This is a genomic window from Treponema sp. OMZ 805, assembly GCF_050937395.1.
GTDB lineage: Bacteria > Spirochaetota > Spirochaetia > Treponematales > Treponemataceae > Treponema.
This window is the reverse complement of sequence record NZ_JACCLP010000002.1, coordinates 287550-334714: the sequence shown is the minus strand read 5'-3', so window position 1 is coordinate 334714 and position 47165 is coordinate 287550. Positions and strand designations below refer to the sequence as shown.

Annotated in this window: 46 protein-coding genes, 1 tRNA gene and 1 rRNA gene (1 of these 48 only partly in view); 17 read left to right on the top strand and 31 right to left on the bottom strand. The window is 45.7% G+C overall.

The features are described 5' to 3' along the window. The 4 genes from HGH47_RS03400 to HGH47_RS03385 all read right to left on the bottom strand — a co-directional run. Nucleotides 1-201, bottom strand: a 16S ribosomal RNA gene (locus HGH47_RS03400); the annotation flags it as partial. A gap of 610 nt (nucleotides 202-811) precedes the next feature. Beyond that, entirely contained in the window at nucleotides 812-1405 is a 594-nt protein-coding gene (locus HGH47_RS03395; RefSeq protein WP_212565298.1) for an MBL fold metallo-hydrolase, read from the bottom strand. Next, the gene (locus HGH47_RS03390; RefSeq protein ID WP_212565299.1) at nucleotides 1402-1929 is read right to left on the bottom strand and encodes a pentapeptide repeat-containing protein; all 528 of its coding nucleotides are present in this window, start codon (nucleotides 1927-1929) and stop codon (nucleotides 1402-1404) included. Before HGH47_RS03390 ends, HGH47_RS03395 begins: the two co-directional genes overlap by 4 nt. A 326-nt stretch (nucleotides 1930-2255) precedes the next feature. Beyond that, the gene (locus tag HGH47_RS03385; RefSeq protein WP_212565300.1) at nucleotides 2256-2825 is read right to left on the bottom strand and encodes a histidine phosphatase family protein; all 570 of its coding nucleotides are present in this window, start codon (nucleotides 2823-2825) and stop codon (nucleotides 2256-2258) included. A 162-nt stretch (nucleotides 2826-2987) separates the two neighbouring features. Here HGH47_RS03385 and HGH47_RS03380 point away from each other — a divergent pair, with 162 nt between their 5' ends. After that, on the top strand, nucleotides 2988-3152 hold the full coding sequence (locus HGH47_RS03380; protein ID WP_432910353.1) for a hypothetical protein: 165 nt from the start codon (nucleotides 2988-2990) through the stop codon (nucleotides 3150-3152). Beyond that, nucleotides 3145-3459, top strand: a complete 315-nt coding sequence (locus tag HGH47_RS03375) for a helix-turn-helix domain-containing protein (protein ID WP_016523404.1) — start codon at nucleotides 3145-3147, stop codon at nucleotides 3457-3459. Before HGH47_RS03380 ends, HGH47_RS03375 begins: the two co-directional genes overlap by 8 nt. Before the next feature lie 5 nt (nucleotides 3460-3464). On the opposite strand, the gene HGH47_RS03370 is transcribed toward HGH47_RS03375, so the two are convergent. From HGH47_RS03370 to HGH47_RS03345, 6 genes are all read right to left on the bottom strand, one after another. Further along, the gene (locus tag HGH47_RS03370; protein WP_212565301.1) at nucleotides 3465-4499 is read right to left on the bottom strand and encodes a S66 family peptidase; all 1035 of its coding nucleotides are present in this window, start codon (nucleotides 4497-4499) and stop codon (nucleotides 3465-3467) included. A gap of 77 nt (nucleotides 4500-4576) precedes the next feature. Beyond that, the gene (locus tag HGH47_RS03365) at nucleotides 4577-4858 is read right to left on the bottom strand and encodes a type II toxin-antitoxin system YafQ family toxin (RefSeq protein WP_212565302.1); all 282 of its coding nucleotides are present in this window, start codon (nucleotides 4856-4858) and stop codon (nucleotides 4577-4579) included. Then, a complete protein-coding gene (locus tag HGH47_RS03360; protein ID WP_006188742.1) occupies nucleotides 4855-5127 on the bottom strand; it encodes a type II toxin-antitoxin system RelB/DinJ family antitoxin in 273 nt (90 codons plus the stop codon). Before HGH47_RS03360 ends, HGH47_RS03365 begins: the two co-directional genes overlap by 4 nt. A gap of 147 nt (nucleotides 5128-5274) precedes the next feature. Next, nucleotides 5275-5739, bottom strand: a complete 465-nt coding sequence (locus HGH47_RS03355) for a hypothetical protein (protein WP_212565303.1) — start codon at nucleotides 5737-5739, stop codon at nucleotides 5275-5277. After that, nucleotides 5723-6028 (bottom strand): hypothetical protein, encoded by a 306-nt coding sequence (locus HGH47_RS03350; RefSeq protein ID WP_212565304.1) that lies wholly within the window; start codon nucleotides 6026-6028, stop codon nucleotides 5723-5725. The genes HGH47_RS03355 and HGH47_RS03350 overlap by 17 nt, the downstream gene beginning before the upstream one ends. A gap of 703 nt (nucleotides 6029-6731) precedes the next feature. Beyond that, nucleotides 6732-7775 carry a threonine aldolase family protein gene (locus HGH47_RS03345; protein WP_212565305.1) on the bottom strand — a complete coding sequence of 348 codons (1044 nt, stop codon included), beginning with the start codon at nucleotides 7773-7775 and terminating at the stop codon, nucleotides 6732-6734. 148 nt (nucleotides 7776-7923) lie between these two features. On the opposite strand from HGH47_RS03345, the gene thrS reads away from it, so the two are divergent. After that, nucleotides 7924-9684 (top strand): threonine--tRNA ligase, encoded by a 1761-nt coding sequence (gene thrS, locus HGH47_RS03340; RefSeq protein WP_212565306.1) that lies wholly within the window; start codon nucleotides 7924-7926, stop codon nucleotides 9682-9684. A gap of 232 nt (nucleotides 9685-9916) precedes the next feature. Here thrS and HGH47_RS03335 read toward each other — a convergent pair whose 3' ends face one another. The 5 genes from HGH47_RS03335 to HGH47_RS03315 all read right to left on the bottom strand — a co-directional run bounded on the left by HGH47_RS03335 (nucleotide 9917) and on the right by HGH47_RS03315 (nucleotide 15326). Next, the gene (locus HGH47_RS03335) at nucleotides 9917-10279 is read right to left on the bottom strand and encodes a DUF1667 domain-containing protein (protein WP_162663989.1); all 363 of its coding nucleotides are present in this window, start codon (nucleotides 10277-10279) and stop codon (nucleotides 9917-9919) included. An 11-nt stretch (nucleotides 10280-10290) separates the two neighbouring features. Then, nucleotides 10291-11547: a phosphoglycerate kinase gene (locus tag HGH47_RS03330; protein ID WP_162663988.1), complete on the bottom strand. Its 1257-nt coding sequence runs from the start codon at nucleotides 11545-11547 to the stop codon at nucleotides 10291-10293. Nucleotides 11548-11878: 331 nt separating this feature from the next. Continuing rightward, nucleotides 11879-13636: a RecQ family ATP-dependent DNA helicase gene (locus tag HGH47_RS03325; RefSeq protein WP_212565307.1), complete on the bottom strand. Its 1758-nt coding sequence runs from the start codon at nucleotides 13634-13636 to the stop codon at nucleotides 11879-11881. Nucleotides 13637-13753: 117 nt separating this feature from the next. Further along, nucleotides 13754-14458, bottom strand: a complete 705-nt coding sequence (gene deoD, locus HGH47_RS03320) for a purine-nucleoside phosphorylase (protein WP_212565308.1) — start codon at nucleotides 14456-14458, stop codon at nucleotides 13754-13756. A gap of 82 nt (nucleotides 14459-14540) precedes the next feature. Then, the gene (locus HGH47_RS03315) at nucleotides 14541-15326 is read right to left on the bottom strand and encodes a hypothetical protein (RefSeq protein ID WP_212565309.1); all 786 of its coding nucleotides are present in this window, start codon (nucleotides 15324-15326) and stop codon (nucleotides 14541-14543) included. A gap of 162 nt (nucleotides 15327-15488) precedes the next feature. On the opposite strand from HGH47_RS03315, the gene HGH47_RS03310 reads away from it, so the two are divergent. The 7 genes from HGH47_RS03310 to HGH47_RS03280 all read left to right on the top strand — a co-directional run bounded on the left by HGH47_RS03310 (nucleotide 15489) and on the right by HGH47_RS03280 (nucleotide 22097). Then, nucleotides 15489-16544 (top strand): phosphate/phosphite/phosphonate ABC transporter substrate-binding protein, encoded by a 1056-nt coding sequence (locus HGH47_RS03310; RefSeq protein WP_230974415.1) that lies wholly within the window; start codon nucleotides 15489-15491, stop codon nucleotides 16542-16544. 83 nt (nucleotides 16545-16627) lie between these two features. Beyond that, complete coding sequence (gene phnC, locus HGH47_RS03305; protein WP_212565310.1) at nucleotides 16628-17401, top strand: phosphonate ABC transporter ATP-binding protein; 774 nt, start codon at nucleotides 16628-16630, stop codon at nucleotides 17399-17401. Further along, the gene (locus HGH47_RS03300) at nucleotides 17391-18245 is read left to right on the top strand and encodes an ABC transporter permease subunit (RefSeq protein ID WP_212565311.1); all 855 of its coding nucleotides are present in this window, start codon (nucleotides 17391-17393) and stop codon (nucleotides 18243-18245) included. Before phnC ends, HGH47_RS03300 begins: the two co-directional genes overlap by 11 nt. Then, nucleotides 18242-19060, top strand: coding sequence for a PhnE/PtxC family ABC transporter permease (locus tag HGH47_RS03295; protein WP_212565312.1), 819 nt, complete (start codon nucleotides 18242-18244; stop codon nucleotides 19058-19060). The genes HGH47_RS03300 and HGH47_RS03295 overlap by 4 nt, the downstream gene beginning before the upstream one ends. A gap of 174 nt (nucleotides 19061-19234) precedes the next feature. Then, on the top strand, nucleotides 19235-20416 hold the full coding sequence (locus HGH47_RS03290; protein ID WP_212565313.1) for a hypothetical protein: 1182 nt from the start codon (nucleotides 19235-19237) through the stop codon (nucleotides 20414-20416). Between the two features lie 34 nt (nucleotides 20417-20450). Then, nucleotides 20451-21311 carry an alpha-hydroxy-acid oxidizing protein gene (locus HGH47_RS03285; RefSeq protein WP_212565314.1) on the top strand — a complete coding sequence of 287 codons (861 nt, stop codon included), beginning with the start codon at nucleotides 20451-20453 and terminating at the stop codon, nucleotides 21309-21311. 48 nt (nucleotides 21312-21359) lie between these two features. After that, on the top strand, nucleotides 21360-22097 hold the full coding sequence (locus tag HGH47_RS03280; protein ID WP_212565315.1) for a 16S rRNA pseudouridine(516) synthase: 738 nt from the start codon (nucleotides 21360-21362) through the stop codon (nucleotides 22095-22097). A 12-nt stretch (nucleotides 22098-22109) separates the two neighbouring features. On the opposite strand, the gene HGH47_RS03275 is transcribed toward HGH47_RS03280, so the two are convergent. The 6 genes from HGH47_RS03275 to HGH47_RS03250 form a co-directional block, all read right to left on the bottom strand. Next, a complete protein-coding gene (locus HGH47_RS03275) occupies nucleotides 22110-23957 on the bottom strand; it encodes a methyl-accepting chemotaxis protein (protein ID WP_253675542.1) in 1848 nt (615 codons plus the stop codon). A gap of 92 nt (nucleotides 23958-24049) precedes the next feature. Continuing rightward, nucleotides 24050-24451, bottom strand: coding sequence for a DUF6672 family protein (locus HGH47_RS03270; protein ID WP_253675543.1), 402 nt, complete (start codon nucleotides 24449-24451; stop codon nucleotides 24050-24052). Then, the gene (locus tag HGH47_RS03265; RefSeq protein WP_432910334.1) at nucleotides 24451-25578 is read right to left on the bottom strand and encodes an ABC transporter permease subunit; all 1128 of its coding nucleotides are present in this window, start codon (nucleotides 25576-25578) and stop codon (nucleotides 24451-24453) included. Before HGH47_RS03265 ends, HGH47_RS03270 begins: the two co-directional genes overlap by 1 nt. Before the next feature lie 3 nt (nucleotides 25579-25581). Further along, nucleotides 25582-26622 carry an ABC transporter permease subunit gene (locus HGH47_RS03260; RefSeq protein ID WP_253675545.1) on the bottom strand — a complete coding sequence of 347 codons (1041 nt, stop codon included), beginning with the start codon at nucleotides 26620-26622 and terminating at the stop codon, nucleotides 25582-25584. Then, the gene (locus HGH47_RS03255) at nucleotides 26623-28203 is read right to left on the bottom strand and encodes a sugar ABC transporter ATP-binding protein (RefSeq protein ID WP_432910330.1); all 1581 of its coding nucleotides are present in this window, start codon (nucleotides 28201-28203) and stop codon (nucleotides 26623-26625) included. 404 nt (nucleotides 28204-28607) lie between these two features. After that, on the bottom strand, nucleotides 28608-29864 hold the full coding sequence (locus HGH47_RS03250) for a DUF3798 domain-containing protein (RefSeq protein WP_253675547.1): 1257 nt from the start codon (nucleotides 29862-29864) through the stop codon (nucleotides 28608-28610). Between the two features lie 290 nt (nucleotides 29865-30154). Between HGH47_RS03250 and HGH47_RS03245 the strand changes: the two genes are divergently transcribed. Further along, nucleotides 30155-31018, top strand: a complete 864-nt coding sequence (locus tag HGH47_RS03245; protein WP_432910326.1) for a DMT family transporter — start codon at nucleotides 30155-30157, stop codon at nucleotides 31016-31018. 25 nt (nucleotides 31019-31043) lie between these two features. On the opposite strand, the gene HGH47_RS03240 is transcribed toward HGH47_RS03245, so the two are convergent. Beyond that, nucleotides 31044-31700, bottom strand: coding sequence for an HAD family hydrolase (locus HGH47_RS03240; protein ID WP_432910324.1), 657 nt, complete (start codon nucleotides 31698-31700; stop codon nucleotides 31044-31046). Nucleotides 31701-31817: 117 nt separating this feature from the next. Here HGH47_RS03240 and HGH47_RS03235 point away from each other — a divergent pair, with 117 nt between their 5' ends. From HGH47_RS03235 to HGH47_RS03210, 6 genes are all read left to right on the top strand, one after another. Beyond that, nucleotides 31818-34625, top strand: a complete 2808-nt coding sequence (locus HGH47_RS03235; protein WP_432910321.1) for an InlB B-repeat-containing protein — start codon at nucleotides 31818-31820, stop codon at nucleotides 34623-34625. Between the two features lie 149 nt (nucleotides 34626-34774). Further along, nucleotides 34775-34846 (top strand) — tRNA-Gly (locus HGH47_RS03230). Nucleotides 34847-35030: 184 nt separating this feature from the next. Then, complete coding sequence (gene fliS, locus HGH47_RS03225; RefSeq protein ID WP_253675552.1) at nucleotides 35031-35477, top strand: flagellar export chaperone FliS; 447 nt, start codon at nucleotides 35031-35033, stop codon at nucleotides 35475-35477. A gap of 4 nt (nucleotides 35478-35481) precedes the next feature. Then, a complete protein-coding gene (locus tag HGH47_RS03220) occupies nucleotides 35482-35958 on the top strand; it encodes a flagellar biosynthesis protein FlgN (protein ID WP_253675553.1) in 477 nt (158 codons plus the stop codon). A 51-nt stretch (nucleotides 35959-36009) separates the two neighbouring features. After that, on the top strand, nucleotides 36010-36735 hold the full coding sequence (locus HGH47_RS03215; protein ID WP_432910317.1) for a transporter associated domain-containing protein: 726 nt from the start codon (nucleotides 36010-36012) through the stop codon (nucleotides 36733-36735). A gap of 277 nt (nucleotides 36736-37012) precedes the next feature. After that, entirely contained in the window at nucleotides 37013-39055 is a 2043-nt protein-coding gene (locus HGH47_RS03210; protein WP_432910315.1) for a methyl-accepting chemotaxis protein, read from the top strand. A gap of 300 nt (nucleotides 39056-39355) precedes the next feature. Here the strand turns inward: HGH47_RS03210 and HGH47_RS03205 are convergent, their stop codons facing one another. The 9 genes from HGH47_RS03205 to infB all read right to left on the bottom strand — a co-directional run. Then, on the bottom strand, nucleotides 39356-40426 hold the full coding sequence (locus HGH47_RS03205; protein ID WP_432910312.1) for an LptF/LptG family permease: 1071 nt from the start codon (nucleotides 40424-40426) through the stop codon (nucleotides 39356-39358). Further along, the gene (locus HGH47_RS03200; RefSeq protein WP_432910310.1) at nucleotides 40423-41541 is read right to left on the bottom strand and encodes an LptF/LptG family permease; all 1119 of its coding nucleotides are present in this window, start codon (nucleotides 41539-41541) and stop codon (nucleotides 40423-40425) included. Before HGH47_RS03200 ends, HGH47_RS03205 begins: the two co-directional genes overlap by 4 nt. Nucleotides 41542-41634: 93 nt before the next feature. After that, a complete protein-coding gene (dut, locus tag HGH47_RS03195) occupies nucleotides 41635-42090 on the bottom strand; it encodes a dUTP diphosphatase (protein WP_253675557.1) in 456 nt (151 codons plus the stop codon). A 35-nt stretch (nucleotides 42091-42125) separates the two neighbouring features. Beyond that, nucleotides 42126-44228: a polyribonucleotide nucleotidyltransferase gene (gene pnp / locus HGH47_RS03190; protein ID WP_253675558.1), complete on the bottom strand. Its 2103-nt coding sequence runs from the start codon at nucleotides 44226-44228 to the stop codon at nucleotides 42126-42128. A gap of 164 nt (nucleotides 44229-44392) precedes the next feature. Continuing rightward, nucleotides 44393-44662 carry a 30S ribosomal protein S15 gene (gene rpsO, locus HGH47_RS03185; RefSeq protein ID WP_212565330.1) on the bottom strand — a complete coding sequence of 90 codons (270 nt, stop codon included), beginning with the start codon at nucleotides 44660-44662 and terminating at the stop codon, nucleotides 44393-44395. A gap of 3 nt (nucleotides 44663-44665) precedes the next feature. Continuing rightward, nucleotides 44666-45493: an FAD synthetase family protein gene (locus HGH47_RS03180; RefSeq protein WP_432910305.1), complete on the bottom strand. Its 828-nt coding sequence runs from the start codon at nucleotides 45491-45493 to the stop codon at nucleotides 44666-44668. 61 nt (nucleotides 45494-45554) lie between these two features. Further along, nucleotides 45555-46751: a tRNA pseudouridine(55) synthase TruB gene (truB, locus tag HGH47_RS03175; protein ID WP_432910302.1), complete on the bottom strand. Its 1197-nt coding sequence runs from the start codon at nucleotides 46749-46751 to the stop codon at nucleotides 45555-45557. Further along, nucleotides 46738-47115 carry a 30S ribosome-binding factor RbfA gene (rbfA, locus tag HGH47_RS03170; RefSeq protein WP_212565338.1) on the bottom strand — a complete coding sequence of 126 codons (378 nt, stop codon included), beginning with the start codon at nucleotides 47113-47115 and terminating at the stop codon, nucleotides 46738-46740. Before rbfA ends, truB begins: the two co-directional genes overlap by 14 nt. Beyond that, on the bottom strand, nucleotides 47112-47165 hold the end of the coding sequence (gene infB / locus HGH47_RS03165; protein ID WP_253675562.1) for a translation initiation factor IF-2. It continues 2658 nt past the right edge of the window; the window shows 54 of its 2712 coding nt (coding positions 2659-2712); its start codon lies off the right edge, out of view; its stop codon occupies nucleotides 47112-47114. The genes rbfA and infB overlap by 4 nt, the downstream gene beginning before the upstream one ends.

The following is a 47165-nucleotide window of genomic DNA, read 5'->3' as shown; positions in this document are numbered from 1 at the left end:
TACCTCTTATGAAGCACTAAGTATATTCGGTATTACCTGCTATTTCTAACAGCTATCCCCATCTTAAGGGTAGATTACCCACGTGTTCCTCACCAGTCCGCCACTCTAGGAGAGAAGCAAGCTTCTCTCTTGCCGTTCGACTTGCATGCTTAAGACGCGCCGCCAGCGTTCGTTCTGAGCCAGGATCAAACTCTCCATTATTTTATTTCAAACACCCCGAAGGGCGTCTGATCTCAATAATTTTAAGCCGGTCCCGTTTCTTATTTTTAGGAACGTTGACCTTCGAGAGAAAAAAAATAACACCATAAAACAACTATTACGCTGTTTTATGTTCCTTCTTTTCTCCCTATTCTTTGTTCTACGCTTATTTTTCCTTACCAAAGATTTTGCTCTTTGGCTTTTTCTTCTTTCCCTTCCCTTTTATTTCAAAGACCAGTTGCTACGGCGCACTGCTCCAGTGCATCGCAAGCGAAAAAGAATGTATCATAAAACCATTCATTTTGTCAAGCGCATTTTGCTTTTTTCTTTTGTTTTTTTTAATTTTCTTTCATTATCAAAAACACACAGAAAAAAAACAAAAGACATCAGCAATACTTACCACCTTCGCACCGCGGCATAATATAAACACATTATATTTTATAGAAGAAATTGATAAGCTTAACAGCTTTTTTTTCATTCTGCTGCACTATTTTCAGCTACTCGGCAGTGATAAGATGCAGCGTCGGCAATATTACTACATATCACCTCACTCTGTCAACCTTCTTTCATCGCTTTTCATCGCTTATCACGGAAACAAATAGAAACCTCAGCTCTAGGGGTGAGGTGAACTCACCGGTTTTCCCCTTAGATTTGCATGCGTAAAGTCACGTTCCACTCCGATCGTAGTCGGCGGACCATGCCCGGGCAAAAGGATGAGCGCATCATCATAAATAAACAGTTTTTTCTCAAGCTGCTCAGCAAGCGTTTTTGCGGCAAAACTATGCAGCGTACTGCCGACGATCCCTGCGGTAAGACTGTCGCCGGTAAAAATACAGTTATTTATTTTAAATAGATAGGAATCGGGTGAATGTCCGGGCACCGAAAAACATTCGACGGAAAAACCGGCAATTGAAAGCGCGCAATCACCCCGCAGCATCTTTCCATGTTTACCGACGAGCACTTGATCCGCTGCATATATGCGTGGATTATAAATTTTTAACAACGTCGGAAGCCCGTACCCATAGTGACGGATGTGATTATGTGTAATACAGACAGCGCTAAGCCTATAACCGTTCTTTTCAATATGACCGATTACTTCTCCGGTTATCTTTCCCGGATCGATAATCAGCGCTTCTTTGCGTATCTCATTGCCGACAAGGTAGCTATTGACAAAACCTTCATTCGAATAGTGAGGATATATTTTCATTTTATAAATTCCTCAGTATCAAAATGAGCGACACGTGTATTGGAGTATTTAAATGATACATCGGCATAGGTGTTTTTTAGAAAAGACACTTTTTTTATATTGCAATTTTCGAACGGTGTCTTATGCAGCGAGCAGTGAATAAAACGGGAACCGTATAAATCCGAATCCTTAAAGCTACATTCACGTGTCGTAACCCCAGTAAAATTATTGATGAGTAATTCCGAATCGGTAAAAACGGTATTTTCAAAAGTGCTTCCCGCAAAGCATGAAAACTGAATATCAGCTTTATCAAAAGTGCAATGTACAAAACAGGCAAAGTCAAAAAAAGAGAGCCGTATCCGTATACCCGTAAAGGAACAGTCCGTAAAACAGCTATGCGCAAACGAGCAACCGGTAAATCTTTTCCCTGAAAAATTAATGCCGGTAAGCGTAAGACCGGCAAAATTCATACTGCTAAGGTCGGAACCCGAGTCAAGTGCCGTGGAGAGATCCGCATAGGACAATTGTTTCGTTATGTCGAACATTACCGGTAAGCTCCAGTTTATTTTAAAGGAGAAAGCCGCGTCGGACAAATTTACGCCGCGGATACGATAAAGTTTTAAGCAGTTCTCCTTTATGATATTCGTAAAGAAGCGGTAACACCTCATAGGTAACCTTTTGTTCCAATTCTGCTTTATTTTTTAATACTATATCTGTACCAATATGCCGATTATCACAAAATTTTTCAATAGCTGACTTCTTGGATTTTAATGTAATAAACGCAAAACGGCGGCGGACTGCGTAATCAATAGTTCCTACGCTGCGGTCAGTTGTATTAAACCTGTTCGGGAACTTCCGTTTCCGAACAGGTTTATTCTTTTTTGATAATAAGTTCCTCAGTCATTCCGGCGTACTGCGCTCCGTCAAACCCAAGTTTTACAATATACGGCATATAGTCAATTATTCTCATAAAACTATCGCAGCAAAATGCCGGATTATAATAATTGAGAATGGTACTTAAAGCGGTACCGTGGGTTCCTATTACGATATTTTTATCCCGATAGATTTCCATTATTTCCTTAAGCGCTTCGATATTTCTTTTTTGCACGGAATAAAGCGATTCCCCATCCTCTTCCGCGTAATTTTTATCCGCCCATCGCTTTTTGAACAGTTCAAAAGTATTCCCGTTTTTGCCTGATTTTCGTTCCCTCAATCTTTCATCGGTTTTTATTTGTAGATGATAATATTCGGCAGCTTTTGCGATCGTGTCATAGCTTCGTTTATATGGACTTGAGATAAACACATCAATTTTTTTATCTTTAAGATAATGCAACACTGCGTGGGAGTCCTCAAGACCTTCTTTCGTCAAAGGCCGAAGCCGCTCATCGCCGCTTTTCGTATGATCCGATTGACAATGCCTTACAAAATGAATACATGTCATTTTTTAGCTCCTCTTTTACGCAAACCGTATAACCTGTTCATCCGCATCAACTGTCGCCTCAACGCCGAGCGGAATAATATCATATCGATAGATAGATTGGGAAGTATTCAGGGCATACCGTTGACAAGACCCTATTTTATAGGGTATCGTGTAAAAGATAAGATGAGAAGAGAATTTATAGAAACGCCATCGTTCACAAAAAGGTGGTTTGCACTTGGATTTAATGATGATGATTTGGCTGAATTGCAACAATTCTTTATCAAAAATCCGGAGGCAGGCGATGTGATGATTGGAACTGCAAGGAATTGGAGGAAAGAACATGAGTGATTTTTTTGATAGTCTAATGACCGGCTTAAATGAAGCGGTTGCTATTGAACGAGGTGAATTAAAAGGCCGTAAAACCGTGTATGAAATTCAACCTATAAAAAAATATAATAACATTGAAATAAAACACATAAGAAATTCCGTTGGGATGACGCAGGTTTTGTTTGCAAATTACATGGGTGTTTCACTTAAGACAGTAGAAGCATGGGAAAAAGGAACAAATCGTCCAACCGGTACGGCTTGCCGTTTAATCAGTATGCTGGAAAATCACACATTTGAAGCATTGCCTTTTGTAAAATGTTTATCTTAGGACTTTCATGCAAACCGTATAACCTGTTTATCCGCATCAACTGTCGCCTCAATGCCGAGCGGAATAATACACCGCGGTGTTGCGTGTCCGATATTAACGTTGTACACAATCGGCAAATCCGGTTTATTGATTTCGCTGATTAAAAGACGTTTGTAGTCTTCGTAATATACTTCGTCCATAGGCTTGCCGACAAGGATACCGTTTATAACTTCAAAAATGCCGGTAGTGTTTAAGGCTTGCAGCATCTTTTGATAGAGCTCCGGTTTTGTATGTTCTTCGCTCGATTCCAAAAGCAGTATTTTACCATGCCAATCATCAATGCTCGGAAAAAGATTATAGCGGCGGCACAAAGCAGGGCTATCCTTATGGCGGGTGTTGTCAAACATATCATACATCGTTTCAATGCAGCCTCCGAGAATAGCGCCGGAGAATACGGAATTCCCTTGCAACAATTCAAATCCATTGTTCCGGTGCCGCACTCTTTTTACACCGATCTGTGATTCATCAAATGCCGTACGCTCACTATACCACATATCGCTCGGGCGGATTTCTTTTATTGTGCCGGTTGTAATCAATTCTTCAAAATATTTTTTTGAATACGGCAGCATTTCATCTTCAAGTTCACAGATATCCGCCACAAACGACTGACCGTAAAAAGTGTTTACGCCTACATTATGCAGCATAAAATGATTCATAGTTGTATCGGAGAATCCGAGAAAAATCTTTTTGCTATGCTGTACCGCCTTCCGTAATTCATCATGTTCAAATAAATACGGCAGCAGCTTGTATGTGTCGTCCCCGCCGATTGCACACAGAATCATATCGATAGACGGATCGGAGAAAGCATCCAATAAATCCTGCGCACGGGCTTCGGGATGACTTTGAAGAAAATCAATTCCTTTACAGGCATTCGCAGTAGTAACAACTTCTATCCCATACGCACGTAAACGCTTAAAGCCCAATTCTTCCTCGTGTTTAATAAACGACTCACCGAGCAAGCCCCGCGAAAGACTGATAATCGCTATCTTTTTTACCGTCATAGTTTTTACTCCTGATATCATTTTTTTTCGGTATGCAAAGCTTTCTTCTCTTTTATTCGTATGATGGGAAATTTTCCCTATTTCTTAAAAAGCTCTGAATGTGAGCCAAGTCTATAAAGCATAAGTACGAGTACATCATTTCTAATTTCATACACCAACAGCCAATCCGGTTCTATGTGACACTCTCTGGTTCCTTTATAGCTGCCTGATAAATCGTGATCTCTATACTTAGCTTCAAGTTTTTCGCCATTTGAAAGTAAATTAATAACTTCTAACAGCTTATCTAAGTTTTTGTTCTGTTTTTTTGCAAGTTTAAGGTCTTTTTTAAATTGAGTTGTAAATTTTACTTCGTATTTCATATTTCCAATGCTTTTCTTAAATCGTCTATATTCGAATATCCTTTTACACTATCATCATAAGCAATTTTTCTACCTTCTTCTATTGCTGACACTGTAGTTGCATTGGGAATATCTAATTTTAAAGCAAACGGGATTCCATTTTCTCTAATGGTTGTTCTTAAAAACATATTGATAGCAGTTGTCATCGTAAGCCCCAATTCAAAAAAAATAGCTTCTGCTTGCTCCTTCATTTCTTTATCGGTTCTGATATTTAAATTTGTTGTTGCCATACTATCAATCTCCGTTTGAAGTATATTATATCTATTTTTCGTGCAATATCAATATATTGTCATTACATGGTTCTCAGTTCATTTTTATAAGTCTGATTTGTACTTTTTACCTGTGTAAGTTTTCTATTTTGTCACCATATACAGAGATCAGAAGACTTCTATTTCTCCGGTATATTCATTTGCTTTTTGTATTAAGGAACCTTTTGCACCCATAGTAAAAGCAATATCACTGCTTCGAATTGCCAACAGTTTATCTCCCGTCTTTATATCCAACATCTGCATTAAAGATTCTGAAAGACGAACTCCGTTATCTTTCAAGGTAAGCCAGCCGTATTTTCTTCCCTTATATGAAATCAACTCACCCTCTTTGAGTGTCCTATCCGCCAAACGAGGGTTTTCTTTTAAGATGTGATTGAGTGTTGAGCGGGAAAGTAGGGGCTCGCTCATCACACAAAATCCGCCCGTCTGCTTACTGCCGGAAACGATGTAAATATATTGCTCTTGGTGTAATTTATATTCTTCCACTGCCGGTAGCGGAAAGATGAGTGCTCCATCTTCCCGTATCTCAGACCAACCGAATATATATTTTCCGCCTTTACTTATCTGCGGCATGTTTACTTTCCTCCAATACTTTTTTCGTTATGCGAATTGCGCCGCTGCTGTGAATACGAACAACAGGATGCGGATCATGTTGTGCAAACCATGCCAGTTTTTCCAAGTACGGTTCTACAGAATGCGGCAGCCGCTTTCCCATTTCACCGAGAAGCCACAACGCTTTTGCTTGTACATCCGCTGAATACTGTTCGCCGAGTTTTGCTGCGACATCATCAATCGCTGTCACCCAATTTGCTTTATTTTTTGTTATTGTTCGTAATTCTTTCAGTATCTCTTTGTCTGTCATTATACCTATTCACATAAAATTTTCTATTGTGCTTTCTCAGCCTTATCCTTCCGATGCAGGGCAACCGCATTAAAAATATTTTCAGCGGTTGCCTTCCTTCTGTGCGAAATTTCATAGGTATAAGGTGAGCGTCTACAATGACGCCGCTCACCTTAACCGTCAAGTTTTCTTTCGAAAACTTGCGTATTGATGTGTGCGCTTTTCGCGCACGAATGCAACAGTTTCCAAAATTCATATTTTGTTCAACTGTTGCATTTTAAGGAAATAAAATTTCGCACATTTTCCCAGTAAATGGGTAAACGTATCAGGTAAAGTAGATAAAAATCGCGGAAAAATTGAGACTGTGAGACCATTTGAACCGCGAAGAGGTTCAACTCTGGTCGAATAGTATCAATTTTTCCGCGGGGTTGTTAAAAAGACGGCCTGATGCGTTTACCCTGCCTTCCGACGCCGCAGTATGATGATAATTGCGGCTATTCCCAAGGCGATAAATACCCAGCCGTACAACAGTGCGATACAGACCGCGGCAAAGGCCTGTACTCCGCCTTTTATTCGTGCGGCGGGTTTAATACCCGCTGTTCCTCAACCGCCATGGATGGCGGTTGTTCCACGCAGTAGCAATGTTGTGGCAGAGCCACAACTTGCAGTCAAAACTATATGCAATGGCCTTTCCCATAGTATTTTCCTTTGAACGTCCTGTCGTTTATGCAAGTGCTTGTAAGAGCTTTTCTACGTTCTCAGGTGTGGTTGCCCAGTCGGTTGCGATGCGGACAACGGTGTGCGAATCATCTTTCTTTTCCCAAAACCCGAATGCGATTTTTTTTGAAAGTTCTGCATAGCGTGTATTTTCAAGGACGATAAAAATCTGATTTGTCGGCGCCGTAAAATATTGTTCATACCCGTGAGAGTCAAGAAAGGTGCGAATGGCATCGGCGGTACGGATCGCATTTTCCCCGATACGGAGATACAGGTCATCGGTAAAAAGCGTTTCAAACTGAATGCCGAGCAGTCTTCCTTTTGCGAGTAACGCACCGTGCTGTTTCATAATGGTAAAAAAATGCGGGCTACGTTTCGGATCGGGAATAACAACCGCTTCTCCGAAGAGTGTGCCGCATTTCGTGCCGCCGATGTAAAAGACATCGCAGAGCGCTGCAAGGTCGGCAAGCGTTACATCGTTTTCTTTGCAAGCAAGCGCATACGCAAGCCGCGCTCCGTCAACATACAGCGGAATATGATACTCGCGGCACACTGCACTGATCGCGCTCATCTCCTGCTTGGTGTAGAGCGTTCCGTATTCCGTCGGCTGCGAGATGTACACCATTCCCGGATGCACCATGTGCTCGTAGTTTCCGTCCGCATAAAAATCCTGTAGATACCGCTTAACCGAAGCGGCGGTGATTTTACCTTTGTCGCAGGCAAGGGGGAGTACCTTATGCCCGCCGAACTCTATCGCGCCCGCTTCGTGTACGGCAACATGCCCTGTCTGTGCCGCGATTACGCCTTCATACCGCTTGAGGAGCGCATCGATAACCGTTGCATTTGTCTGAGTACCGCCGACAAGAAAATGCACAGCGGCCTCAGGGCATTCGCACGCTTTTTTGATAAGGGAGCGAGCCCGTTCGCAGTATTCATCGGTTCCGTAGCCTGCCGTTTGTTCCATATTTGTCTGTACGAGGCGCTGAATAATCGCAGGGTGTGCTCCTTCCATATAATCCGAAGCGAAAGAAAGTTTATACTGAGTTTCCATACTGTCAGATTATCGGATAACAGACTTTTGCGCAAGATTTTTTGACTAGCATTTATGCAGACAGTTTTATGGTATCTTGACAGCCTAAAAATTCGGCGGTATGCTTTTATTTATATTTATATAATGGAAGATATAAAAGGGAGGTCGTATGAACTATTCATTACCGAAATCGGAAAAATTACCGTTACTACGGCACAGTATTGCGCACATAATGGCAGAAGCTGTTATGAATTTATTCCCCGGCACAAAGGTCGCTATTGGGCCTGCCGTTGAACATGGATTTTATTATGATTTTGACCTTCCGACATCGATCACGCAGGATGATCTTGCTCGTATCGAAAAAGAAATGCGCCGTCTTTTATCAACTCCGCAGAACTTTGTAAAAGAAATCGTCAGTAGGCAACAAGCGCTTGAGCTTTTTAAGGATCAACCGTATAAGTGCGAACTTATCAATGATTTACCTCAAGATGCGGAAATCTCGATTTACCGGTCGGGTAATTTTGTCGATTTATGCAGAGGGCCGCATGTTGCCAATTCAAAAGAAATTAACGCTCAAAGTTTTAAGCTGCAAAAAATTGCGGGAGCCTATTGGCGTGGCGATGAAAAACGTCCGATGCTGACCCGTATCTATGGTACGGCATGGGAAACGCCCAATGACCTTAAAACCTATCTGACGATGCAGGCGGAAGCGGAGAAAAACGATCACCGCAAAATAGGACGGGAACTCGATTTATTCCATATCGAAGAAGACAATCCCGGCGAAGTATTCTGGCACCCGAACGGCTGGACGCTCTATTTAACCGTACAGCAGCATGTACGCCAAAAGATTAAAGAGGACGGCTATGTTGAGGTAAATACCCCCTTTGTTATGCCGCAGAGTCTCTGGCTTCGTTCGGGGCACTGGGAAAAATACAAGGAAAATATGTTTATCACCGAAAGCGAGAAACGGGTGTTTGCGCTTAAACCGATGAACTGTCCCGGGCACGTTGAAATCTTTAAACAGGGAATAAAGAGCTACCGCGATTTGCCGCTGCGTATTGCGGAGTTCGGCTCCTGTACGCGGAATGAACCGTCCGGTTCGCTGCATGGGATTATGCGGGTGCGCGGCTTTGTGCAGGATGACGCGCATATTTTCTGTACGGAAGAACAAATTTCCTCCGAAGTGTGCAAGTTCTGTAACCTGCTTAAATCGCTCTATCGAGATTTCGGCTTTGACGATAAAGCTATACTCGTCAAGTTTTCTACGCGGCCTGAAAAACGTGTCGGTGATGATGCAACGTGGGATAGGGCAGAGAATGCGCTTGCGGAAGCGTGTAAAGCCGCCGGTCTTGAGTACGAGATCGCCCCCGGAGAAGGAGCTTTTTACGGGCCGAAGCTGGAGTTTACGCTTGTCGATGCGCTTGGACGTGAATGGCAATGCGGCACCATACAGGCGGACTATCAACTGCCTTCTAAAGACCGATTGAATGCCGAGTATATCGGAGAGGATAACCAAAAGCATCAGCCCGTCATGCTGCACCGCGCGGCGCTCGGTTCACTGGAGCGGTTTATCGGTATTTTGATTGAACAATTCGGCGGTGCGCTGCCGCCGTGGCTCTCTCCGGTGCAGGCAATGGTTATTCCCGTCGCTCCCGTATTTAACGAATATGCCGAAGGTATCGCAGCGTCTCTTTCAAAAGCCGGCTTCCGCGTAAAGGCTGATATTGATACCGACCGTATGAACGCGAAGATACGGAAGTATCAGGAACAAAAAATTCCGTATCAGCTTATTGTCGGCGAAAAGGAAAAGCAGAACAACAGTGTTACCGTCCGGCTTTTGAAAGGAGCGCAAAAAACGATGTCCGTCGATGAATTTACCGCTTTCTTAAAACTCAAGACCGACACCGTTGCAACAAGCGCAGAATTTTAACGGAAAGATATCGTGATGAAGCATCTCTAAATGCTATACCTGAGTTTTTTCAGATACTTTAGAGATGTTCGACCGAAAATAAACCTGTTCGGAAACTTCCGTTTCTGAACAGGTTACCTTGAAATGCAATGTGTAAACGGCAACGACCGGTAGTTCAGCAAGAATTACCGGCCGTTTTGTTATAGGCTCGTGATTGTATGGCGTGTCAAAATCGGCGCCATTGCATCATACACTACTCAGCGCGGCACGGCATATCGCGGGTTGCGACAATGTCGATGCCCGTATGCAGCACGTCGGGAATAATGACTGCTCCTGTCTTTACCGGTGCCGTTACCCTGATTTTGTTGATCTCCGCCATCACCTGAAAAATCATGCCTTTCGGAATAGGCGCAGCGGTTTTAACGGGAAGCGCCGATAAAAAGCCGTTTTCAATGCGCACCGTCGAGCTGATATTTCTTCGAGGATCTTTCATTTCCTGCAAGCCGTACTCAAGCCCTCGCTTACAGCTATATCCTTCTATTGTGTAGGCGCCGTCTTTTTCAATTGCTCGGAGTCTACAGCCCATAGGGCAGGAAACACAGGTAAATTCTTTCATGATACCTTCGTTTATGCATCGAGGCAGGCGATGCCCGGCAATGTTTTCCCTTCCAAGAATTCGAGTGAGGCGCCGCCGCCGGTAGATACGTGGCTCATTTTATCGGCAAGATGGAACTTGTTGACGGCTGCAACGGAGTCGCCGCCGCCGACTACCGTTACTGCGCCTTTTCCGGTTGCTTCGGCCACAAGGCGGGCAACCGCTTCCGTTCCGTGGGAGAAAGCTTCAAATTCAAACACGCCGACCGGGCCGTTCCATACGATGGACTTTGCGTTCAAAATCTCTGCCTTGTACAATTCGATGGTTTTATGCCCGACATCCATTCCCATAAGCGAATCGGGGATGTCGCAGCCGTCCACGCTTTCCGGTTTTGCATCGGCGGCAAAAGAGGCGGCGCAAATATGGTCTACCGGCAGGATTATTTTAACGCCCTTTGCCTCGGCATCGGTTAAAAGTTTCTTTGCCGTGTCGATAAAATCATCTTCCACCAAGGATTTCCCGATTGAATGGCCTTGCGCTTTAAGGAAGGTATACGCCATACCGCCGCCGATAATCAGCGCAGCGGCATTTTTCAAAAGACTATCCAGTACGGCAATTTTTGAAGAAACTTTTGCGCCGCCGATGATGGCGACCATCGGTTTGGGCGGATTTTTTACCATCGGTTCAATATATTTAACTTCTTTCTCCATTAAAAAACCGGCAACTTTTACCTTCATAAATTTCGCGATGGTTGCCGTAGAAGCATGAGCACGGTGTGCAGTTCCGAATGCGTCGTTGACGTATACATCGCCGTAGGAGGCAAGCTCTTTGGCAAGTGTTTCCTGTTCTGCAGTGTCCTTCGAGGTTTCTTCGGGATGGAAGCGCGTATTCTCAAGCATCAAGATACCGCCTTCGGGAAGTGCATCGACTACCGCCTTTTGTCCTTTGCAGGAATCGGCAAGCCGAACGGGCATACCTAACAGTTTTTCCAAATATGCCGCTACCGGCTTCATCTTATGCTTACCGGCGATGTAGGCCTCTTTGTCAAACGGCTTGCCGTCCTTAGCCGCTTTTTCCTCAGCTTTCTTTGAATCTTTGGCAGGATCGCCGAGGTGGCTCATCAACACCAACGAACGCGGCTTTTGCTCTAAAATATATTTGATAGTCGGTAATGCTGCAACGATTCGCGTATCGTCCTGCACAACCCCGTCCTTCATCGGAACATTAAAATCAACCCGCATGATAACACGCTTGCCGTGAAGATCTACATCTCTTACTGTTTTAACCATTGTATTCCTCCGTTATGTGAATGGCAGAGTTCATACACCTGCCAATAGTTTTATATCCGATAAAAATATACTCTGTTATATGAAAAAATGCAAGAATGGACATTGCAGACGGGTAAACGCATTAGGTCGAGTAGATAAACAGCGCAGAATTATTGAGGCTGTGAGACCATTTGAACAGCCTCTCCGTAGCCTTTTGAAAATAGACGATGCAGATACAAGGAGCTAGCTGAAAATAAAGCGGCGGCGTATCTTTGATACGTTGAGCATTTATTTTCAGCGTGCGACGCAGTAGATGCGTCGTATATTTTCAAAAGAACCTGCTGCGTTTACCCTAACATATAAGCGCTCCTTTCCAGAAAAACGCATTGGCAGGGCGGATTTTCCGCTCTTGGATAAGCTGCGAAACAAGGCTGCCAATATCGCCGGCGCGCCAGAGCGGAAGGTTTTCGTGTAATACGCGGATAAGCTGCGGGGCGGTAAACTTTCGCTTATTGACCGCTATAAATGCAATCAATTCCCGCTCATCTTGCGGATACAGAAGCGCAGTTCCGTTACAGATATCGCAACCGGAACAGGCGATGCTTTCATCTCCTGCACGAAGCGGAACAGCCCGCACTTCTCCGAGCGCTTCGAGCAGAACCTCGCGCCGGCAGCGACCGCTTTCAGCAAAATTAACGAGTATCTCCGCCCGTTTCCGCTGTTTTTCAGGCAATAGCGCGATCCGTGCCTTGTCCTCGGGACTCCACAGCAAGACTGCCTGTGCAGGATTACCGTCCCGCCCTCCCCTGCCCGCTTCTTGTATGTATGCTTCGGCAGTGGGCGACGCATTGAGGTGGATCACGGTGCGTACATTCTTTTTATCGACGCCCATCCCCCACGCACAGGTGGTTACCAGTATCGCACTGTCGTGCTGATGGAACCATTGCTCCACCTCATCTTTTTCATCCCGCTGTAAGCCTGCATGATAAAATCGAATCGCCCGATCCCGCAGCGTATAGCGTAAAAATGCGGCAGTTTGTTCCGTGCCGTTCCGCGTCGCACAGAAAATAACCATCGGGCGCTGCCGCTGCATAACCTCTTGCAACAGGGCAGGCGCCTTTACGCGGCATTGCCGTACATAATAGGCAATATTGGTACGATCCGATTCCCCACGTACCAGATGAACCCGTCCGTCAAAAAGCACCTCACCGATACGCTTCAACACCTCGTTGCCTGCCGTTGCGGTAAAAGCGGTAACGGCAGGCGGCTTCAGCGTTTCGATAACCTGTTTTAAGGTTTGGTAGGCCGGCCGAAAGCTGTCTCCCCATTCGCTGACGCAGTGAGCCTCATCTATAGCGAGGTGGGCAATGCCGCGCTTTGCAATACGGTTTAACACTTCTTCCTGCATCAGAATTTCGGGATTGGCAATGATGAGCTTTGCAGGAGGTTTCCCGTCCGTTCCTTCAAGGCGGGCATACTGCGCGGCTCGTTCCTGTCCGCTTTGACCGCCGCGGAACAACACCGGTTCAAGATTGCCTTCGCACATCCGGCGCATCTGATCACTCATCAAGGCTAAAAGCGGATAGATAATAAGCGTCGGCTTATCCAGCAACAGCGCCGGTACCTGAAAGCACAGCGATTTCCCCGCGCCGGTCGGCAACAAAACAATCTGCCTACCCCGCAGCACACCGTCTTCATCGTAAAGCTCGCTTAAAGGCTCGCCTGTGCCGGACAGAAAATCCGGCTCCGTTTGCGATACCGCGGTTCCGAACGGCGCTGTAGAAATTCCGCCCTGCATTGCAGCATTTCCGGACAGCTGTGCGGCAGCAGCGTCGGCAGCTGCTACCGCTTCCGCGGCGTGTACGGCATCGAGGATGTTGGCAATCACGAGCCGCTGCCATGGATACAGTGCCGGAATCCCGAATACGGTCTGAGCACAGAGCGAAACAGCATCGGCTGTTTTTTCCAAGCTGTATTCGGGATTATCCGATTCAAAAATTACGGGACAGCTTTCCGTATCGGGAAGCGGCGCCTCCGATTCAAAAGAGTACAGGATTTCGCCGTCAGGCGTTGTGTTGCCGTCAAGTGTTTTGTTATTGATGATATTCATACCATATATATGCGTCACCAATAACAAAACGGCTTGAAATTTTACAAAAAAGTGGGAACAGGTTATCGAAAAAGTAAACCAACTTTTGAGACATCCCCGCTTTCTTTCAATTTATATTTATTCGGCGATAATTGCCTCAAGTGCGGTTTGCATCATCGCGGTAAAAGACAATTGCCGCTCTTCCGCAGTGGTTTCTTCATGCGTAACCATATTGTCGGATATGGTTAGCAGTGCGAGCGCCTGCCGCTTATACTGTGCAGCAAGGGTATACAGCTCGGCAGCTTCCATCTCAATCGCCAAAAGACCGTACCGCGACCAGAGCTTCCACGTTTCAAGTTCGTCATAAAAGACATCAGAGGAAGCAATGGGACCAACCAACGGATTGTAACCGAGACGAACTGCCGCATCATAAGCATGTTTTAAAAGCTTCCAGTCCGCTGTAGGCGCGAACTGGGTTCCGCGGAAACGGAGCGTATTTGTCCCTGAGTTAGTCGCAGCGCTCATCCCGATAATCAATGAACGCAGCGGAATATCTTTTTGCAAAGCTCCCGCAGTACCGATACGGATAGCCTTCTGCACGCCGTATTCACGGAAAAGCTCATTTACATAAATGGAAATAGAAGGCTGCCCCATACCGGTTCCCTGCACGGAAACCTTTATACCCTTATACGTGCCGGTAAACCCATACATACCGCGGACTTCATTGTAGCAGTGCGCATTTTCCAAAAAATTTTCGGCAACGAACTTTGCCCGCAGCGGATCGCCCGGTAACAATATCCGTTCTGCAATTTCGCCTTGTTTTGCTCCAATATGAACACTCATCATATCCTCCTTGTCAAACGTATCAAAATCATTATGAATGATCTCTAAAAACCAATCGAGTCTTCAGAGACAGCTATGCTTATCAATCTTTCCACGGAAAAATAAGATTGCGGATTGTCCGTGTTCCGACTGTTTCCCGATCTTCCGCCAGCAATTCATCCCATGGTATTTGTTTCCTCACGGTCTGAATCGGTATTTCAGGATGCTGCTCCATCCAATCATACTTATACATTCTCAGTTTAAAAGCATTGTTCCATGCAAGCAAGAGTCCCGAAAAGCCCGGCACCAAAAAAGCTAAGAACGGGGTCAATATAACGAGGACGACGCTGTACAGCAGCATAAAGAGCGTGAATCCGGTATTATCAAAAAAAATAATAAAGCACTTTTTAAGGCATTTGCGAAAATTCGATTCCAGCCGACTCCGTATCGGAAAGAACCATAAAAGTGACAGCTGTATAACCGCAAAAATCCAGATGACACTGATACCGAGAAAAAGACCGAGAAAATTGTGAAATGAAAAATAGTAGGGAACGGCGACTCCGACAACAACCCAACAAAAAGTTTCGACTAATGAGAATAAAACACCGTGTCGCCACGTACGTTTGATTTCTCCGCCGATTTCTTTCAATGAAAACGATTTATAATCGGCTATACGGGACATCAAATGAGAGACGGCTAAAAGCAGCACTCCCATCAATATGAGACAAACAAACAAGCTCAATAAAGACAGCGTCGGCATTGATGACAGTAGGTAGGACAAGCCGAAGAATAAAAAAACAATCAGTATACATGCAATATTGAAAAGAGCGAGCGGGAGAAAATTATCCCATCCGTCAAAAAAATTTTTTTTGAGAAAAAATCCGATCATGCGGCGATAGTAACACAAAAAGCGGAATAATACTATCCGTGCCGCGGCATAGCAGAATCGGCGGGCGGTTGCATAAAGACTTCAATTATAGTAGACTGGCGCCCATAATCAAAAAAACGCTAAAGACTGCTTTTAGCGATTTCCTAAAATGTGGAGAAAGTGATGAAATCCTCTTTATTTTGTGCTGCAGCCACTTCATCAGCAGAAAAGACGCTGCGGTATGTTAAACCGTTTCTTTGTATGATGTGCCTTTCAGTTGTGCTTGTTTGTTCATGCAGCAAAGCTGAACAAAAACCGCTTACAATGGTTTTTTATCCAAATGAGTCAAGCGAATCCATGAAAGATGCCCGCGCAGCATTCCAAGAAATTTTAAAAGAAGCCGTCGGTCGCGATGTTGAAATTCTTACCACGACCGATTATAACATCGCATTGGAAGCGCTCGTTTCCGGCAAGGCCGATATGGCTTATGTCGGCGCCGAAGGATACCTGACCGCTCACAAGCGGAACAGCGCCGTTATCCCTATTGCGACTAATTCGGGTTCCAGCGGGACGCTTGACGATGCAAAGTATTACAGCTTTATCGGCGTGCAGCGGAAAGATGCCGGTACCTATAGAAAAGCGGATGGTAGTTTTGATTTAAGCCTATTAAAAGGAAAAAGAATGTCGTTTGTGGCGGCAAGCTCTACTTCGGGCTTTGTTATTCCCGCAAAAGTTTTAGCAGCTGCTTTTTCTCTTGATAATACCGACGACCTTATATTGAGCGACAAAGTATTTTCCAAGGTGTTATTTGCCGGTTCTCATCAAGGCTCGCAGGTAAACCTTTTCCGCGGCGATGCAGATGCCGCAGCTTTTGCTATCCCGCAAACAATCGGCGTGTATGAACTGCTTGAAGGTGAAGATTATAGAACAGGCGCAGTTTATCGCGTAACCGAAGGAGCTGATGAACCATTCACATCCTTTGCAGGAAGTGAAATGACCGTAATCCGCTCCATCCCCGTCTTAAATGCGCCGATTACCGTCAATACGAACACGGTTTCAGCCGCGGATATACAAAAGATACGAGAAGCGCTGACTTCGGACAAAACGGCAAATAATCCCGGAATTTTTAACGTAAAGGATTCCGGTAAAAAGGGCATATATCCTAAGTATTCCGAAAAGACGCGGTTGGTTGCTACCGATGATGCATGGTACGATGAACTTAGAAATTCTACCAAGTAATGCAGTATCATCCGGTATCTTACTTGATGTTGATTAAAGAATAAACACAGCGGCTGTTCTACAGCCGCCTGACAAGGTTTGAAGTGTTGATCACCTTTAAAAATGTTTCAAAGCGCTATGCAGGGGACAGACTTGCACTGGATTCTATCAATCTTACGATTGAACAGGGTTCGATGGTTTCCGTTATCGGACCTTCGGGTGCAGGTAAGACAACCTTTATCCGTTGTATCAATCGGCTCATCGACTGTACTGCCGGTACGGTTAAAATCGACGATGAAATACTCCAAAAAATGAACAGCCGCCGATTAAAACAAGTCCGTAGAAAAATCGGCATGATTTTTCAAAACTACAATCTGGTAGAGCGGCTCACTGTTCTTGAGAATACGCTCCACGGCTGCCTCGGCGCTTTACCGCTGTACCGCAGTCTATGCGGACTGTATACGCAGGAAGAGAGAACTCAAGCGCTGGCAATACTTGAAGAACTCGGGCTTTCGGATTACCTTTATCAGCGGTGTGCAGATTTAAGCGGCGGACAAAAACAGCGTACCGGCATTGCGCGGGCATTGATGCAAAATCCGCAAATACTTTTATGCGATGAGCCGGTATCTTCGCTCGATCCGCAAAGTGCACAAGATATCCTTGATTATATCGAAAAAATAGTTAGAACGCGGAATCTTACGTGTATTATGAATCTGCACAATGTTGAATATGCAAAACGATATTCCGACAGAATTATCGGTTTACGCAACGGAAACGTGGTCTTTGACGGAAAACCGGAAGAACTTTCGGAAAAAGCACTGCATACTATTTTTTCTTCCGGATCCCATCCCGAAAAGAAAGACTGCCATGAAATTTGATATTCCAATAGACAGACAAAGCCCTGCATTTGAATCACATCGACGCTGGAAAGCGCCCTCTTCGGGATCTTTCTTCAAGAAAAAAAAATTAAGAACGTTGACTGTTTTTTTCAGTGCTGCCGTGTTATATGTTGTTTCGGCAATTATGACAGGGTTGACGGTATGGAATGCGTTAACCGGCATCCCGCGCGGCCTGTATTGGCTGATAAGGAACTTCTTCCCATCAGCACAATCGCTTTCAGTGCTGCCGCTCATTTTTAAGACTTCGCTGTACACCGCCGTTACCGCAATAACGGCATCAACTATCGCTTTTTGCGTTGCCTGCATAGCGGCAGTTGCCGGTTCTCAAACAACCGGACGGTTCCGTATACTGCGTATTGTCTGTTCCGGAGCCGCATCTTTTTTTAGAAACATCCCACTTCCTGCATGGTCTATTCTATTGCTGTTGTCCTTTAAGCAAAATGCCGTAACAGGCTTTTTAGCTCTTTTCTTTATAACCGCAGGACATTTAACCCGTGCATTTACCGAAATTATCGACTCTCATGCCGAAGAATCGTATACGGCGTTGGAAGCAGCCGGTGTACCGTATATGCCGATTATCATCCACGGCGTATTACCGAATGTTCTCCCGCTCTTTATTTCATGGCTGCTCTACGCGATAGAAACAAATGTCAGAGACTCCGCACTCATTGGAATTTTAACAGGCACGGGAATCGGCTTTCTCTTCAATCTATATTTTAAGAGCTTTCGCTATCCTGAGGCAGGGCTTATCATTTGTGTATTGATGATACTCGTACTCTGCATCGACAGTATTTCCAACACGGTGAGAAGGATATTACTATGAAACCCCATGCTCATATTGACCGATGCCGATCACCGAGAAAAAAACAATGGACGCTCTCTATCGTATTTGCTGTCCTTTTCGGCATTAGTATCTGGGGATGCTTCTTGCTTGCGCAGGAAACAATCGATTGGAAAGATTCATGGCATAATCTGCTCCACTACGGACGCATCCTTTTTTTGCAGCCGAAGCGCTCGGATCATCTTCCGCTCGGCGAACTCGCGTACTCACTCGGTATCAGTTTTGCACTGTCGATTTTAACTACAATCGGCGGCGCTGCTATCGCGTTTTTTTTGGCTCTCGGGGCTGCCCGAAATATTGCCCCTTCAGCCGTTGTAAAAATAATCCGTATTATCACCGCAGTTATCCGCTCAATCCCCACAATTATCTGGGTGTTGGTTTTCTCGGTTACGGTTAATATCGGCACCGATGCCGCCGTTATCGGTATGTGCTTTCACAGCATTGCCTATTTGGTAAAAGTGTTCTCCGAAAGCTTTGAACAGATTAACCGCGATACGATCGATGCTTTGCGGGCGTGCGGAGCGGGATTTTTCGGCATTATTACGCAAGCGGTTATTCCGGTGGCTGCAACGTCCATTATTTCATGGACATTTTTCCGCTTCGAAATCAATTTTATCAATGCCGTCGCAATCGGCGCCGCCGCAGGATCAGGCGGTATCGGGTATTATCTATTCATGGCAGGCAATCTCTATTATGATATACAAGAGGTCGGCGCTATCACATACACTATTTTCGGTACCGTTATTTTGCTGGAGATGCTCTCTCTGCGCCTGCGGAAAGGAATCAAGCAGCACTGAAAAAATACCGACACTGTATAAGGAATCTCTAAAAATTTCAGTTTTTAGAGGTTTTCCTTAAATTTAGTTGCGACGTTTAAAATTAAGTTATTATTGGATAAGACTTAATTTTAAACTCGTCGGGCATTTCTAAAAGCTAACCGAGCTTTTAGAAATGCCCATAGGGAGTCTTAAATGAAAAAAAATATAATGCGTATCTTTGTGTGTTTTTCGATAATATACACTGCCGCAGCCGTAGAGTTTAACGTACCTAAATTTAACTTCGGGATATCGGGAGCCAAACAGCCGGGAAGCTCGTCGCAATTCAGTATAGTCCAAGAATCGTCCATAAACTTCCGTTTGCTGCACGGAGAACGTTTTTATAGCGACCTAAACCTTGCACTCTATGTTCCTGATGTCCTGCGTTTTTTCCATCCGGAGCAACAGTCACGGACACCGGGACAATTTACTTTTATTGATTTTTCTCTGAACTTTCCCAATCTCGGAGGCAAGCCGCTGATTTTATCAATTTTTACCGGAGAGCATCAAAGTCTTACGGGCGAACGCTATAGCTTTGATTTTCTTAAACACGGTATGCGTCCGGTAAAAATGTATGAAAACGATATTGCTGCACTTTTTACCCCACCACGTCCTCGTGAAAGCGTAGGTATCAGTGCTGCAGGACTCATTTTGAACACAGGGTATGTTGGAGGATCTTTCGGCTGGAACGGGCGGATAAAAAAAACCGAGCAAGAATACGGCATATATACGCAGGGAGGTGTTTTCTCCAATGCGGCCATCACCAACACGTACCTTTCCTTTCATATTACCGATAATGCGGCAAAGATATCCGGCGCAGCATCCCTTTCCGTACTCTTCATTCCTCATAACAATGTCGCTATTTTTACACAAGTTGGTTTGCATAAAACGAATTTTAGAAGCGCAACACTCAAACAGGATGTTATCGGAAATATCTATGCGTTTTTTGAACCGCGTATTATGCTTGAACATGTCAATTTTGATTTTACATTTTTTGTTTCTAAGATTCGGGACACTCAATCCGGCAGTCTTTTTCCTGTTACGCCACTGATAAAGCCCTTTACGATCATTCATAATGAGCTATACGGCGGGTTGAATATGTTCTTCGGATTCGGAAATATTGAGTTTGATAAAATGCAGGGAGGTTTCCACAGCTTTGTTGCAATGCCGATAACCCGCCCCGTAAACATACAGTCAATGCTGATAGCGCTGACGCCGTTCTATACATGGAATATCGGCCCCTGCGATCTTGACCTTCGTTGTTCGATTTATCCGCTCCTCTACGCCACTCCTACTTCTATGTTCGAAGCCAAGATTGCACTAAAACGTAATTTATAAATGCATAAAACACTCCCCCTATTGTAGACAAATTATGAGCGGATATAAATGTCATTTTTGTGCCGAATGCGACGGACACGGCTGTATCGATGAACTGCCCGGGATGGGCGGCGTGTTCGAGAGCGCCAATTTTATCAGCAACTGCGCCGCATGGCAGAAGTATTACACCGATACACCGTATAATGATGAGCTACCACCCATTAGATTGGCGCCTATTACCGGCGGAGTCGAAAACGTCGGCTACGAAGATGAAGCTGCATTTTATTTTGATTTAATTGAAGCCTGTGCCGAAGCAGGTTTTTTGCTCAGTATCGGAGACGGTTACCCCGATGCAAAGATACAGGGCGGTCTTGCAGCCCTACAGCGGTATGGAAAAACCGGAGCAGTGTTCATTAAGCCGTATCCTAATCCCCGTATCTTTGAACGGATAGATTGGGTACGCAGCTCTGCCGATATTATAGGGATCGATATTGATTCCTATAACATTGTAACGATGCGCAATCTTGTTCACCTTGAGCAAAAAGACGCTCAGAGCCTAAAAGAGATACAGCGGTATGCACAAAAGCCATTTGCCATCAAAGGAATCTTTTCACCCGAAAATGTCGAGCTGGTACGAGAGCTGCGTCCCGATGTTGCGGTTATTTCCAATCACGGCGGCAGGATAGAAACAAGGCGCGGCAGCACGGCGGATTTTTTAGCCGAGTACGGCAGTACGCTCCATAAGTTTGCAGGCGAGGTATGGGTAGATGGTGGATTGCGGAGCCGTGCGGATATCGCCGCTGCGAAACGGCTCGGTGCGGCACAGGTAATGATCGGGCGTCCCTGCATCACTGCATTATTGAGCAATGGCGCTGAAGGGGTGCGAGCTCTGTACCGCCGCCTGACTGTGGATTAAACAGTAACCCTGTCCGACAACATCGAACAGGTATAATATTTGCAGAATATGCTTGTTAGGATAGATAAAATACTTGCAGCAAACGGGTTGGGCTCGCGGAAAGATATACGGCGGCTTTTACGCAAAGAAGATTTCCGAATCAACGGCATACGGGTAACTGATGCAGGGACGCTGCTTGACCCTGAACACGATATGCTTTTACGGAACGGGGAAAAACTGTATCTCCGTACCTGCTGTTACCTTATGCTCAACAAACCGGCAGGGGTTGTTACTTCTACCGCCGATCCGCTGCACTGCACCGTTATGGAGCTGCTTCCGTCTCCTTTTTCCGCAATGAAGCTTTTTCCCATCGGGCGACTCGACATTGACACCGAAGGACTGCTCATCATTACCGATGACGGAGAACTCACTCATCGGCTTACCGCTCCGAAATCCGCCTGCATCAAAAGCTATTATCTTGAAACGGCAGCCCCTTTCACCGAAGCCGAGTTTAACGTCGCCCAAACGGCTTGCAGTCAAGGATTAGCACTCGGAAAGAGCTTCACCTGCCTTCCCGCAACCTTTGAACGCACGGAAGCACACAACATAAAAACGGAATGGGCTTTTTTGATGCATATCTGCGAAGGAAAATACCATCAAGTAAAAAAAATGATAAAAGCGCTCGGAAACGAAGTAGTCTACCTCAAGCGGATTTCGATGGGCGGCGTTACGCTCGACCGGCAATTAGCTGCCGGTTCTTGTCGTGAGCTTACACCCGATGAAGTCGCAACGCTTAAAAAGATATAACATACCCGTTCCCTAAACCTTAAACTTACCGACTTCCTCAGACAGGCTTTCGATTGCTCCTTTATTTTGCTGCGTAATAGAGTTCACTTCCTGTACGGCATTATTTATCTGAACAACCTCGTGCGCCATTATGTTTATATTGTCGGTAATGGTTTTTGTAAGACTATCAAGCTTTTGCATTTCGCCGGCAACTTGTGTTCCATCTCTGAGCATTTGTTCCGAGCCGTTTTTGACATCTAAAGTTACTGTTTTTATATTTGAGATGGCATTCAAGACTTCACGATTGCCGTTTCCTTGTTCCTCCATCGCTCGCATAAGATTAGCGCTCATAGTTTTTACGTGTTCTGAAAGTTCAAAAATACTGGTAAATTTTTCTTCAACGGTTTTTGATGCTGTAGATAAGCTGCCAATTTCAGAGCCAAGCATTTTCAATGTCATTGTAATATTTTTACCTTGTGCGGAAGATTCTTCCGCTAACTTCCGTATTTCGTCGGCAACCACTGCAAAGCCTTTACCGGCTTCTCCTGCATGGGCAGCTTCGATTGCCGCATTCATTGCAAGAAGATTAGTTTGGCTTGCAATATTTTGAATAACATTACTCGCTTCCATCAATCCGCCCGATTCCTCAGCTATTTTTTCCGTTACGGCGTTGGAATTTACGATTGTTGTTTTTCCATCTGCCGTCGCTGCAGCAAGCCGTTTAATCGCCTCATCGGTTTTTTCCAGCGTTTGTGTAATCGACGTGATATTCGCCGTCATTTGTTCTATCGACGATGAAGACTGAGCAACACTTTCCGCCTGTATTTCAATACTGGCATTCAGTTGCGTTATTGTGTTGATTATCTCTTCAACAGCTGCGGATGTTTCCGTAACACTTGTAGCCTGCGTAACAGCCTGTTGCGTTATGCCTTCGATGTTGCTATGTATTTGATGAGCCGAATCCGCTGTTTGTGCAGTGTTCACCGAAAGTACCCCGATAGCCTCTTTCATCGCTCTCGTATTATCTTTTACACCGGTAAGTAAAGAGACCGTATTTTTATGGAACAGATTTAATCTCGTTCCTAAAAGTCCGAAAATATCACGCCGTCGCAATTCCAAATAATTCGGAGTAAAATCTCCAAGCGCCAATTTATCGGTAAAAGAAACGATAAGTTCGATTCCGGTATTAATGCCCTTGTAAAGTGTATAGTTGACAAAAAGAGCTCCCAGCAATACCACGATAGATATCGGAATAATCGAATGTGTTACGGTCTCTATAATAGTCATCCCATTATAAAGACTCGCTAAAAATGGAGATATGCAAAGGAAAATGATACCTGCAAAAAGGAAAAAACCGACAAGCATACCGCGCGTCGTGTACGACATAGAAATATGCTTTCTCTCAAGCGGTAAAAAATTTACATATTGTTCAAGCTTCTGAATCCAGATCACATAAAAAAAGAGCGCTACAAAAAACAAGCACCCTGTCGATGTAAAAATTGCCGCAATAAACAGTATTGTCGAATTCACGCCTATCCATAACAGCGATACAACCGGAGTTACAGTCGCTAATACAATCGGGACACCGATACTGAGTTTTGAATATAAACCCAACGCTTTATTCGCCTTATTTACACCGTCTTCTTCCGTCTGCCAGTTGAGGACAATAGCCATAGTCTTTTTATAAAGAACAATTGGGAAAACAATCGTAGCACAGGCGGTCAATAAGGTAGATGGCGCTATTAAAATTTTAAAGAGCGCATCTTGCGGAAGTATTCTTACATACCATGCATATAAAAAAATAAAAATAAAAACACCGGTGTATATTAAAAAATTCAAGACAAAAATAGTTTTCGGCGGTTTTGATACTACAGTAGTCATCGGCAAATCTCCTCTCGTCTATATAAAGAATAATTCGCACCATACTATAATTTATTACTTATCCAGTCAAGAATTTTAAAAGAACCAAGATTCTACTCCTCCGCCGGTTTATACAGCTCAAAGTGACTGACGGCATTCTCGCCTCTCGTAAAAGCCGGAATAGACACCATCACCGCATCTTCAAACAACGGAATGGTGATAGTACCGGTAACATCTTCTTGCCCGTTAAAAAAGCTAACCTTTACATGATGAGTCTGACCCCGCAGCATAATTTTATCGCGGTCGCCCTTAAACATCTCGAGCGGCTTTTCACCATTAAACGAAATAGAGCAACCGTCAATCGCTTTATATGCGCCGTTCGGGTCGCTGTTGTTGTCTATCAGCACGGTATGAGAACGACCGAATAAAAACATAAGCGCCATAATGAGCAAGTAAAAAACAACCAAGCCTATTTTAACCAGCCGCTGACCTTTTTTTGAACGTACTCGAATCATTATGCCCTCCCGCTTTCGGCCCGCAGCGCAGCCCGCTGTTTTTCCGCATTCTTTTGATTACGCGCCGCGTGCATGACAAGCGATAACGCAATTGCCGCATAGCCGGAAAACTGTCTGAAGTATTCGCCGATCATCGCAGAATCAAAGAGGTGCTGTCCCGCCATCGGCGTAACGATGTACAAAAAATGCAGCAAGATAATGCCGATAAAGACGTTTCTAATGCTTGCCTTATTCACCGAAGCGCCTCCGACGAGGATTGCTGCGGCAGCAAAGAATCCGGTTTGATCATGCGCGTTATAGGTGCTCATGTTTCCCATATTCTGCAAGAAGATAATCTGTCCGATACAGGCAAGCACCGTCGAAATAACAATCGAAATAATCCGTGTCCGCTCAACCGCAATACCGGAGGCGAGCGAAACCGCTTGATTCTGCCCGATTGCCCGCATATCCTGTCCAAGCTTTGTCTTTCTAAACCACACGATAAAGAAACACAATGCAATGATAATCAGATACGAAAGAATCGGAATTTTAAATCCTGCAATCGTCAGCGGAATTGCCGTATCGAGCGTCTGCCGGACGGGCGCCAACTCAAGCGTATTACGCACTCCGTAGCCGCGGGAAAGCATAATCGCCTTATTGTGCATCGGAATAACCGACCCGAGGATGTACAGCACAAAGAACTGATAAATCCCGTTAAAGAAAAACCCGAGGATATAACTGGTAACCATTTCCCGCCCGCGGGCACGGTTCAGTACCGAGCCGGCAACAATCCCAAGCAGAATGGAAAGCGGCATCCCGATACCGGCTGCAAACACCAGCCCGTAGATACCGCCGATGCTCCAGTCCATTGCAAAAATAAGGCCGATCTGCCCGGCCATCGCACCGAGTACCATCCCGAAGTTAATACCCATTCCGGCCATAATCGGCAGGATGAGCGCAAACACCAAAAAGGAGTTTCTGCCGATCCGCGTTAAAATTTCGGCGATAATATGGTGCGCCGATAACCCCGACACGGGAATGGCAAGGAACGAAATAACCAAAAATATGATGGATACCAAATTATCCAGAATAAAATCAACCGCGGAAAAATGTTCCCGCTTTTTTTTAAGCATATTAGACGATACCATAATCTACCTCGCCGCCTGCGTTTTCCGCGTCAGTGCATATAAGATCATACCGTTTGACAGGACAATACGGATAACCTCCGACATATCGGTTTGCAGTACACTGTTAATAACGGAGGGAGTCATTGTTAAAATACCTTGAAACAGAAATGTTCCCAGCATCACATTTAAAATCGAGGCTTTATTGACCGATGCGCCTCCGATCAGAATAGCCGCTACCGCAGGGAACGCCATAAAAAGCGGCGCCTGATACAGCTGAATAAAGCCGAAACTTTGCTGATACAGCAAAATCCCGACGCCGCCGATAACGGTAGACAGCACCGTACTGATAATCCGCGCTCGGTCGATATTCACGCCGCTCGCCCGCGCAAATTCAGGATTTGACCCGACCGCAGTCAACGCCGTTCCCGTCCGTGTCTTCATAAATACCTTCATAATAAAAAAGCAGATAAAGACAAAGAGAATAAGCCCGGTCGGAAATACGAATGCGCCGATTTTAAACACCCATAAATTATTCAGTATTTTCAGCCAGTATCCTTCGAGGGTGATGGTTGTACGCAAACCTTTTCCCGCATAGCCCCACACCATCGTCGGATTAGTGTACGGCAACAGCAGCCATAAAATCGACATAAACATAACCGCAGCGAATCCGACATACAAAGCGATGGTCATCTCTTCGCCTTTAATCAGATTCAAAAGTTTACCATAAGCATAGCCGATCACCGCACATATCAGTACCGTGAATAAGACGGCTGAAAAAAAGCCTGCCCATCCGGTTAGGTTCAGTTCCATTGCGAGCGTTGCACCAAGCAGTCCGCCGATAACGCCGAGCGATAGCCCGAAGTTAAGACCGCAGCCTGCCTGCACCATCGGCACCATCGCAAGCACCAAGAGGGCATTCATCCCGAAGCGGTTTATCGTATCCGAAAGGGATGCACCGATACTGACATTGACAAAAGGAGCCGCGATAAACAGCGACAATAAAAACAAGAAAATGATAATGCGCGGCCATCCGAATGCCGCAAGCTGTTTTTTTAACTGTTCCATCTATTTTACTCCTGCCATATAAAGTGCAAACTCCGCCGGATCTTCGGACGGCTGCAGTATATGCGCAACCTTGCCCTGAAATACGACAGCGATGCGGTCGCACGCAGAGCGCAGCTCTTCAAGTTCACTCGAAATCATCACAACGGTAACGCCTTTTTCTTTATTTAATGTGCGGATTGCTTCCAACACCAGCGCTTTAGCGCCGACATCAATACCCCGCGTCGGCTCCGCAACAAAGAGCAAATCGGGCTCCAGACAAAATGCTTTTGCCAAACACAACTTTTGCTGATTACCGCCGGAAAGCTCCCGCGCCTTTTGCTGGGAACCGGTGCATTTAATTTGCAACATCTTGATATACTCGTCGGCGAGCGCCTTCATCGCTTTTTCGTCGCGGACGGTGATTAACCCGCCCAGATATTTTTTTAAGTATTTATGCTTGGCCTGCATAGCGGTAAAGGCGATATTCCAGTCAAGACTTTCATCCAGTAAAAGACCGACGCCGCGCCGATCTTCGGAAACAAAAGCAATCCCTTCCGAAAGCACTTTTGAAGTTTTGCTGATGTCAAGCGGCTTGCCTTTAAAGATAACCTCACCGCCCGCACGGAACAGCCCCATAATACCGTTGGGAATACCGATTTTTCCCTGCCCGGCCAAACCGCCGATGCCGAATATCTCTCCCCTTTTAACGGAGAAACTTGCATCATCAACCAGCTCTCCCGGCATATCCACCCACAGGTGTTTTACCTCGAGGATGGTTTCGTCAAACTGACGCGCCGTTCTTTCGGCCGTCTGCCCTTCAACCTTTCTTCCCACCATCGCGGCCGCAATCGCCTGCATATCCGTTTTTGCGGTTTCCGTGACTTGGATTGAAACACCGTCACGCAGCACAACAACCCGATCGCAAATTTCCATAACTTCGTGCAAGCGATGGGAAATAAAGATAACCGCGATGCCCTTCTCCGCCAATGCCTTGATGGATTTGAGCAGAACCTCCGCCTCCGATTCAGTGAGGACGGCAGTCGGCTCATCCAACACCAAAAGCCGCACATTATCGCGGTCTATTTCGCGGGCGATTTCGGTAAACTGCTTATGCCCGACCGGCATTTCGGAAATGAGCGTCTTTGCACTAATCGAAACCCCGAGTTGGTTAAGCCGCTGCTGCGCCCGCTCGCGCATCGCTTTGCGGTTTAATGTCGTAAGCCGCGGTCCAAAGAGGTCGGAGATAATGCTTTCCTGTTCAAGCTCGCGGTTCAACATAATATTTTCGCCGGAAGAAAAACCCGGAATCAGCGAGAACTCCTGATGTACCATCCCGACACCTGCACCGAGAGCATCGAACGGTGTTTTGAAAACAACTTCTTTTCCCAGCAGCCGAATAGTTCCGCCGTAGCCGCCCGTTTCGGCAATCACCGGCATACCGAACAGAATACTCATCAATGTTGTCTTTCCGGCTCCGTTTTCTCCTACCAGCCCGATCACCTCTCCCGCATGGACATCAAAACTCACACCTTGCAAAACGGGCGTTCCTGAAAATTCCTTCGTAATATGATCGATGGATAAGATAACTTCATCATTATTCATAAGTTTCTATAATCCTTCGCTATTTAAGCAAACATTCAGCAAAAAAAACGGGTACACTTCAAAACTTTCCATGTACCCGTTGTGCTGAGGAGGCTTTTTTTAAATAGTCCTTAATTTAATAATCCGTCCGTATTATTAGACCTATTCGATAACTGCGTTTTCGAATAGGTTGACGAGTTCTAAATCGCACAAATAGTACCCTAAAATGCAACAGTTGAACAAAGTGTGAACTTTGGAAACTGCTGCATTGATGTGCGGAACGCGCATACGTTAATACGCGATGTTTGCGAAGCAAACTCGACGTGTTTTTCAGCCGCGCTATTTCAGCGGCTGAAAATAAACTTACGATTTAGAATATCGCATTTCAAGGTAACCTGTTCAGAAACGGAAGTTTCCGAACAGGTTTATTTATTAAATTTCATATTTAAGTACTTCTGCGGTACCTCTTGCTCGGTTGTCGACAAAAAGCCTTTTCCGAGGATGTAGGTATCCATAAATACTAATGCTTGGTTCTTTGCGCGGACACCGGTATTGGCATCAGTGTAGTATGCGCTCTTCCACCGTGCATTGGGGGTAAAGACACCCAACGCTTTCGAGAGATCGGTAAGGCTGCCTTTCTCCGCTTCGCCGTCGATGATGCGGCGGGCGTATTCTCCCAAACCTGCGCTGACGGTAAAACCGTATGAGTATGCCCATGTACCGAACCGGCCTGCACCGCCCTTATCGATAACGGACTGCTCTACCTTCGTTAAAATGGCTCCGAAGTCGCCCGCCTGTTCGGTAAGGTCGATACCGAGCGCTCCCGGATAGCCCATTAACGGGGACGGAAGGTCTGCTTCAACAAAGATACCCCCGTACTGTAAAAGTTGCTTTAAGAGCGGCTCCGTATGCGCATCGTTCGTACAGAAGAACGCAGTTTCTTTACCGTATTTTTCAACCCACTGCGGAACCTTTTCCAGAATAAATTGCTGTGCGCCCGCAACGCCGACATCGCTGGTCGGGTCGGGGGCGGTTTCAAATACAAATTTCAACCCGATATCGTTACATGCAGCTTCCATGATTTGGCGGCGGAGACCGAGCGTTTCATACGACATGTGCCGCGGGAAAGAAATATGCACGAATGTCTTTGCACCGAGTTCTTTCGCTGCCCAAATAATCGTATATCCGCGGGACACGAAGTCATTGCTTATCGCCATATCGGCAGCCGCTTGAATAACAAGCGGGTCTTCGTGCGGCTCTCCGGCAAACAGCAATATGTCGGGACGTTTTTCCCGCACGCGTTTAAACGCCTCTGCCGTACCGGGAATTCCTTGGTTGACGATAATCGCTTTCATCATCGGATCATCGGCGAGGGCGGCAATCTGCGTGATGGTCGTTTCCTGTTGAGACATAAAGTCATCAGGATAGGTGATATGCTGAATCATACCGCCGGTTTTAGCGGAACCGTACATTTCGATCAGTTTTTCGGCGCCGCGAAGATCATCTTCCGATTGAGAGACGGTTCCCGTTACAATACCGATATGGTACGAGGCGGTCTTACCGTTAGCCCCCGACTCAGCTTTCTCCGGCTTTGTTTCCGCTTTTTTGCTGCACCCTGCAACGAATACGCTCAAGAATAGTGCAGCCAATAAAACAAAAACGGCTTGCATGTTTTTTTTCATATTCAACTCCTTTTGATACCGTATGCGCATCGAAAACGATAGTGCATACGTTTTGGAACCTCTAAAATCTCACGTCGGCTCTTTTAAAGATTCCGTAAAATAAAACTTTCATTGATAGTAAGTTCTTCGGAAAAAAATGTCAAGTATTTTATGTATAAATATGCAATAAAAAGAGTAAGAAACAGTATTTTTATGCAAAAATGGATAAGATTATTTTGAATTAATAGGGATGAAGATGCTTTTTATGCGTTGTCTACAGTCATTCTTCCTGCTATACTTAGACCGATATTATGACTATTCGATTGACTTCCGCACAAAAAGGGATTTTGTGCATTATTTGTTCGGCTTTCTTTTTTACTGTAATGAATTTATGCGCAAAGCTTTCCGGCGATTTGCCGTCTATCCAAAAAGCGTTTTTTAGGAACAGCATTGCCTGCGGTACATCGCTCTTTTTTCTGATACAAACCCGTCGGTTTACCCTGCCGCAGAAAAAAAATCTGCCCTTCTTGATACTGCGTACCGTATTGGGAACTGCCGGATTGGTTTCCAATTTTTATGCTGTCAGTCATTTAGCGCTCGCCGACGCTTCCATTTTGGCAAAGCTCGCGCCGTTTTTTACTATTTTTTTTTCATTTCTCTTTCTGAAAGAGCGCATACGGTTTACTCGACTTCTTGCAGCGGTCTGTGCATTTGCCGCAAGCCTCTTAATTATTAAACCGACTTTTGCCGGATCGGGTCATATCTTTGCCGCCTCCGTGGCATGTTTCGGAGGGCTCTGCGCAGGCGGCGCATATACCTGTGTCCGCTATCTTTTAACGCACAAAGAACACGGTCCGTTTGTGGTATTTTTCTTTTCGGCGGGATCTATGCTGATTTTGCTGCCTTTTTTCATCTATAACTTTGAACCGATGAGCATGCAACAGCTTTTCTGGCTGCTTGCCGCCGGTGCTGCGGGGGCCGGCGGGCAGTTTACGGTTACCGCTGCATACTCCTATGCCCCCGCAAAGAATATCGCCGTTTTCGACTACACGCAAATTCTCTTTGCCGCAGCATTCGGCTTTTTGCTGTTCCAAGAAATCCCCGACCGCTACAGCATCGCCGGTTATGTCATTATCTGCACGATTGCACTCATACTGTTCTTAAAGAAAGACTAATTATCAGCTCATTAAATCAAGCGCTTTACGCGGTTACCAGCGGCAGCAGCTCCGACGGCTTTGCGATAATATGCGTTGCCCCGGCGCCTTCCAATTCGGCACGGTCTCGAAAACCCCACAGAACGCCGACAGTAGCCAACCCCGCGCTTTTTCCGGTGTTTATATCCACGGAGGTGTCTCCGATGTAGAGGCATTCCTGTTTTTGGCGGTGTAAAAGCTCTAAAATCTCAAACACGCCGGCAGGATCCGGCTTAAGCGGAACGCCTTCCCGTTGACCGAAAACGGCGGAAAAAGTCCCCGCATCAAAAAAAGCTTTGATGATTTTTTGCGTAGTCGGCTGCGGCTTATTCGAAAGAACCGCCAGCTGGACACCTTGATTACGCAGCGCTGTAATCATATCGGCAACGCCGTCATATACGGTACAAAGGTGTAAAAAATCGGCATCATAGGCTGCATTGTAATCCTGCAAAATGCGGTCTTCCAACGCCGCATCCGTAACGCCGTGGTATGCCAATACTCTGTGGATAAGCGTCCGCGCTCCGTTTCCCGCAAACTGTTTAAAATGTTCCACCGGTGCAGGGGGCAGTCCGTGTTTCGCCGTTTCCGCATTGACAAAATACGCAAGCGTCCGAACGGTATTAGTCAATGTCCCATCCAAATCAAAAATACATGCCTTAATCATAATGATAGAGTATACCGCATCAGAGGCTAAAAAGGGAATCGCACACTTGATTTCTTAAGGGGGGGGGGGAAGGCATAATGGAAGAAAGTTTATTCCAAATGATAAAGGAGTATCATTATGAAGATGCGAAGTATGGTACGAGGCATTCCCCTCCTGCTCCTTATGCTGTCGGGATTGGGCGTTTTTCTTAGCTGTAAAGGCCCTGTTATGCCAACAGTTTATACGGTAACCTTTGACGCGCAAGGCGGCACTGCGGTAGCGCAAGCCAAGGTAGAACAGGGCAAAACGGTACAAAAACCGAATGATCCGGCAAAGGCTCCCTTTGCTTTCGGCGGCTGGTATAAAGAAAAAGAGTGTAAAACACCGTGGGACTTTGCAACCGACACCGTTACCAAGGATATTACATTGTATGCAAAATGGACGCCTGTCGTTACCGTAATGTTCACGGTAAGCGATGGAACCGGCGGTACGCTTACGGCAAAAGCAGACGGTAAGGAATTAAAGTCGGGCGCACAGGTAAAAAAAGGTACGGATGTTACCTTTACAGCCGCCGCGGATCCCGGCTACGCCGTTGAATCTTTGAGTGTTAACGGAGAAACAAAATCCGATACGAGTATTACGGTAAAGGCGGATAAAGACTTAACGGTAACCGTGAAGTTTAAGGCGGCGGATACGGTTACTTATACGGTAACCTTTGACGCACAGGGAGGCTCTGCGGTAGCACCGATTCAGGCAGGACAGGGTAAAACGATTGCACAACCGGCTGATCCGGCAAAAGATGGGTTTACCTTCGGCGGCTGGTATAAAGAAAGCGCTTGTACAACGCCGTGGAACTTTGCAACCGATACCGTTACCGCGGATATTACATTGTATGCAAAATGGACGGCTGTTGCCCCTGCAACCGTTACCGTAACATTTGCGGTAAAAGGCGGGCACGGTACGCTTACGGCAAAAGCAGGCGATACGAACCTGACCTCGGGAGCATCAGTAAAAAAAGGTACGGATGTTACCTTTACAGCCGCCGCGGATCCCGGCTACGAAATTGATTATATATTGATTAATGAAGAAAAAAAGACCGAGCCGGAGATTACGGTAAAGGCGGATAAAGATATAACGGCAACGGTCAAATTTAAGGCACAAGGCGCTCCGGCAACGGAATTGTGCACCGTTCATTATAACGCCAGCCCGGCTGCAGGCGGTTTGATAAGCGCAAAAGACGCAAACGGTACGCCCGTTAACTCAGAAAAAAAGATAGAAAAAGGAACCGTCATGGAATTTACTGCTACACCGAATACCGGCTATGATATTTCCGGCTGGACGGGTGCAACGGCTGCATCAGATAACAAAACCGCAACACTCACCGTAACGCAAGACAGCACGGTAACGGTAACGTTTACCTTAAAAAAATACACGGTAAACTTTGACACACAAGGCGGCACAGCGGTAACGCCGCTTGAGGTAGAACACGGTAAAACAGTTCAAAAACCGGCTGATCCGGTAAAGGCTTCTTTTACCTTCGGCGGTTGGTATAAAGAAAACACTTGTACCACACCATGGAACTTTGCAACCGATACCGTTACTGCGGACATTACGCTCTACGCACAATGGAAAATTACTATTCAGTTTGCTCCCTCCAAAATGACCTGTCGGAAAAACGGCGGAGGTGATATTAACCCAGGCGACACAGTGCATGAAAATGATGAGCTTTTCTTTACTGCGACGCTGTCTACGGGACAGACGGTTGAAAAGTGGACGGTCAACGACGTGGACCAGGGTGGACAATCAAGCCCCTCTTTTTATTACAAGGTGAAAACTGCGGATGCGCCGAGCGGCTCTATAGAGGTTGACTGTGCGATAAACACCGTGGCGCATGGAACCATACAGTTTGATCCCTCCAAAATGACCTGCGAGAAAGATGGCGGAGGCGATATTACTACAGGTACCACAGTGTACGAAAATGACCGGTTATACTTTGACGCGACGCCGCCTACCGGACAGACGGTTGACAAGTGGAAGGTCAACACTGTGGAAAAAGAGCATGAAACAGACCTAAGGTTTCAGTACACCGTACGGGCTGATGATGTACAAGGCGGCGGTAGTATTCGCATTGCCTATACGGAAAAACCGGCGGCTCAAGCAACCATAAGTTTTGATCCTTCCAAAATGAAATGCCGGAATCAGAGAACCTATACTTTTGTTAACACAGGCGACACGGTGCATGAAAATGACCAGTTATACTTTTTTATCACGACGCCGCCTCCCGGACAGACGGTTGACAAGTGGAAGGTCAACAATGTCGAAAAAGAGCATGAAACAGATCCATGGTTTCATTACACCATACGGGCTGATGATATACAAGGCGGCGCTATCGCTATTGACTATACGTTCAGAACAGCGGCGCAAGCAGTTATACGCTTTGATTCTCGCAAAATGAAATGCTGGAAAGACGTTGCTCAGGATCCCCTTCCCCACGGCACACTGGTAGCTAGCGGAAGTTCCGTTGATGAGAATACTGAGCTCATATTTATCGCTCAACCTTCTGCCGGAAAGATGGCCGATTCATGGACGGTAAATGGCACTCCTGTAAAAACCGGGGATGGAAATTTGCGCTGGTATAGGGTTGGTGCGGAGGCTTCCGAGCTCCGCTTCGACTACACGGAAAACCCTGCAGAAAAGTTAGAGCTGCGGTTCGATACTTCAAAAATACGATGTACGAAACCGCTTGATACTACACTTATTAATCCCGGCATGCGGGATGAAGGAGATTTTCTCATCTTTAAAACAACAGACGGTTCTGCAGTAAAATGGAAGATAAACGATGAGTATATCGGTTTCGGAGCAATGCCGGTTCTGCAATTCCCGTTTACCAAAGAGAGTGCGAAAGAATTTGGCAACGAAAATCTTATGGAAATCAGCTATGAGTAAAAAATGAGTACGCAGGCATCTTGAAAAAACTTTTTCAAGATGCCTCGTATACGGCAGGTTTCGGCGAAAGCCGGAGCCTGCCGTATAACAAAAATTCAGATTCCGATTGACATATCAGGTGTTTTCCGGTATAATAGCTTCATATTTTTGCGGATGTCGTATAACGGCTATTACCCCAGCCTTCCAAGCTGGAGACGAGGGTTCGACTCCCTTCATCCGCTTATAACCGCATACTTACCCTTTTTAACCGAATAACCCATTAATTTTTGTTTTATGTTTAACTAATGTACTTACCGTACATCATAGTCAGCAGAAAAAGCGGAAAATTCTTCATTCAGAAGCTCAACAGACCGGTTCTTTTGCCGATAAGATAGAAGGAACACGTGATCGCATGGGGGATTAAAAATGAGTTATAACAGTCAAGCCTTAACGGCATATAAAGAGACACGTGTAAAGACGGCAAGTCCGGGGTCTCTGATTATTATGCTGTATGATGAGGGTATTAAAAACATTACCCTTGCCATTGAAGGCATGCCTGACGGAAAAATCGAAGCGGAGAATATCGAGCGCATTCACCAGTACATCTTAAAAGCGCAGGACGTTATCACCGAGCTGATGGCATCCTTAAATATGGATGAAGGAGGAGAAATTGCGGAAAATCTTTTATCGCTTTATTCATTCTTCAACCAACAGCTTTTTCAGGCCAATATGCAAAAGGAGCCGCAGCCGCTTATAACGGTACGCGATATGATGGAAGAACTGCGCGAGGCTTGGCATCAGGTTGTAAACTCTACAGCCGCCGCTACAACAGAAATAAAACCGGCCACTTCCGGTGTCAATATAGCAGGATAAGATAATGTATACAGCTACGCTTAACGATTCCGAAATTGCCGAACGGATTGCAGTCCTCAAACGGTTTAGGTCGCTGTTGGAGCAGCAACGGCTTAAATTCCGCGAATACCTCACAGTATTGGAAAAACAAGAAAAAAGTATTTCCGCCGAAAATACCGATGCTGTCCTGCAGCACACAGAACTGGAAGAGTCCATTATTGCCGAAATATTTACTATTCAAAAAGTAATCGATCCGCTGGAATATATGTACACCAATATCTGCAAGAATACGGAACATTCGGATATTCCTCATCTTAAAACGGATTTGGATGACTTACAAAAAAGAGTTTTGGCGCAAAATAAAAAAAACCGCGAGCTTCTGCAAACGCATATTACCGGTTTACGGCAGCAAATAGCGTCATTAAAACGGCCGTATGCACACAAAGAAAGCATCTATGCCGGTACGGCACGCACCGCGGCTCTCGTCGATCTCAGTTTATAGTCGATACGATCCGGACATTATGCTCTGCATCTTTTGCGCTGCACATATTGTATGAACCTTCCGTTACCGCCGCAATATCAGACAAAAGAAAAGAATCCGTCTGCATATACGCAAAAAATCGGCAGCTGTATGACGTACCGCTCCGATATTGTGTGGATCGATATTACGGATAAGAGTCAGGATATCCTTACGTTGATAAAGACGCACAGGAATTTTGACTATTTTCCGGTATGTGCAGGCAAAATCGATGCAGTTATCGGCATTGTCAGTGCACGTGATTATTTGCAAAGTAGGCTTGAAATACCACCGCCGAATCTACAAAAGATTTTAACGAAGCCGTTGTTCATTCCCGAATCGCAAACCATCAAACATACGCTTGAATTACTGAATGAGCAGAACGTACATACCGCCTGCGTTATTGACGAATACGGCGGCATCGAGGGATTTATAACCAAAGAAGGTTTGTTGGAAAGCTTGTTTAATAGAAACGTTCAGGCAGCCGGTAATACCAAGCAGCAACAGCATACGCAGGCTGACGGAAGTAGTATTGTCAGCGCACAGATGAGCCTTGACGAAATACAGGCGCTCGGACTTTTAAATGATATTGAACGCCCCCCTACCGAAGAATACTACACCCTTGCAGGCTACCTGCTTGCCCATCTTGACGCCATTCCCCGGCAGGGCGACAGCATCGACACCGGCTCTTATATCTGTACGGTACTCAGTATGCATGGACAGCGAATCGATCAGATTGCCGTAAAAAAGAAAGAAACGTAAACTCTTCATTCTTTATAAACAGTCTCCCTTTATAGCATACCCTCAATATTTACGGTTAAAAAAGAATGGCGACTCTCTTGCACAAGAGTATATTTACGGATATAATTACCCCCTCTTAAATATCAATATAAATTATATATAGCCGAAAAATCGATATTTAGGAAAACTTTATCTGAGAGAGGCTTGACACAAATGAAAGAAACCATTATTATCCCCCCCCCCCCCCCGAAAATATTTTTCAATTCGACGTAAGCTTATCTGTGTATTTGGATTACTCATGCTGCTTGCGATTTCTGTTTTAGGAATTACCGCAACAACTATTTCAAAAAAAGCGCTGTTGGAAAAAGTCCGCATCCAACTTACTGAAAAGGCGAAAGACACTGCTGCTCTGATAGATGAACGTATTAATACTTTTTTTGCCACCCTCACCGCTATCGCACGACAAGAATCTCTGAGAAAAGACATCTCGTATGAACAAAAGATTTCAATCCTTGCAAATGAACTCGCATTCAACAATTCTGAAATAAATGCATTCGGAATTTGCGACAAGGAGGGAAATGTATGGCTTACCGATGGGAAACAATCGAATGTTGCCGATCGAGAATATTATCAATCTGCACTCAATGGAAAAGCTTATGTAACGGAACCGATGTTTTCTCGGGTAACCAATGACCTTTTCACATTTTTCTCCGTTCCGATTTATGATGACGAAAAGAACATTATCGGTGTTTTATATGCACGGGTAGATGCATCAGGTCTTTCCAAAATGATATCCGATATTGTAATTGGAGAAACAGGTGACTGCTATGTTATCGGCCTTTCCGGCAATACCATCGGAGACCCTGACATTGAAGCCGTCAAGAGCCAAGAAAACAGCATGGAAAAAGCAAAAAAAGATCCTTCCTTTGTCGAAATAGCAGCATTCGAAAAAAAAGCATTGCAATCTACAGAACCGGATGTAGGGTTCTATGATTGGGACGGCGAAAAACAAATAGCTGCTTTTGGAATAATTGCAAGTACCGGATGGCGGATTATCGTTACCGCTCCTATATATGAATTTTTAGGCAGTATAACGGTTATGCAAAAACTGCTATATACCATTACAGCTATAATCTTAATATTCGCAATTATTGTCGTGTATATCACTGCATATAAAATAGTAAAGCCGATAAAGGCAGCAGTGGAGGCGTTAAAAGATATAGCGCAAGGAGAAGGTGATTTAACGGTACGCTTACCGGTCGTAGGGTATGATGAAATAACGGATCTTTCCAATTACTTTAATCAAACAATAGAGAAGATCCGTACATCGGTTAAAACGGTCGAAGATAGCTCAGAGGTTATGCAAAGTGTCGGCGAAGAGCTTGCAAGCAACATGACCGAAACGGCAAGCGCTGTACATCAAATAAATGCAAATATCGAAAGCGTTAAACAGCAAGCGCTTAGCCAAGCGGCAAGTGTTACCGAAACAGCAGCTACTATCGAAGAAATTGTACGCACTATTCGACAGCTTAACGGCAGTATCGAAACACAGGCAGCGAGTGTTGCCCAATCTTCTTCATCGATAGAACAAATGGTTGCCAATATTACATCAATCGGGCAAACACTCGGTAAAACCGACGAAGCTATCAGAAGTCTTACCGGCGCTACGGGAGACGGAAAACACACATTGATAACATCCAATGCGGTTACCAAAAAGATTGCCGAAGAATCGGGGTCTCTGATAGAAGCTTCAAGTGTTATTCAACATATTGCATCGCAAACGAACTTACTTGCAATGAATGCTGCCATCGAAGCCGCGCACGCAGGGGAAGCAGGAAAGGGCTTCGCCGTCGTCGCAGATGAAATCCGCAAACTTGCCGAAGACTCAGCTGCTCAAGGAAAAACAATAACAACAACGCTTAAAATGCTATCGGCTGAAATTGAAACGCTTTCTGATTCTTCCAAAATCGTTGAAGGAAAATTCAATACAATATTTACCCTCGCTGAACAGGTCAAAGAGATGAGTAACCACCTAACTGCGGCAATGAGCGAACAGGAACACGGCAGCAGAGAAATACTTACCGCTATCAAAAACATCAATATGGTAACATTGGAGGTTCAAGCAGGTTCCGCTGAAATGCTAAAAGGTAGCGAAGGCGTTGCGGAAGAAATGCGAAAACTGGATAACCTTACCCGCGTTATTACCGACAGTATGAACGAAATGGCTTCCGGCGCCGTACAAATCAACAATGCAGTACAGGAAGTTAATGGCATTACACAGCAAAATAAGCGGAGTATTGAAAGTTTAGTCGCAGAAGTTGCTAAATTCAAAATCAATTAGGGAAGGGAAGACACTTTTTTCGGATAAAAGATTTCTTCCCTTCCCTAGAACCCATCCTATTTTCAAAATAGCCGCTTAGGGTTCTACCCTAAGAACCCGCCGTGATTCTAGGGTTTAGTTCTGAAATAAAAGTTTCACCGTAAGGTTTTTACGGGAAACACATTTCAGTACGTCCATGGACGGACGGGGGTCGATGCAGAATCGGGGGGATGTCTCAAAAGTTGGTTACTTTCGGGACATCCCCAACCCGCCTTTGTTCTTGGGCTTAGTTCTGAAACGGAAGTTTAGCAGGTATGATTTTTACGTGCGCGCTATTCTCAGCATGGCGATGCTCAAAAACGTGAAAATTAAAAGAGGGAGAAATGCGCCTGCAAGCGGGGAAATATACTCCCATTTTGCAAAAAGCATGGTCATCATCTCGGTAACATAATAGAGAACTGCAAGGGCTAAACTAAAGAGCAAACTCATCAGTAGGATATTTTTTTTAAAGCGGCCGCCGATGGAAACGGAAAAAAATAAAACTATGAACGTTGTAAATGGGAATGAAAAGCGCCGGTAATATTGCGAAAGGTATTCATGGTAAGGTAACCCCATTTTTTTTAAATTATTGATAAAGAGTTTTGCCTGTGCAATGGTCATCTCATCAATAGATGTAATATTCCGTTGAAAGGTTTCGGGATGTTCGGAAAAAAGTTTTTCATCGATTGAATCTTGGTAGAGAACCTCATTGTCGGCGGTAAAGGTATAGATTGATTTATCCGTTACCACCCAATGATCGTCCTGCCACCGTGCAGAATTACCTTTTATAACGGTAGAAATATCGCCTGCTTCGGTTCGCATCACGATCAGCACATTGCTCAATTCCTTTTGAGTGTCATCGTAATAATCGGCAAAATACACAACCTTCCCCGACTCGGATAAAATAACCAAATCACTGCTATTCAAATTCTGTTGAGGTTCCAATATAGAATTTACCAGTGCAATTTTCTGTTTCTGAAAGTGAATTAAGATACGATCCTCAAAATAAAACATCCCTATCGATAACAAAAATCCGCACAGCACAAGCGGAGCCACCAACACGGTGAGCGGCATACCGGATGCAAAAATAGAGGTGAGTTCATTTTTTGCGTACATATTTCCCATTGTATATGAACTGGCAAACAGCACTGAAAGCGGCATTGCAAACGATATACACTTGGGTAAATATAAATACATCACCCGCAGCAGTGTAACAAAGCGTGCTTGGTTTTGCAAATACTGTGGTAAATTGAGAAAAAGATCGCCGAGCTGCAGGAGCAAAATAAAAAATAAAATCGTTATCACAAAGACAGGAAAAAAGAGCTGCAGCAAATATCGTTGAAGAATTTTCATCTGAATAATTTTTTCCCCAGCAACACAATGGATGCGGCAAAGACCATAATATTGGGTACCCACATGGCGGTGGTACCGTTCCAATCAAGCCGTAAACAGAGCGTCTGCCCGCCCATAAACAGCGCCCAATATGCAACAGCTATTAAAAGCCCCAATACAAAACCGACACCTTGATTATGTACCTTACCGGCGCTGCTGATGGCAAAGGCAAGTAATACAAAAAAGAAGGCGCCGAAAGGAATGGAAAATTTCTTATGAAATTCCATCCAATACAGATTGAGTGTCCGATTATCTTCGTTTTGCGTTTGTTTTTCTTTTATATCCTTATAGAGATCAAGTGAGGACATTTCGGACGGCCCGATCGTGTTAAAATAAGAAGATTTAATACTCTTTGCAAGTACATTGTAGGTTACCGCTTCGCCGTTCACCGCATCGTATTTTTTTTTATCCGAAGGATCTAAAATAAGAAGGTGCGGCAGCGCCATTTTAAGTGACATCACGATTGACGGATCATCTGACTTTTTAATCTCGGCAGTCTGTGTACCAAGTATACGGAATGCTTTATCCGCATTCTTATCAACGATCAAAAGATTGTGGATTTTTCCGTCCTGTATCAATCCCGTTACAACAACCGCATTACGATTGCGCTTTACGGAATAAGAAGCAAGCTCCAGCGCAGGGGTTGAGGTTGCAATATCCCAATAGACACGCCGAAAATTAACGGCGCTGGCAGGCAGCAACACATCATTGGTAAAAAAGGAAACAATCGAAACTACCAAACCGACCAGCAACACCGGTAACATTAAAAAGCGGGGCGAAATCCCCAGTGCATTCATAGAAAGAAATTCCAAATCACTGACGAAACGACCGATGCCCATAAGCGTACCGATCAAGGCGGCAAAGGGAGCTGCATTCGCGATAACCGCAGGCAGCGAATACAGCATCAGCAATGCCACATCTTTAAAAGGAGCTTGTTTTGAAAGAACATCTTCCGCCAATAACAGAATATTATTAACAAAAAAGATAAAGAATAAAAACAAAAAGCAGACAAAAAAGTACAGCAGCATCTCTTTAGCAATATATAAAAAAAGCTGCTTTTGTCTTATGCCCCTCATATTCTCTTCAATCTCCGAAACGTAAAAATGCTAATAGCTCCGAATACGGCGGCAGAGGCATTTTTCTTTTTATAATAGCTCCAATGTATCGATTTACGCGATGCCGGTGGAACCGTACCCGTCCGCACCCCGGCCTGTTTTTGAAAGCACATCAGTTTGTACGAAAGTTACCTGTACGGCTTGAGCAACTACGGCTTGCGCAATTCTGTCGCCGTTCCGGACGGTAAAGGGTTCGCTACCGAGGTTTACCAACAGCACACAAAGCTCCCCGCGGTAATCGGAATCAACCGTACCGGGTGTATTGAGCACCGTAATGCCGTACTTTAACGCAAGCCCTGACCGCGGACGCACTTGCAGCTCATAGCCCACAGGTAGTTCGACAAAAAGCCCCGTCGGGATGAGCTTACGTTCCATCGGGTTCAGCGTTACCGGTTCCGCCAAATATGCATGTAAGTCTGCACCCGCGGAACCGGATGTTTGATATTCAGGCAGCAAGGCTCCATCCTTGAGTATGGAAAAGACCCTTACTGCCCCATCAGCGATGCTCACGATTTATCCTCTACTAACGAATGAACAGCTGCCGTTTAACGGCTTGCGTTTTTTTCCTGTTCTTCGCAAGCGTCGATATACGAAAGATTTAAGCGGCCAAGCTTATCGATTTCCAAAAGCTTGACGGGTACTTTTTGTCCTTCCTGCAGTACATCGGAAACTTTTTCGATGCGGCTGCGCGACAGTTTGGAAATATGGCAAAGCCCTTCTTTGCCGGGCAGAATTTCGATAAAGGCGCCGAAATCCTTGATGCACTTAACGGTACCTTCATAAATTCTGCCGACCTCAGGATCTTCCACGATGCCGGTAACCGCAGCCTTGGCGCCGAGTGCGGATGAAGAATCACGCCCGTAGATGGTAACCGTACCGTCGTTCTCGGTATTGATTGTTACATGGTATTGTTCGGACAACGCCTTGATAATTTTTCCGCCCGGTCCGATGAGCGCTCCGATCTTATCAACCGGAATCTTGAGCGTTTCAATCCGCGGCGCATACTTGGACACCTGCTCGGACGGTTTGGAAATAGTTTGGTTCATAATGCCGAGGATATGGAGTCGGCCTTTTTTTGCCTGCTCGAGCGCTTTTTTCATAATCTCAGCGGAAACGCCGGCGATTTTAATATCCATCTGGAAGCCGGTGATACCTTCTGCAGTACCGGCAACTTTAAAGTCCATATCGCCGAGGTGGTCTTCTTCTCCCAGAATATCGGAGAGTACCGCAAAGCGGCTTCCGTCGGTGATGAGTCCCATTGCGATACCGGCTACCGGTTTTTTCATCGGGACGCCGGCGTGCAGCAGCGAAAGCGTACCGCCGCACACGGTTGCCATTGACGAAGAACCGTTGGATTCAAGTATCTCGGAAACGACACGGATGGTATACGGGAACGCTTCTCTGGACGGAATCATCGGCATCAGCGAGCGGTGCGCAAGGTGCCCGTGCCCGATTTCGCGGCGTCCGGTTCCAAGCCGTCCCACCTCACCGACCGAATAGGGCGGGAAGTTATAATGCAGGATGAAGTTCTCACGGCGGTCACCTTCGATATCGTCATAGACTTGTTCGTCAAACACGGTACCGAGCGTAACAACGGCGAGCGACTGCGTTTCCCCGCGGGTAAACACTGCGGAACCGTGCGGGCGCGGCAGTACGCCGATTTCACAGGTAATGGGGCGGATATCTTCCAAGCCGCGTCCGTCAACCCGCAAGCCTTTTTCCAGTATGTTTTCGCGCAAAATATGGTATTCCATATCGTCGAATAAAGCGGCAAAGAGCTTCGCCTGTGTTTCATCGGCGAGCTGCTCCGCGTATTCTTCGGCTAAAGCCTTTCTGATAACATCGCAGGCTTCGCGGCGCTCTACCTTCCCCTTTGTATATAAGGCTTTGGAAAGTTCGGGATACGCCTTTGCATAAATGGCATCTTTATTTGCAAGTGTTGCATTCACCGGTGCAAGCGGCAATTTTTCCTTTCCGCACGCTGCACGGAGCTCATTTTGCAGCGCACACATCGCTTTGATAAACTCGTGAGCCTTCTCCAAAGCCTTGAGCATCACCTCTTCCGAAACTTCGTGAGCGCCGCCTTCAACCATCGTAATGCCCTCGGCGGTACCCGCGACAACGATTTCCATATCAGCCTTTTCAATCTGGCTGAACGTCGGATTTATCACAAACTCACCGTCGAGATACGCTACGCGGGCGCCCGCTACCGGCCCGTTAAACGGAATATCGGAAATAACAACCGCAGCCGAACTTGCAATAACCGCTAAAATATCCGGCGGATTGGTCATATCCGAGGAAATACAGGTCGGTACAATCTGAATTTCCCGCCCAAAAGCTTTTTCAAACAACGGCCGCATCGGACGATCGATGAGCCGCGAAACTAAAATCTCTTTATCCTTAGGACGGCCTTCACGTTTAATAAAACCGCCCGGTATCTTTCCCGCTGCATAATATTTTTCGTTATAATCGACGGTTACCGGCACATAGTCGAGTCCCTCAACTGCCGTAGACGACGCACACACCGTCGCCAACACTGCGGTTCCGCCGTACTGCGCATAAATAGCGCCGTTTGCCTGTTTTGCCAGATGGCCTGTCTCTAAAATTAACTCTTCATTTCCGATCTTGTACGTTACTCTCTGTCTCATAATCTTTCCTTCTACTAATTACAATTTCTCAAACTACTTATAAAAAACGGCTACCCATCCGTTTCCGATAGGTAACCGTCTTATGCTGCTTAAATCAATAGCAAGCGCCTCTAAAATTCAAGTGAAATTTTAAAAAGCCCGTATATGCGTTAAGCAGCCTGATCTTACTTACGTAAGCCTAATTCCTTAATGAGGGCACGGTAGCCTTCGAGGTTGGTACGCTTGTAGTATTTCAGCAAGCGCCGACGCTGTCCTACCAATACCAAAAGTCCCCGCTGACTGCTCTTATCCTTTTTATTGATTTTGCAGTGCTCGGTGAGCTGGCGGATCCTATCGGTCAGCAAGGCAATCTGAACTCTGGTATTGCCCGTATCTTTTTCGTTTGCACCGAATTTCATAACAATCGATGCAGTGTTTTCTTTTGTAAGTGCCATTTCTTACTCCTTCCGTATAAATTCCAATTTATGTATCAATGTTCCTGCTGCAGCGGACGGAACCGGCGCTGGGGTCTCTTCGGAAACTTCAAGCAAAGTATCCGTCACTTTCACCTGTACGGGAATAATCACCCCCGACCGTAAATATGCGCAGGCTGAATACTGTCCGCTCTGTGGGAGAATCTGTGTTACCGCCGACTTTTCGATAGACCATACAGTGTTCTCTCTCCGCTGGACTATTTTTTCGACATCTAAGAAAAAAGGATACCCGAGAAGGTCTTTTGCAAGGGTAAAATCAGCTTGTTCAACGGCCTGCCGTATCGCGCTTGAGCTGATACGCACCTGCCGTGCCGAATAAAGCTGTTCAATGGAATCAAAACAAAAGCCCCTTTCACGAGCAAGGCGCTGTAAGTCCCCTACTCCCGTATCGTGGCGATACCCGCAGGTAAAATCACTGCCAACGGCAAGATATTTTATGCAGATAGTTTTTATTAGTATGTCAAAAAAAACAGCGCCTTTCATTCTAGCAAAATCAGCGGAAAAGTCAATCAGCACCGTAAAGCTAAATCCTTGCTCGGCAAATTTTTGCAGCCTCATTTCCAGTGTAGAAACATCGCCTGTATACATGTTGCCTGCCTTAACCGACCGAGGAGAGCGGAAAAAAGTGATGATTCCTGCGGGGATACCCTTACGCTGCGCAGCCTTCAACACCGCCGATAAGATACGCTCGTGCCCGCGGTGCGGCCCGTCAAACCCGCCTATCGAAATAGCGGAACCTTGCGGATATATGTTTTCTTCTTTTATTAAATCATCCCAATAGATAATCTTCATCACTCCAGCCTATCAGGGTAAACGTATCAGATTCTTTGTGATATACACCGCACGAATCAATTTACGCATCTGATGCGTTTACCCTGCCCCTGTTAAATACTATTTGATAATGAAACCGGTTGCCGTTTTTTGTGATCAAACCTGCGCAACGTCCTTCGTAAAACACTGCGATAGTTCCGCCGTCCGCAAGCGGCTGCGCACCGGTAAACCAGTGCCTACTGATGGGCTTCCCGTTCATAAATGCAGGATAATATTTTGCTTGAAGTTCCGCCGTCTGAAAATGTATAGCACGGCTAATCGCTTCGCTTAAAGGTAGCGCAGCTTGCCTTACCTCTTCTTCGGTAACCGAATACGATGCAGGCGGCGAATCCGGCACGTACGCTCCACACTGCCCTACCCTTCTATCATAGACGGATTTCGGCGCTGCGCGGGTTGAATCCGCATCTGCCGCATTCACCGCAGCGCTCCCGAACGGCTGCAGCGCCGAAAAGCCTGCCGCCTGTTCAAGGGTAAACGGCCCGACTGCCGTTCTTCGAAGCGCATAGACATACGCGGCAGAACCGCATCGATGGGCAATATCCCGCACCAATGAGCGGATATACGTCCCCTTGGAACAGCGCACGCACAGCACGGCGCCAAGGACTTTTTGAACTGCGACCGCTTCGGATTTTTCGGCGCCTAATCCTTTTTGAACCGTACTCAATGCGGCTACATTATCGCCGGAATGGTCGGCGCCTGTATCCGCACCGAAATTTTCAGCCCTCGTATCAGTGTCCGGGGCATAAAAAACTTCTTCAATATCGATGCTATAGACGGTAACGGTTCGAGGCGGAACGGTTACCGCTTCTCCGCGCCGTATTCTATCGGAAAGTCGCTCCCCCGCCTGCTTTACCGCCGAATAAACAGGCGGCACTTGCTCGATGGTTCCGGTCAGCTGCTTGATTGCCGCAATAAAGTCGGCATACACCGGAAGCGGCTTTTCGGCGATGACGGTGCCTTCGGGGTCAAGCGTATCGGTTTCTTTTCCAAAATAGAACAGCACGCGGTAGGTTTTATCGAAATCCGTGATATACGGCACCAGTTTGGTTAATCTCCCCGAAAGCAATACGAGTAAACCGTCGGCAAAGCTGTCGAGCGTGCCGGTGTGCCCTACTTTCTTAGTGCCGAGCGCATGCTTTACCTGCCAGAGGGAGGTAAAACTGGTTATACCGGACGGTTTTGCAAAGGGGATAATAAATTGAGGTTCACTCTTGGGCATTGTTCCCGGAATCCGACGCGGCTTCTAAGGCTTCAAGCTTTTTTACCATATTAAAGCCTTCTTCGATGCTTTCGTCATAGATAAAAGTAAACTGAGGACACTGATGGATATGCAGTTTTTTTGCCAAGTTCGTGCGGATAAATCCCGCCGCGTTTTCCAATCCCCTGACACCCTGCTTTGTCTTGTGCGCATCCATAAAGCTGGAAACGTACACCTTTGCATACGCAAGATCGCCGGACACTTCCACCCTGTTTATCGAAAGAAAGTTGGAAACGCGCGGGTCTTTTATCTTTCCCGAAAAAATCAGCTGAGAAATTTCCTCGCGGATTTGCTCTGCGAGTTTATCCAAACGGAACTCACTCATTCGGCTGCTTCTCCGTGATCGCCGGTATGGGCTTCGGGCGCTTCATAATG

What these genes read in the sequence shown, in the direction of transcription:
- HGH47_RS03395 (WP_212565298.1), bottom strand. Translation starts at nt 1,405, where the DNA reads ATGAAAATATATCCTCACTATTCGAATGAAGGTTTTGTCAATAGCTAC.
- HGH47_RS03390 (WP_212565299.1), bottom strand. Translation starts at nt 1,929, where the DNA reads ATGTTCGACATAACGAAACAATTGTCCTATGCGGATCTCTCCACGGCA.
- HGH47_RS03385 (WP_212565300.1), bottom strand. Translation starts at nt 2,825, where the DNA reads ATGACATGTATTCATTTTGTAAGGCATTGTCAATCGGATCATACGAAA.
- HGH47_RS03380 (WP_432910353.1), top strand. Translation starts at nt 2,988, where the DNA reads ATGAGAAGAGAATTTATAGAAACGCCATCGTTCACAAAAAGGTGGTTT.
- HGH47_RS03375 (WP_016523404.1), top strand. Translation starts at nt 3,145, where the DNA reads ATGAGTGATTTTTTTGATAGTCTAATGACCGGCTTAAATGAAGCGGTT.
- HGH47_RS03370 (WP_212565301.1), bottom strand. Translation starts at nt 4,499, where the DNA reads ATGACGGTAAAAAAGATAGCGATTATCAGTCTTTCGCGGGGCTTGCTC.
- HGH47_RS03365 (WP_212565302.1), bottom strand. Translation starts at nt 4,858, where the DNA reads ATGAAATACGAAGTAAAATTTACAACTCAATTTAAAAAAGACCTTAAA.
- HGH47_RS03360 (WP_006188742.1), bottom strand. Translation starts at nt 5,127, where the DNA reads ATGGCAACAACAAATTTAAATATCAGAACCGATAAAGAAATGAAGGAG.
- HGH47_RS03355 (WP_212565303.1), bottom strand. Translation starts at nt 5,739, where the DNA reads ATGCCGCAGATAAGTAAAGGCGGAAAATATATATTCGGTTGGTCTGAG.
- HGH47_RS03350 (WP_212565304.1), bottom strand. Translation starts at nt 6,028, where the DNA reads ATGACAGACAAAGAGATACTGAAAGAATTACGAACAATAACAAAAAAT.
- HGH47_RS03345 (WP_212565305.1), bottom strand. Translation starts at nt 7,775, where the DNA reads ATGGAAACTCAGTATAAACTTTCTTTCGCTTCGGATTATATGGAAGGA.
- thrS (WP_212565306.1), top strand. Translation starts at nt 7,924, where the DNA reads ATGAACTATTCATTACCGAAATCGGAAAAATTACCGTTACTACGGCAC.
- HGH47_RS03335 (WP_162663989.1), bottom strand. Translation starts at nt 10,279, where the DNA reads ATGAAAGAATTTACCTGTGTTTCCTGCCCTATGGGCTGTAGACTCCGA.
- HGH47_RS03330 (WP_162663988.1), bottom strand. Translation starts at nt 11,547, where the DNA reads ATGGTTAAAACAGTAAGAGATGTAGATCTTCACGGCAAGCGTGTTATC.
- HGH47_RS03325 (WP_212565307.1), bottom strand. Translation starts at nt 13,636, where the DNA reads ATGAATATCATCAATAACAAAACACTTGACGGCAACACAACGCCTGAC.
- deoD (WP_212565308.1), bottom strand. Translation starts at nt 14,458, where the DNA reads ATGAGTGTTCATATTGGAGCAAAACAAGGCGAAATTGCAGAACGGATA.
- HGH47_RS03315 (WP_212565309.1), bottom strand. Translation starts at nt 15,326, where the DNA reads ATGATCGGATTTTTTCTCAAAAAAAATTTTTTTGACGGATGGGATAAT.
- HGH47_RS03310 (WP_230974415.1), top strand. Translation starts at nt 15,489, where the DNA reads ATGAAATCCTCTTTATTTTGTGCTGCAGCCACTTCATCAGCAGAAAAG.
- HGH47_RS03300 (WP_212565311.1), top strand. Translation starts at nt 17,391, where the DNA reads ATGAAATTTGATATTCCAATAGACAGACAAAGCCCTGCATTTGAATCA.
- HGH47_RS03295 (WP_212565312.1), top strand. Translation starts at nt 18,242, where the DNA reads ATGAAACCCCATGCTCATATTGACCGATGCCGATCACCGAGAAAAAAA.
- HGH47_RS03290 (WP_212565313.1), top strand. Translation starts at nt 19,235, where the DNA reads ATGAAAAAAAATATAATGCGTATCTTTGTGTGTTTTTCGATAATATAC.
- HGH47_RS03285 (WP_212565314.1), top strand. Translation starts at nt 20,451, where the DNA reads ATGAGCGGATATAAATGTCATTTTTGTGCCGAATGCGACGGACACGGC.
- HGH47_RS03280 (WP_212565315.1), top strand. Translation starts at nt 21,360, where the DNA reads ATGCTTGTTAGGATAGATAAAATACTTGCAGCAAACGGGTTGGGCTCG.
- HGH47_RS03275 (WP_253675542.1), bottom strand. Translation starts at nt 23,957, where the DNA reads ATGACTACTGTAGTATCAAAACCGCCGAAAACTATTTTTGTCTTGAAT.
- HGH47_RS03270 (WP_253675543.1), bottom strand. Translation starts at nt 24,451, where the DNA reads ATGATTCGAGTACGTTCAAAAAAAGGTCAGCGGCTGGTTAAAATAGGC.
- HGH47_RS03265 (WP_432910334.1), bottom strand. Translation starts at nt 25,578, where the DNA reads ATGGTATCGTCTAATATGCTTAAAAAAAAGCGGGAACATTTTTCCGCG.
- HGH47_RS03260 (WP_253675545.1), bottom strand. Translation starts at nt 26,622, where the DNA reads ATGGAACAGTTAAAAAAACAGCTTGCGGCATTCGGATGGCCGCGCATT.
- HGH47_RS03255 (WP_432910330.1), bottom strand. Translation starts at nt 28,203, where the DNA reads ATGAATAATGATGAAGTTATCTTATCCATCGATCATATTACGAAGGAA.
- HGH47_RS03250 (WP_253675547.1), bottom strand. Translation starts at nt 29,864, where the DNA reads ATGAAAAAAAACATGCAAGCCGTTTTTGTTTTATTGGCTGCACTATTC.
- HGH47_RS03245 (WP_432910326.1), top strand. Translation starts at nt 30,155, where the DNA reads ATGACTATTCGATTGACTTCCGCACAAAAAGGGATTTTGTGCATTATT.
- HGH47_RS03240 (WP_432910324.1), bottom strand. Translation starts at nt 31,700, where the DNA reads ATGATTAAGGCATGTATTTTTGATTTGGATGGGACATTGACTAATACC.
- HGH47_RS03235 (WP_432910321.1), top strand. Translation starts at nt 31,818, where the DNA reads ATGAAGATGCGAAGTATGGTACGAGGCATTCCCCTCCTGCTCCTTATG.
- fliS (WP_253675552.1), top strand. Translation starts at nt 35,031, where the DNA reads ATGAGTTATAACAGTCAAGCCTTAACGGCATATAAAGAGACACGTGTA.
- HGH47_RS03220 (WP_253675553.1), top strand. Translation starts at nt 35,482, where the DNA reads ATGTATACAGCTACGCTTAACGATTCCGAAATTGCCGAACGGATTGCA.
- HGH47_RS03215 (WP_432910317.1), top strand. Translation starts at nt 36,010, where the DNA reads ATGAACCTTCCGTTACCGCCGCAATATCAGACAAAAGAAAAGAATCCG.
- HGH47_RS03210 (WP_432910315.1), top strand. Translation starts at nt 37,013, where the DNA reads ATGCTGCTTGCGATTTCTGTTTTAGGAATTACCGCAACAACTATTTCA.
- HGH47_RS03205 (WP_432910312.1), bottom strand. Translation starts at nt 40,426, where the DNA reads ATGAAAATTCTTCAACGATATTTGCTGCAGCTCTTTTTTCCTGTCTTT.
- HGH47_RS03200 (WP_432910310.1), bottom strand. Translation starts at nt 41,541, where the DNA reads ATGAGGGGCATAAGACAAAAGCAGCTTTTTTTATATATTGCTAAAGAG.
- pnp (WP_253675558.1), bottom strand. Translation starts at nt 44,228, where the DNA reads ATGAGACAGAGAGTAACGTACAAGATCGGAAATGAAGAGTTAATTTTA.
- rpsO (WP_212565330.1), bottom strand. Translation starts at nt 44,662, where the DNA reads ATGGCACTTACAAAAGAAAACACTGCATCGATTGTTATGAAATTCGGT.
- HGH47_RS03180 (WP_432910305.1), bottom strand. Translation starts at nt 45,493, where the DNA reads ATGAAGATTATCTATTGGGATGATTTAATAAAAGAAGAAAACATATAT.
- truB (WP_432910302.1), bottom strand. Translation starts at nt 46,751, where the DNA reads ATGCCCAAGAGTGAACCTCAATTTATTATCCCCTTTGCAAAACCGTCC.
- rbfA (WP_212565338.1), bottom strand. Translation starts at nt 47,115, where the DNA reads ATGAGTGAGTTCCGTTTGGATAAACTCGCAGAGCAAATCCGCGAGGAA.